The organism is Telluria aromaticivorans, from assembly GCF_013003915.1.
GTDB lineage: Bacteria > Pseudomonadota > Gammaproteobacteria > Burkholderiales > Burkholderiaceae_D > Telluria > Telluria aromaticivorans.
This window is the reverse complement of sequence record NZ_JABAIV010000003.1, coordinates 283,547-338,127: the sequence shown is the minus strand read 5'-3', so window position 1 is coordinate 338,127 and position 54,581 is coordinate 283,547. Positions and strand designations below refer to the sequence as shown.

Annotated in this window: 57 protein-coding genes (2 of these 57 running past the window's edge); 31 read left to right on the top strand and 26 right to left on the bottom strand. The window is 66.7% G+C overall.

Translation table 11 applies throughout. The annotated features are described in order from the left end of the window. The 3 genes from nhaA to phbB all read left to right on the top strand — a co-directional run. Positions 1 to 399, top strand: the 3' portion of a protein-coding gene (gene nhaA / locus HGB41_RS10810) for a Na+/H+ antiporter NhaA (RefSeq protein ID WP_171084086.1). Its footprint begins 819 nt before the window's first position; only the last 399 of its 1,218 coding nucleotides appear in the window; the start codon falls outside the window, past its left edge; its stop codon occupies positions 397 to 399. 298 nt (positions 400 to 697) lie between these two features. Beyond that, a complete protein-coding gene (locus HGB41_RS10805; RefSeq protein ID WP_171084085.1) occupies positions 698 to 1,804 on the top strand; it encodes a 6-phosphofructokinase in 1,107 nt (368 codons plus the stop codon). A 711-nt stretch (positions 1,805 to 2,515) separates the two neighbouring features. Beyond that, positions 2,516 to 3,238, top strand: a complete 723-nt coding sequence (phbB, locus tag HGB41_RS10800; protein ID WP_171084083.1) for an acetoacetyl-CoA reductase — start codon at positions 2,516 to 2,518, stop codon at positions 3,236 to 3,238. 166 nt (positions 3,239 to 3,404) lie between these two features. On the opposite strand, the gene HGB41_RS10795 is transcribed toward phbB, so the two are convergent. The 4 genes from HGB41_RS10795 to HGB41_RS10780 all read right to left on the bottom strand — a co-directional run bounded on the left by HGB41_RS10795 (position 3,405) and on the right by HGB41_RS10780 (position 8,498). After that, positions 3,405 to 5,183, bottom strand: a complete 1,779-nt coding sequence (locus HGB41_RS10795; protein ID WP_171084081.1) for a PHA/PHB synthase family protein — start codon at positions 5,181 to 5,183, stop codon at positions 3,405 to 3,407. A gap of 19 nt (positions 5,184 to 5,202) precedes the next feature. After that, positions 5,203 to 6,027: a universal stress protein gene (locus HGB41_RS10790; protein ID WP_171084079.1), complete on the bottom strand. Its 825-nt coding sequence runs from the start codon at positions 6,025 to 6,027 to the stop codon at positions 5,203 to 5,205. 231 nt (positions 6,028 to 6,258) lie between these two features. Beyond that, on the bottom strand, positions 6,259 to 7,029 hold the full coding sequence (locus HGB41_RS10785; RefSeq protein ID WP_171084077.1) for a slipin family protein: 771 nt from the start codon (positions 7,027 to 7,029) through the stop codon (positions 6,259 to 6,261). A gap of 11 nt (positions 7,030 to 7,040) precedes the next feature. Beyond that, the gene (locus tag HGB41_RS10780; RefSeq protein ID WP_171084074.1) at positions 7,041 to 8,498 is read right to left on the bottom strand and encodes an NfeD family protein; all 1,458 of its coding nucleotides are present in this window, start codon (positions 8,496 to 8,498) and stop codon (positions 7,041 to 7,043) included. A 198-nt stretch (positions 8,499 to 8,696) separates the two neighbouring features. Between HGB41_RS10780 and HGB41_RS10775 the strand changes: the two genes are divergently transcribed. From HGB41_RS10775 to HGB41_RS10765, 3 genes are all read left to right on the top strand, one after another. After that, complete coding sequence (locus HGB41_RS10775; protein ID WP_171084855.1) at positions 8,697 to 10,556, top strand: feruloyl-CoA synthase; 1,860 nt, start codon at positions 8,697 to 8,699, stop codon at positions 10,554 to 10,556. A gap of 150 nt (positions 10,557 to 10,706) precedes the next feature. Further along, positions 10,707 to 11,144: a universal stress protein gene (locus tag HGB41_RS10770; RefSeq protein WP_171084072.1), complete on the top strand. Its 438-nt coding sequence runs from the start codon at positions 10,707 to 10,709 to the stop codon at positions 11,142 to 11,144. A gap of 23 nt (positions 11,145 to 11,167) precedes the next feature. Further along, positions 11,168 to 11,635, top strand: coding sequence for a universal stress protein (locus HGB41_RS10765; RefSeq protein WP_171084070.1), 468 nt, complete (start codon positions 11,168 to 11,170; stop codon positions 11,633 to 11,635). Positions 11,636 to 11,679: 44 nt separating this feature from the next. Here the strand turns inward: HGB41_RS10765 and HGB41_RS10760 are convergent, their stop codons facing one another. The 3 genes from HGB41_RS10760 to HGB41_RS10750 all read right to left on the bottom strand — a co-directional run bounded on the left by HGB41_RS10760 (position 11,680) and on the right by HGB41_RS10750 (position 15,704). Next, a complete protein-coding gene (locus HGB41_RS10760; RefSeq protein ID WP_171084068.1) occupies positions 11,680 to 12,948 on the bottom strand; it encodes a ferritin-like domain-containing protein in 1,269 nt (422 codons plus the stop codon). Between the two features lie 49 nt (positions 12,949 to 12,997). Continuing rightward, on the bottom strand, positions 12,998 to 14,677 hold the full coding sequence (locus HGB41_RS10755; RefSeq protein WP_171084065.1) for a putative bifunctional diguanylate cyclase/phosphodiesterase: 1,680 nt from the start codon (positions 14,675 to 14,677) through the stop codon (positions 12,998 to 13,000). 133 nt (positions 14,678 to 14,810) lie between these two features. Then, positions 14,811 to 15,704, bottom strand: a complete 894-nt coding sequence (locus HGB41_RS10750; protein WP_171084064.1) for a LysR family transcriptional regulator — start codon at positions 15,702 to 15,704, stop codon at positions 14,811 to 14,813. A 181-nt stretch (positions 15,705 to 15,885) separates the two neighbouring features. Between HGB41_RS10750 and HGB41_RS10745 the strand changes: the two genes are divergently transcribed. Then, on the top strand, positions 15,886 to 16,935 hold the full coding sequence (locus tag HGB41_RS10745; RefSeq protein ID WP_171084062.1) for an NAD(P)-dependent alcohol dehydrogenase: 1,050 nt from the start codon (positions 15,886 to 15,888) through the stop codon (positions 16,933 to 16,935). Between the two features lie 17 nt (positions 16,936 to 16,952). Then, positions 16,953 to 18,158, top strand: coding sequence for an MFS transporter (locus HGB41_RS10740; protein ID WP_171084060.1), 1,206 nt, complete (start codon positions 16,953 to 16,955; stop codon positions 18,156 to 18,158). A gap of 11 nt (positions 18,159 to 18,169) precedes the next feature. Here the strand turns inward: HGB41_RS10740 and HGB41_RS10735 are convergent, their stop codons facing one another. Then, the gene (locus tag HGB41_RS10735) at positions 18,170 to 19,237 is read right to left on the bottom strand and encodes an SDR family oxidoreductase (RefSeq protein WP_171084058.1); all 1,068 of its coding nucleotides are present in this window, start codon (positions 19,235 to 19,237) and stop codon (positions 18,170 to 18,172) included. Positions 19,238 to 19,412: 175 nt separating this feature from the next. Here HGB41_RS10735 and HGB41_RS10730 point away from each other — a divergent pair, with 175 nt between their 5' ends. Both HGB41_RS10730 and HGB41_RS10725 read left to right on the top strand, forming a co-directional pair. Then, entirely contained in the window at positions 19,413 to 19,829 is a 417-nt protein-coding gene (locus HGB41_RS10730; RefSeq protein ID WP_171084056.1) for a ribbon-helix-helix domain-containing protein, read from the top strand. Positions 19,830 to 19,854: 25 nt separating this feature from the next. Further along, a complete protein-coding gene (locus HGB41_RS10725) occupies positions 19,855 to 21,021 on the top strand; it encodes an extracellular catalytic domain type 1 short-chain-length polyhydroxyalkanoate depolymerase (RefSeq protein WP_229422968.1) in 1,167 nt (388 codons plus the stop codon). Between the two features lie 123 nt (positions 21,022 to 21,144). On the opposite strand, the gene HGB41_RS10720 is transcribed toward HGB41_RS10725, so the two are convergent. Continuing rightward, positions 21,145 to 22,080 carry a N5-glutamine methyltransferase family protein gene (locus HGB41_RS10720; RefSeq protein WP_171084055.1) on the bottom strand — a complete coding sequence of 312 codons (936 nt, stop codon included), beginning with the start codon at positions 22,078 to 22,080 and terminating at the stop codon, positions 21,145 to 21,147. A gap of 399 nt (positions 22,081 to 22,479) precedes the next feature. On the opposite strand from HGB41_RS10720, the gene HGB41_RS10715 reads away from it, so the two are divergent. The 5 genes from HGB41_RS10715 to HGB41_RS10695 all read left to right on the top strand — a co-directional run bounded on the left by HGB41_RS10715 (position 22,480) and on the right by HGB41_RS10695 (position 27,575). Further along, a complete protein-coding gene (locus HGB41_RS10715) occupies positions 22,480 to 22,665 on the top strand; it encodes a hypothetical protein (RefSeq protein ID WP_171084053.1) in 186 nt (61 codons plus the stop codon). Positions 22,666 to 22,693: 28 nt separating this feature from the next. Further along, positions 22,694 to 23,566 carry a KPN_02809 family neutral zinc metallopeptidase gene (gene ypfJ / locus HGB41_RS10710; protein ID WP_171084051.1) on the top strand — a complete coding sequence of 291 codons (873 nt, stop codon included), beginning with the start codon at positions 22,694 to 22,696 and terminating at the stop codon, positions 23,564 to 23,566. Positions 23,567 to 23,746: 180 nt separating this feature from the next. After that, a complete protein-coding gene (locus HGB41_RS10705; RefSeq protein WP_171084049.1) occupies positions 23,747 to 24,931 on the top strand; it encodes a zinc-dependent alcohol dehydrogenase in 1,185 nt (394 codons plus the stop codon). A gap of 9 nt (positions 24,932 to 24,940) precedes the next feature. After that, positions 24,941 to 25,582, top strand: coding sequence for a hypothetical protein (locus HGB41_RS10700; protein ID WP_171084047.1), 642 nt, complete (start codon positions 24,941 to 24,943; stop codon positions 25,580 to 25,582). A 211-nt stretch (positions 25,583 to 25,793) separates the two neighbouring features. Beyond that, positions 25,794 to 27,575: a M4 family metallopeptidase gene (locus HGB41_RS10695; RefSeq protein WP_171084045.1), complete on the top strand. Its 1,782-nt coding sequence runs from the start codon at positions 25,794 to 25,796 to the stop codon at positions 27,573 to 27,575. Positions 27,576 to 27,592: 17 nt separating this feature from the next. Here HGB41_RS10695 and HGB41_RS10690 read toward each other — a convergent pair whose 3' ends face one another. Beyond that, on the bottom strand, positions 27,593 to 28,285 hold the full coding sequence (locus HGB41_RS10690; RefSeq protein WP_171084042.1) for a M23 family metallopeptidase: 693 nt from the start codon (positions 28,283 to 28,285) through the stop codon (positions 27,593 to 27,595). A 39-nt stretch (positions 28,286 to 28,324) separates the two neighbouring features. Beyond that, positions 28,325 to 29,356: a L,D-transpeptidase family protein gene (locus HGB41_RS10685; RefSeq protein WP_171084040.1), complete on the bottom strand. Its 1,032-nt coding sequence runs from the start codon at positions 29,354 to 29,356 to the stop codon at positions 28,325 to 28,327. 337 nt (positions 29,357 to 29,693) lie between these two features. On the opposite strand from HGB41_RS10685, the gene HGB41_RS10680 reads away from it, so the two are divergent. Continuing rightward, a complete protein-coding gene (locus HGB41_RS10680; protein WP_171084038.1) occupies positions 29,694 to 29,984 on the top strand; it encodes a 2Fe-2S iron-sulfur cluster-binding protein in 291 nt (96 codons plus the stop codon). A gap of 2 nt (positions 29,985 to 29,986) precedes the next feature. On the opposite strand, the gene HGB41_RS10675 is transcribed toward HGB41_RS10680, so the two are convergent. Next, the gene (locus HGB41_RS10675) at positions 29,987 to 30,916 is read right to left on the bottom strand and encodes an alpha/beta hydrolase (protein WP_229422967.1); all 930 of its coding nucleotides are present in this window, start codon (positions 30,914 to 30,916) and stop codon (positions 29,987 to 29,989) included. A 145-nt stretch (positions 30,917 to 31,061) separates the two neighbouring features. Between HGB41_RS10675 and HGB41_RS10670 the strand changes: the two genes are divergently transcribed. Both HGB41_RS10670 and HGB41_RS10665 read left to right on the top strand, forming a co-directional pair. Further along, the gene (locus HGB41_RS10670) at positions 31,062 to 31,244 is read left to right on the top strand and encodes a hypothetical protein (RefSeq protein ID WP_171084036.1); all 183 of its coding nucleotides are present in this window, start codon (positions 31,062 to 31,064) and stop codon (positions 31,242 to 31,244) included. A 93-nt stretch (positions 31,245 to 31,337) separates the two neighbouring features. Next, positions 31,338 to 31,529 carry a hypothetical protein gene (locus HGB41_RS10665; RefSeq protein WP_229422966.1) on the top strand — a complete coding sequence of 64 codons (192 nt, stop codon included), beginning with the start codon at positions 31,338 to 31,340 and terminating at the stop codon, positions 31,527 to 31,529. A gap of 27 nt (positions 31,530 to 31,556) precedes the next feature. Here the strand turns inward: HGB41_RS10665 and HGB41_RS10660 are convergent, their stop codons facing one another. After that, positions 31,557 to 31,970 carry a hypothetical protein gene (locus HGB41_RS10660; RefSeq protein ID WP_171084034.1) on the bottom strand — a complete coding sequence of 138 codons (414 nt, stop codon included), beginning with the start codon at positions 31,968 to 31,970 and terminating at the stop codon, positions 31,557 to 31,559. Between the two features lie 165 nt (positions 31,971 to 32,135). Continuing rightward, positions 32,136 to 32,330, bottom strand: a complete 195-nt coding sequence (locus HGB41_RS10655; RefSeq protein WP_171084032.1) for a hypothetical protein — start codon at positions 32,328 to 32,330, stop codon at positions 32,136 to 32,138. 148 nt (positions 32,331 to 32,478) lie between these two features. On the opposite strand from HGB41_RS10655, the gene HGB41_RS10650 reads away from it, so the two are divergent. Both HGB41_RS10650 and HGB41_RS10645 read left to right on the top strand, forming a co-directional pair. Then, positions 32,479 to 32,622 carry a hypothetical protein gene (locus tag HGB41_RS10650; protein ID WP_171084030.1) on the top strand — a complete coding sequence of 48 codons (144 nt, stop codon included), beginning with the start codon at positions 32,479 to 32,481 and terminating at the stop codon, positions 32,620 to 32,622. A 65-nt stretch (positions 32,623 to 32,687) separates the two neighbouring features. Further along, a complete protein-coding gene (locus HGB41_RS10645) occupies positions 32,688 to 33,065 on the top strand; it encodes a hypothetical protein (RefSeq protein ID WP_171084028.1) in 378 nt (125 codons plus the stop codon). Positions 33,066 to 33,110: 45 nt separating this feature from the next. Here HGB41_RS10645 and HGB41_RS10640 read toward each other — a convergent pair whose 3' ends face one another. From HGB41_RS10640 to HGB41_RS10630, 3 genes are all read right to left on the bottom strand, one after another. After that, positions 33,111 to 33,329: a hypothetical protein gene (locus HGB41_RS10640; protein ID WP_171084026.1), complete on the bottom strand. Its 219-nt coding sequence runs from the start codon at positions 33,327 to 33,329 to the stop codon at positions 33,111 to 33,113. Positions 33,330 to 33,838: 509 nt separating this feature from the next. Further along, a complete protein-coding gene (locus tag HGB41_RS10635; RefSeq protein WP_171084024.1) occupies positions 33,839 to 36,703 on the bottom strand; it encodes a bifunctional diguanylate cyclase/phosphodiesterase in 2,865 nt (954 codons plus the stop codon). 154 nt (positions 36,704 to 36,857) lie between these two features. Beyond that, positions 36,858 to 37,628 (bottom strand): spermine/spermidine synthase domain-containing protein, encoded by a 771-nt coding sequence (locus tag HGB41_RS10630; protein ID WP_171084022.1) that lies wholly within the window; start codon positions 37,626 to 37,628, stop codon positions 36,858 to 36,860. A gap of 128 nt (positions 37,629 to 37,756) precedes the next feature. Between HGB41_RS10630 and HGB41_RS10625 the strand changes: the two genes are divergently transcribed. From HGB41_RS10625 to HGB41_RS10610, 4 genes are all read left to right on the top strand, one after another. Next, complete coding sequence (locus HGB41_RS10625) at positions 37,757 to 38,032, top strand: hypothetical protein (RefSeq protein ID WP_171084020.1); 276 nt, start codon at positions 37,757 to 37,759, stop codon at positions 38,030 to 38,032. A gap of 24 nt (positions 38,033 to 38,056) precedes the next feature. Then, positions 38,057 to 39,229, top strand: a complete 1,173-nt coding sequence (locus HGB41_RS10620; protein WP_171084018.1) for a GGDEF domain-containing protein — start codon at positions 38,057 to 38,059, stop codon at positions 39,227 to 39,229. A gap of 100 nt (positions 39,230 to 39,329) precedes the next feature. Beyond that, the gene (locus tag HGB41_RS10615) at positions 39,330 to 40,295 is read left to right on the top strand and encodes a Ppx/GppA phosphatase family protein (RefSeq protein ID WP_229422965.1); all 966 of its coding nucleotides are present in this window, start codon (positions 39,330 to 39,332) and stop codon (positions 40,293 to 40,295) included. Between the two features lie 73 nt (positions 40,296 to 40,368). After that, entirely contained in the window at positions 40,369 to 40,851 is a 483-nt protein-coding gene (locus HGB41_RS10610; RefSeq protein ID WP_171084016.1) for a hypothetical protein, read from the top strand. Positions 40,852 to 40,871: 20 nt separating this feature from the next. Here HGB41_RS10610 and HGB41_RS10605 read toward each other — a convergent pair whose 3' ends face one another. The 6 genes from HGB41_RS10605 to HGB41_RS10580 all read right to left on the bottom strand — a co-directional run bounded on the left by HGB41_RS10605 (position 40,872) and on the right by HGB41_RS10580 (position 45,391). Next, positions 40,872 to 41,159 carry a hypothetical protein gene (locus HGB41_RS10605; protein WP_171084014.1) on the bottom strand — a complete coding sequence of 96 codons (288 nt, stop codon included), beginning with the start codon at positions 41,157 to 41,159 and terminating at the stop codon, positions 40,872 to 40,874. 178 nt (positions 41,160 to 41,337) lie between these two features. Continuing rightward, on the bottom strand, positions 41,338 to 41,982 hold the full coding sequence (locus HGB41_RS10600; RefSeq protein ID WP_171084013.1) for an ABC transporter ATP-binding protein: 645 nt from the start codon (positions 41,980 to 41,982) through the stop codon (positions 41,338 to 41,340). 35 nt (positions 41,983 to 42,017) lie between these two features. Beyond that, the gene (gene phnE, locus HGB41_RS10595) at positions 42,018 to 42,818 is read right to left on the bottom strand and encodes a phosphonate ABC transporter, permease protein PhnE (protein ID WP_171084011.1); all 801 of its coding nucleotides are present in this window, start codon (positions 42,816 to 42,818) and stop codon (positions 42,018 to 42,020) included. Beyond that, entirely contained in the window at positions 42,815 to 43,663 is an 849-nt protein-coding gene (locus HGB41_RS10590; protein ID WP_171084009.1) for a PhnE/PtxC family ABC transporter permease, read from the bottom strand. Before HGB41_RS10590 ends, phnE begins: the two co-directional genes overlap by 4 nt. Continuing rightward, entirely contained in the window at positions 43,663 to 44,481 is an 819-nt protein-coding gene (locus HGB41_RS10585; RefSeq protein ID WP_171084006.1) for a phosphonate ABC transporter ATP-binding protein, read from the bottom strand. The genes HGB41_RS10590 and HGB41_RS10585 overlap by 1 nt, the downstream gene beginning before the upstream one ends. Positions 44,482 to 44,503: 22 nt before the next feature. Then, a complete protein-coding gene (locus tag HGB41_RS10580) occupies positions 44,504 to 45,391 on the bottom strand; it encodes a putative selenate ABC transporter substrate-binding protein (RefSeq protein WP_171084004.1) in 888 nt (295 codons plus the stop codon). A gap of 197 nt (positions 45,392 to 45,588) precedes the next feature. On the opposite strand from HGB41_RS10580, the gene egtD reads away from it, so the two are divergent. From egtD to HGB41_RS10545, 7 genes are all read left to right on the top strand, one after another. After that, entirely contained in the window at positions 45,589 to 46,572 is a 984-nt protein-coding gene (egtD, locus tag HGB41_RS10575) for an L-histidine N(alpha)-methyltransferase (RefSeq protein WP_229422964.1), read from the top strand. Next, on the top strand, positions 46,572 to 47,810 hold the full coding sequence (egtB, locus tag HGB41_RS10570) for an ergothioneine biosynthesis protein EgtB (RefSeq protein ID WP_171084000.1): 1,239 nt from the start codon (positions 46,572 to 46,574) through the stop codon (positions 47,808 to 47,810). Before egtD ends, egtB begins: the two co-directional genes overlap by 1 nt. Positions 47,811 to 47,820: 10 nt before the next feature. Further along, on the top strand, positions 47,821 to 48,753 hold the full coding sequence (locus HGB41_RS10565) for a YihY/virulence factor BrkB family protein (RefSeq protein WP_171083998.1): 933 nt from the start codon (positions 47,821 to 47,823) through the stop codon (positions 48,751 to 48,753). A 114-nt stretch (positions 48,754 to 48,867) separates the two neighbouring features. Beyond that, on the top strand, positions 48,868 to 49,098 hold the full coding sequence (locus tag HGB41_RS10560) for a hypothetical protein (RefSeq protein ID WP_171083996.1): 231 nt from the start codon (positions 48,868 to 48,870) through the stop codon (positions 49,096 to 49,098). 26 nt (positions 49,099 to 49,124) lie between these two features. Beyond that, a complete protein-coding gene (locus HGB41_RS10555; protein ID WP_171083993.1) occupies positions 49,125 to 49,634 on the top strand; it encodes a DUF2589 domain-containing protein in 510 nt (169 codons plus the stop codon). A 58-nt stretch (positions 49,635 to 49,692) separates the two neighbouring features. Continuing rightward, positions 49,693 to 50,373: a DUF2589 domain-containing protein gene (locus HGB41_RS10550; RefSeq protein WP_171083991.1), complete on the top strand. Its 681-nt coding sequence runs from the start codon at positions 49,693 to 49,695 to the stop codon at positions 50,371 to 50,373. 39 nt (positions 50,374 to 50,412) lie between these two features. Then, positions 50,413 to 51,036, top strand: a complete 624-nt coding sequence (locus tag HGB41_RS10545; RefSeq protein WP_171083989.1) for a DUF1906 domain-containing protein — start codon at positions 50,413 to 50,415, stop codon at positions 51,034 to 51,036. 22 nt (positions 51,037 to 51,058) lie between these two features. Here the strand turns inward: HGB41_RS10545 and selD are convergent, their stop codons facing one another. The 3 genes from selD to HGB41_RS10530 all read right to left on the bottom strand — a co-directional run. Continuing rightward, the gene (gene selD / locus HGB41_RS10540) at positions 51,059 to 52,123 is read right to left on the bottom strand and encodes a selenide, water dikinase SelD (protein WP_171083987.1); all 1,065 of its coding nucleotides are present in this window, start codon (positions 52,121 to 52,123) and stop codon (positions 51,059 to 51,061) included. After that, a complete protein-coding gene (senB, locus tag HGB41_RS10535) occupies positions 52,107 to 53,123 on the bottom strand; it encodes a selenoneine biosynthesis selenosugar synthase SenB (RefSeq protein WP_371868503.1) in 1,017 nt (338 codons plus the stop codon). Before senB ends, selD begins: the two co-directional genes overlap by 17 nt. A gap of 242 nt (positions 53,124 to 53,365) precedes the next feature. Then, positions 53,366 to 54,581, bottom strand: the 3' portion of a protein-coding gene (locus HGB41_RS10530; protein ID WP_171083983.1) for a DEAD/DEAH box helicase. Its footprint extends 341 nt past the window's final position; 1,216 of the gene's 1,557 nt are visible here — the last part of the coding sequence; the start codon falls outside the window, past its right edge; its stop codon occupies positions 53,366 to 53,368.

The window sequence follows — 54,581 nt, the reverse complement described above, 5'->3', positions numbered from 1 at the left end:
ATCGTGGCCGCCTCCGGCTGGGCCGGCGAGCTGCTGTCGGCCAACAGCCTGGGCATTTTCCTGGGCCTGGTGGCGGGCAAGCCGGCCGGGATCGTCCTGTTCACCTTCGCGGCCGTGCGGCTAGGCCTGTGCCGCCTGCCGCTCGACCTGGCCTGGCGTCATGTAGCCGGCGCCGGCCTGCTCGGCGGGATCGGCTTCACGATGTCGATCTTCATCACCAACCTGGCCTTTGCCGGGCAGCCGGAGCTCATCAATGCGTCGAAGATGGCGATCCTGCTGGCGTCGCTGGCGGCCGGCGTGCTCGGCTTTGCCTGGCTCACGGTGAAGGGTGCGCCGACCGCCATTGATACCGACCCCGACAGCATGGACTTCGAAGCGGACCCGCCAAGTGTGCGCTAGCGCCCGGGACCGCCGATGAAAGCGGTCACTCATCCTGCGCCGATCGTGATGCTCGGCTTCGCGCTGGCGATCCTGGCAGGCACCTTGCGGCTGATGCTGCCCGCGGCCGTGCCGGCGTAGGGTGGCCGGGTCCACCCGGGCGCGCGTGCAATTCCTGCATGCACCGTGGCCGATGTCCCGATGCCTGCCGCCCGGGACTGTCGTTCCTGGAACCTGGCGCCGTGCGCGCGGCACGCGGCGCTACCGGCGCATGCTATATTTTCCAAATACGGCATCGAGGGCAGCACAGCGAGGTCCCATGGATCCACCCCCTAACCGCATCGCGATCACCACCGGCGGCGGGGATGCGCCCGGCCTGAACGCCGTGATACGCGCCGTGGTACTCGCAGCCGGCCGGCTGGGCTGGGAATGCCACGGCATCCGCGACGGTTTCAATGGCCTGCTGGCGCCGGCCGGCTGCCTGGGCGAGCCGGTCGTGCCGCTATCGGCCGACGCGGTGCAGGGCATCGGCCATCTCGGCGGCACCATCCTCGGCAGCACCAACCGTGGCAACCCCTTGCGCTTCCCGGTGCGCCAGGCCGACGGCAGCATGGCCGAACAGGACCGCTGCGGCGAACTGGCCACGCTGTTGCGAAAGCGCGGCTTCGATGCGCTGGTCGCCATCGGCGGCGACGGCTCGATGGAGATTGCCGAGCGCCTGCACCGGCACGGGCTGGTAGTGGTGGGCGTGCCCAAGACCATCGACAACGACCTCGACCACACCATCCAGACCTTCGGCTTCGACAGCGCCGTCGGCTTCGCGACCGAATGTATCGACCGCCTCCACACCACCGCTCACAGCCAGCACCGCGTCATGGTGGTCGAGGTGATGGGCCGCTACGCCGGCTGGATCGCCCTGCACGCGGGGATCGCGGCCGGCGCCCATGCAATCGTGCTGCCTGAAATCGATTTCGACATCGATGCGGTCGCCGCTGCCATTGCCCGGCGCGACGCGGCCGGCCACCGCCATGCCATCGTGGTGGCGGCCGAGGGCGCGCAGCCGCGCGGCGGCGCGCGCGCGGTGCAGGCCACAGCCGGGATCGGCCAGGCCGAACGCCTGGGCGGCATCGGCGCCTGGGTCGAGGCGCGGCTGGCCGAACGCTGCGGCAAGGAATGCCGCAGCGTGGTGCTGGGCCACCTGTTGCGCGGCGGCAGCCCGTCGGCCTTCGACCGCGTCGTCGCCGCGCGTTTCGGCGCGGCCGCCGTACGCGCGCTGGCGCGCGGCGAGTCCGGCGTCATGGTGACCCTGGGCGGGCAGGACATCGGCACCGTGCCGCTGGCCCAGTTGGCCGGCCGCAGCCGGCGGGTCCCGCTGGACGGCGACACAATCCGCACCGCGCTCGAGCTTGGAATCTGCCTGGGCTAAAGTTCCGTTCGCGGCATTAAGCTGGATCAGACGCCCGACCTGCGCGACGCCTATGCTGGCCTGATCCGCTGATACAGGCGGGAGCCGAATGTGAACAATGCTACCGGTGGGCGCAATGCCAGTCAATTAGTGAGAAACGCAGGGTGGGCGTAGTTCAGTCCAGTGGACTGAACTACGCCCACGCGGTGATAGTTGCGATGTGAACAACCGCACGGGCTGCAGTATGGTGGTTTGAACGCGTGGGCAAGGTAAATCAGGCCAATGCCCTAATGCCAGTCAATTGGTGAGAACCGTAGGGTGGGCGGCTTGTAACCCGGGCCACTGGCCCCGGTTACCCCACGCGGTGATAGTTGCAATACGAGCCGGCGCACGGGCTGCAGCACCGTAGTTTGAACGCGTGGGCAAGGTAATTCAGGGCAATGCCCTGAATTACGAATTGCCCACCCTACGAGATACCGGCGGCGCTTAGTTGATCGGCATTAGGCCAATGCCCTGATTTACGAATTGCCCACCCTACGAGTCACCGGCGGCTCTTAACTGACCGGCATTAACCGGTGGGCACGACTTTCCCTTGCATGAACGCGGCAAGCCTGCGGCCATGCCGGCGCCGCCCAGCTGCCATGAGACCGGTTCATAAGTGCTCACCCGGGCTGGCGCTGGCGGCCCTGCTGGCCGCCGCCTGTTCGCCACCGACACTACCGAGGAGATGACATGGACAAGATCGCATTGGTCACTGGGGGCACGCGCGGGCTGGGCAGGGCAATCGCCATCGCCCTGCGCGACGCCGGCTGCCGGGTCGTCGCCACTTATCACAGCGACGATGCGGTGGCGCGCCGCATGCAGGACGACACCGGCATCCTGGCCCTGCGCTGGGACGTGGCCGACCTCGACGCCTGCCGCGATGGCGTGGCCCGGGTCGAGGAGCTGCTCGGTCCGGCCGACATCCTCGTCAACAACGCCGGCATCACGGCGGATGCCATGTTCCACAAGATGAGCCCGGAACAATGGTGGCAGGTGATACACACCAATCTCGGCTCGGTGTTCAACGTGACGCGCCAGGTCATCGGCGGCATGCGCGCGCGCCATTACGGACGCATCGTCAACATCAGCTCGGTCAATGGCCGCAAGGGGCAGGCAGGGCAAGCCAATTATGCTGCCGCGAAAGCCGGCATGCTCGGCTTCACCAAGGCGCTGGCGCTGGAAAACGCCGGACACGGCATCACCGTCAACGCAGTGGCGCCGGGTTATTGCGATACGGCGATGATGGCGGCGGTGCCGCCCGAGGTCTTGCAGGGGATCCTCGCCACCATACCGGTCGGCCGCCTTGGCACCCCGGAGGATATCGGCCGGATGGTGGCCTTCCTGGCTTCAGAAGGCAGCGCATTCGTTACCGGCGCGACTTTCGACGTGAACGGCGGCCAGTACCTGGGCTGAGGACATCCGGCTTCACGGCAGGGCCAGGCGCGAGGACGCCCCGGCCTCAGGGCTTGCGAAAAAACCTCCAGGGCAAGTGGGGCGGCAATCCGCCGCTGAGTCGAAGACAGTGCGCTAGTACGGCGAAACGAGGCAACGCAGCCATGGAGGAATTTTTCACAAGCTTTCAGGGCGCGAGCACGTATTGCCCTGGCGCCGGGCCCAGGTCGGGCCCACCCTGCGGCGGCCGGGCGGGTGGGCCGGCGCGCGCCGCCAGCCATGCCTCCCAGGCCGGCCACCAGCTGCCCTGGAACTGCGGCGCATCCTGTAGCCAGCGCTCCGGATCCATATACGGGTCATCCGCCGCTGCGGTGGCCAGTTGGTAGCTGCGACCGGCATCGCCGGGTGGCGCGACCACGCCGGCATTGTGCCCGCCCGAGGTCAGCAGGAAGCTGACTTCGGAATCCGTCAGCAGGCCGATCTTGTAGACCGAGCGCCACGGTGCGACATGGTCGGTGCGCGTGCCGACCGCGAAGATCGGCACCTCGATGTCGGTCAGCGCGACCGGCTTGCCGTCGACCTGGTAACGGGCGCTGGCGAGGTCGTTGTTGAGGAACAGGCGCCGCAGGTATTCGGAATGCATCCGGTAGGGCATGCGGGTGGCATCGGCGTTCCAGGACATCAGGTCGGTATGCCGGTCCGGCACGTCGAGCAGGTAGTGGCGCAGCCGCCGCGACCAGATCAGGTCGTTCGAGCGCAGCAGCTGGAAGGCGCCGGCCATCTGGCGGGTGTCGAGGTAGCCCTGGCTCCACATCGACGCTTCCAGGAAGCTGACTTCGCTGTCGTCGATGAACAGCGACAGCTCGCCCGGTTCGGTGAAGTCGACCTGGGCCGCCAGCAGGCTCAGGCTGGCTAGGCGCCGGTCGTGGTCGCGCGCCATGGCGGCGGCGGCGATCGCCAGCAGGCTGCCCCCCAGGCAATAACCGCAGGCATTGACCTGGGACGCGCCGGTGTCGCGCACGATCGCGTCGAGCGCGTCCATGATGCCGAGCCGGCGGTAGTCGTCCAGGCCAAGGTCGCGGTCGCCTGCATCGGGGTTCTTCCACGAAACGACGTAGACGGTGTGCCCATGGGCGACCAGGTAGCGCACCAGCGAATTCTGGGGCGACAGGTCGAGGATGTAGTACTTCATGATCCATGCAGGTACGATCAGCAGCGGCGCCGCGTGCACCTCGGGCGTGACCGGGTCGTAGCGCAGCAGCTCGGCCAGGCGGTTGCGCAGTACCACCTTGCCAGGCGTGCACGCCACGTCGCGGCCGGGCTGGAAGCTGGGCAGTTCGGTTTCGCCGTTCGCGCTGCGCCAGGTGTCGCCGGCGGCGCGCAGGGCGCCTGCCACCAGGTTCATGCCGCCGCGCTCGCAGGTGGTGCGCAACACCACCGGGTTGGTTGCGACGAAGTTCGACGGTGCGACGCAGTCGAGCAGCTGGCGCGCGACGAAGGTGGCGACATCGGCGTGATGGCGCGACATACCGCGCACGCTATGGGTAGCGCGGTGCCACCATTGCTGCTGCAGCAGGAAGCCCTGGCTCAGCACGTTGTAGGGCCAGCGGTGCCAGTCGGGCTCGGCGAAGCGCTTGTCCTGCGCCAGCGGCGTCACCGGTTCGGCCAGGCTGGGCGCAGCGGCGCCGGCGCAATACCGGAGCCAGCGCAGCGACGCCGAGGCCGCGTGGATCGCCAGTTCGGCCTGCTTGTCGGGCGACAACAGAAGGTGGCTGCTCCAGTCGAACCAGGCCATGGCCAGCGCGGCCGGCGACACATTGCCGCTGAAGCGGCCCAGCCAGGCGTGCAGGGGAAGGTCGATCGCGGCATGGCCGACGTCGGATTCAGGGTAATCATGGTGCGTGCCCTGCCAGGCGCTGGCATCGCGCTCGTGCACGCCATGGGGCGGGAATCCGGGCTGGTTCATCGCTGCTCCAGGCATGGCATCAGTGCGCCAGCAGCACCGGCATCGGCGCACGCTCGAGCAGCACCCGGGTGACGCCGCCCAGCAGGATCTCGCGGTAGCGGCTGTGGCCGAACGCTCCGGCGACCAGCAGCCCGGCGCCACCGGCGCGAGCGATGTCCAGCAGGGCGTCGCCCGCCGCGGCTTGCGTGCGCTCGTTGACGACGTCGACGCGGACGCCGTGCCGGGCCAGGAACAGCGCCATGTCGGCGCCGGGCTCGTCGCCGTGGAGGCCTGATTCGCGGTCGGAATTAACCAGCGCCAGGATCACCGTGCTGGCGCGCACCAGTATGGGGAGGGCGGCCTGGATCGCGCGGATCGCCGGCACGCTGCCGTCCCAGCCGACGACGACACTGTCGGCAATGGTTGCGCCGTCGTAGGCGGGCGGCACCACCAGCACGGGCCTGGGGCCGTGCAGGACGAGGTATTGCGGCAGCCCGCGCGACGTGGCGGACTCGCCCGCGTCCTGGCTGAGCACGACCAGGTCGGCGTAGCGTGACTGCAGCAGCAGCGCCAGGCGCTGCTCGTCCTCGATCATGCGCTCTTCGTGGGATTGAACGCCCAGCCTGCGCGCCTGCGTGGCAAACCCCTGCAGGCTGGTGTGCGCGGCCTTGCGCATGGCATCGAAGTCTTCGCGCGGCGCTAGCCGCATCGAACCGGCCAGCAGGACGAAGGCCGGCCATGACAGGCCGGTGGCGGCGCTGCCCACCAGGTGCGCCTCGTGCGCGTTGGCCAGCCAGGCGGCGGCCTGCAGCCGGGTGTCCATTGACGGGCTGTCATCGACATGCACGACGATCGTCTTGTACATGGCTGGTCCTTTCGTTCGTAGTTCGCTCGGGTGGGCAGGGGGGCCGTCCTGCCAACTTTACGCCGGGGCCGGGCCCATGTCAGGCGCGCGAATGACGCAGATCAAATGTCAAACAAATATCTTGGTAGTAATGGAGCCAATGCCCGCGGACTTACCGGCGCCGGGGGCCTTGCGGCGCCCGCGTGCAAGCGCGGCCACCAGGATTCTGCATTCACGTCGCCGGATCCCGCATCAGCCGGACTTGCTGCGCGCCTGCGCCGCCACCACGTCAAGCAATTCGATCGGCAGCGGGAACACGATCGTCGAGGACTTGTCGCCCGCAATCGCACCGAGCGTCTGCATGTAGCGCAGCTGCATCGCCCCCGGCTGCTGGGCCAGCACGAAGGCGGCCTGCTGCAGCTTTTCCGACGCCTGCAGCTCGCCCTCCGCATGGATCACCTTGGCGCGCCGTTCGCGCTCGGCCTCGGCCTGGCGGGCGATGGCGCGGATCATCGACTCGTCGAGGTCGACATGCTTGATCTCGACATTGGCCACCTTGATGCCCCAGGCGTCGGTCTGGGCATCGAGCACCTGCTGGATGTCCAGGTTCAGCCGCTCGCGTTCGGCCAGCATTTCGTCGAGTTCGTGCTTGCCGAGCACGGCGCGCAGGGTGGTCTGCGCCAGCTGGCTGGTCGCTTCCATGAAGTTGGCGACCTGGATGATGGCGCGCTCGGGGTCGACCACCCGGAAATACAGCACCGCGTTGACCTTCACCGACACGTTGTCGCGCGAGATCACGTCCTGGGTGGGCACGTCGAGCACGATGGTGCGCAGGTCGACCCGCACCATCTGCTGCAGCACAGGGATGATGATCACCAGCCCCGGCCCCTTCACGCCCCAGAAGCGCCCCAGCTGGAACACGACGCCGCGTTCGTATTCGCGCAGCACCCGGATCGCCGAGGCGAGCAGCGCCAGCAGCAGGAAGAACAGGCCGCCAAGGCCGATACCGATACCGGAAAACATCGTCACACTCCTCAAGGTTGAACCACGGGGACGACTTCCAGGGTCAGTCCGGCCCGGCCGACGACCCGCACGGTCTGGGACGGATGCAGCGGCTCGACGCTGACGGCCCGCCACAGCTCGCCTTCGATGCGGACCCATCCTTCCCGGACATTCCTGGCAGCGACGTTCTCGACGGCGCACAATGACCCGATGAGGCTGGCCGCGCCGCTGGTTACCGGGCGCCGGCGCGTTCGCAATGCCAGGCGCGCCGTGCCGAACAGGATCAGCGCGCTGGCCACGGCGAGCGTGCCGACCAGGCCTGGCGGCACGCCATAGCCGGGCAACTCTGTATCAATGAGCATGAGGGCGCCGGCAACGAAGGCGGCGATCCCGCCCAGCCCGAGGATGCCGAAGCTGGGCAAATAGGCTTCGCCGATCATGAAGGCCAGCCCGAGCACGATGAGGGCCAGGCCCACGTAATTCACCGGCAGCAGCTGCAGGGCATACAGCCCCAGCAGCAGGCAGATGGCGCCGATCACGCCCGGGGCCACCGCGCCCGGGCTCATGAATTCGAACACCAGCCCGTAGATGCCGATGGTCATCAGGAGCAGGGCGACCCCGGGATTGGTGATCGCCGCCAGCACGTCGGTGCGCCAGTCCGGCAGGAACTCGACCAGCACGGCGCCCTTCAATGCCAGGCGCCGCTGCTGGCCCAACACCACGACCGTGCGTCCGTCCAGTTGGGCCAGCAGGGCGGGGACGTCGGCGGCGACATATTCGATGACATTTTGTTGCAGGGCTTCGTCGGCGCTCAGGCTGACGGATTCGCGCACCGTGCGCTCGGCCCAGTCGGCATTGCGGCCGCGTAGTTGCGCCAGTCCACGCAGGTAGGCGGCGGCGTCGTTCACGAGCTTGGCCTTCATGGCGGACGGCGTATCGGCCTTGCCGGCGCCGGCCTCGCCTGGCCCGTCTTGTTTCGGCGGGGCGCCCGGGACCGGCCCGCCGGGGCCCGGCTGCTGGGGCCCGATCCCGATCTCAACCGGCGTGGCCGCGCCCACGTTCGTGCCCGGCGCCATGGCGGCGATATGGCTCGCATACAGCAGGTAGGTGCCGGCACTGGCGGCGCGTGCACCGCCCGGCGCCACATAGGCGGCGACCGGCACCGGCGACGCCAGGATTGCCTTGATCACCGTGCGCATCGAGGTGTCGAGTCCGCCAGGCGTGTCCATTTTAAGGATGAGCAATTGCTGCCCTTGCCCGGCCGAGCGTTCGATGCTGCGCCCGATGTGGTCGGCGTTGGCCGGGCCGAGCGCGCCGTCGATCGTCAGCAGGCCGACCCTGGCGGCGCCGAAGGCGGGGCGCGGCAGGAGTACGGCCAGCAGCAACAGCAACAGCGGCAGCGCGGCGCAGGTGCGCACGAGTCCCTGCCATCGAGGGCAGTCCTGCGAACCTGGAACCGGTGCGTGTCGATGTTCCTGCACGGCGGGCATGGCGGACCCTTCCCTGGGCGGCTGGGCGATGAGTATCAAGCCCGTTTGACACCTCAGGCATGGTCCATAGTTCCCGGTAGTTTACTGCCCCCCGCACGCGGGCCGCCGACCGCAGGCGACTGAGTGCGAACCGGGGGTGGAACCGTCGTAAGTGTGGCAAGCTGGCGGCGTGATGAAAGAATGAACGGAGACATGAGCATGGTCGCAAACGTGCGCTACCGCCCGGTGGCATTCGGCGACGACGCAGTACAGGTCCGGCAGGCCGATGGCGCAAGCTATGTGACGGCCGTCGCGCCGCTCGGCAGCTATGCGGTGCGCACGACGGACCGACTGCGCCACTGGGCGCAGGAAGCGCCAGGCCGCAGCTTCATCGCCCGCCGCGGCGCCGACGGCGCCTGGCGCCACATCAGCTATGCCGAGGCGCTGCAGCAGGCCCGGGCGATCGGCCAGGCGCTCCTGCAGCGCGGCCTGTCGTCCGGACGCCCGGTGGTGATCCTGTCCGGCAACGACCTCGAGCACGCCATGCTGGCGCTGGCCTGCCAGTACGTCGGCGTGCCGTATGCGCCGATTTCCCCTGCCTATTCGACGCTGTCGCAGGACTTCGGCAAGCTACGCCACATCATTGAATTGCTGAACCCCGGCCTGGTGTTTGCCAGCGATGGCGCAGCCTTTGGCCGCGCGGTGGCGGCGACCTGCGGCGCCGATGTCGAATTCGTGGTCGTCGGCGGGAGGCCGGCCGGGCGCGAGGCCACGCTCTTTGCGGCGCTGGAACGCACGGTGCCTACCGGCGCAGTGGACGAGGCCATGCTGGCCGTTGGTCCCGACACCATCGCCAAGTTTTTGTTCACCTCCGGCTCGACGGGGCTGCCGAAAGCGGTGGTGAACACCCACCGTATGTTGTGCAGCAACATGCAGCTGCTGCTGCAGGCCTGGCCCTTCCTGGCGGAAGCGCCGCCGGTGCTGCTCGACTGGCTACCATGGAACCACACGTTCGGCGGCAACAAGAACGTCAACCTGGTGCTGTTCAACGGCGGCACCCTGTACATCGACGACGGCAAGCCGACCCCGCAACTGTTCGAACAAACGCTTGCCAACCTGCGCGAGATTGCACCGACCATTTACTTCAACGTGCCCAAGGGCTGGGATGACCTGGCGCAGGCGCTGGCGCACGATCCCGCGCTGCGCGACACCTTCTACAGCCGCCTGAAACTGCAGTTCTATGCCGGCGCCGCGCTGGCCCAGCCGGTGCTGGACCAGCTGCACGCCGGCGCCGAATCTGCTTGTGGCGAACGGGTCCGCATCAGCTCGGGGCTGGGCATGACCGAGACCTCGCCCTGCGCCCTGTTCGCGATGAGCGAGGACGCGCAGGCGGGCGAACTGGGTATTCCCGGGCCCGGCATGGAGGTCAAGCTGGTTCCTTGCGGCGACAAGCTCGAACTGCGCTATCGCGGTCCCAGTGTTACGCCCGGCTACTGGAAGGCGCCGCTTGAGACCGCCGCAATGTTCGACGAGGAAGGTTTTTTCCGCTCGGGCGACGCCGTCAGGTGGCTCGACCCCGGGGAGCCGCGCCTTGGCTTCGTATTCGATGGCCGCGTGGCAGAAGATTTCAAGCTCGTCACCGGCACCTGGGTCAGCGTCGGGCCCTTGCGCAACCGCGTCGTGCAAGAAGGCGCACCGTATGTGCAGGATGCCGTCATTACCGGTCATGATCGCTCCGACATTGGCCTGCTGATCGTCCCCAACCTGGCGCAATGCCGCACGCTTGCCGGATTGGGCCCTGCAGCGACTGCGGCCGAGGTGCTGGCGGACAAGGCGGTGCGCAGGTTTTTCGATGGACTGGTCCAAGGCCTTGGCCAGGCCAGCGGCAGCGCAAGCCGTGTAGCACGCGCATTCCTGCTGGTCGAGCCGCCCTCGGCCGAGCGCGGCGAAGTCACCGACAAGGGTTCGGTCAACCAGTGCGCGGTCCTGGGCCACCGTGCAGCCCTGGTCGAGTTGCTCCATGCAGGAAAGGATCCGGGAATCTTTTACCCGGGCCAGGATGCGGAACGCCCCAGGTAAATGGTCGTCCGCAGGCCTACAGGGTTGAGTGTGCACTTGGCCGTGAACGATCTATGATTTAAATCAAACAGCCAGCGGATCAGCCGGAACAGAGTGCGTCGCTTAGGGATCGAATGGATATCCGCTGCCGCGCCCTTGCTGGAGGTTGCCATGTACAAGCGTATCCTGCTGCCGACCGACGGTTCCGAGGCGTCCCGGCGCGCCATCCTGTCCGGTGTCGATTTCGCCAGGAGCGTGGGCGCCGAGGTGGTGGGCATGACGGCTACCCGGCCGTTCCACACCCTGACGACCGATGTCGAGATGCTCGAGCAGACCCCGGAATCCTACGAGGTAGCCAGCAAGGCCCGTGGCCAGCGCCTGCTGGACGAGGTGGCCGCCGCGGCGCGCGATGCGGGCGTGCCCTGCAGCTGCGTACAGAGCGTCTCCGACGATCCCTATGACGCGATTATCGGCGCTGCGCGCGACCGCGGCTGCGACCTGATCGTGATGGCCTCGCATGGCTACCGCGGGATCAAGGGCATGCTGCTTGGAAGCGAGACCCAGAAGGTGCTGGTGCACAGCGCCATACCGGTGCTGGTGCACCGCTAGCCGGCGCCATACGAGGAACAGCCATGTACAAGCGCATCCTGGTGCCGACCGACGGCTCCCCCATCTCCGACAGCGCGGTCGCCTCGGCCATCGAGCTTGCCCGCGCGCTCGGCAGCGAGATCGTCGCGCTGTCGATCGCCGTCCCGGAGCCCATGCTGCAGTCGCTCGACGGCGCCATGGTGCTCGATCCCGGCCAGCAGGTCGATGTCCTGCTCGAGCGGGCCAACGAACTGGCCAGCGCGGTCGCCGTACGCGCGCAGGCGGCCGGCGTGCACTGTGTGCCCATTCCCCGGTTTTCGCTGGATCCGGGCGAGGCGATCGTGGATGCGGCCCGCGAGCATGGCTGCGACCTGGTCATCATGGGCTCGCACGGGCGGCGTGGCCTGAGCCGGCTGTTCGCAGGCAGCGTGACCCAGGCGGTGCTGGCCCATTGCGCCGTGCCCGTCATGGTCTTGCATCCGGCGCCGGCGGGGGCGCGCCAGCCCATCTAGGCGTTCCGCACTGGCGGGGCCAGCCGGCAGGGTGCCGGCAGCGCTTAGCCGGCGGCAGCCGGCATCACCAGCGAGGCTGCCAGGTCGCGCAGGGCGCCGGCCAGCTTCGCGTCCAGACCGGGAACCGAGACCGCCAGCGCGTCGAGCGCCAATGCGATTTCGTTGGCGCGTTCTGCCAGCAGCGCCCTGCCTGCTTCGCGCTGGGGCAGGGCCAGGCCGCTGCGCGGCAGGTGGAAATTCATGCCCGCGCAAAGCAGGGGCTCGCTGCCTGCCGGTAGCGTGGTCAGGAGCACGCTGAGCGCGTGCACCACATGCATCAGGCTCACTGCGCCGTCGATTTCCATGCGGCGCGCAGCAGTGGACTGGGGTGTGCCGGTGCCGCTCGCCAGCAGCCGCAGCATGAGGCCGTAGGTGGCATTGGCCAGGTCCAGGACGCGCGCGCTGCCGGGGGCACTGACCTGGCAACCGGGGGCGTCGCCGATCGGCGCGAACATGACGGGGTCCGGCACGATGGGGCGGTGCGGCACGAACGAAGGGGCGTCACGCAGGAAGGCATCGTATTCCGCGGCCATTGCGACGAAGCGTGCGTAGTGCGACTCCTCGCTGTCGCGCCGACCGCCTTCACCCTGTTCGATGATGACTTCGATCGCCTGCATGGCGCTGCGCAGGTCCGTGACCGTCACCAGTCCGGGCAGGTCCATGATGTCGGGGCCGAGCTGGGCTTCAGGGCTGCCCACGAACAGGGTGGACTCGCCCAGGCGTTCGGCCAGGGTCTCGAAGCCCTGCTGGATGCCGCGGTACAGGTGGCCCACGGTGTCGTAGTCTTCTGCCGTCGGCGTAAGCCGGGTGGCATGTGGGCGGCGCTGGTAGTCTGCGGGAGATTCAAAGCCGCTGGCCTGCGCCATCTCCATGCCTTCGGGACGCTCCAGGTAGACGAAATGGGCCAGGGTGTCGCGCCCCAGCGGCGCCAGGCGCACCACCAGGCTGGCCGGGTGGTAGCCCGCCGGCACCGGGAAATTCTGGCGCCGGAAATGCGGCGGCGAGCCGATGCTCATCAGGAGATTGTTCACGCTGGCCAGGTGGGCCATTTCTTCCATGGCGACGCTGCGGATCTCCTTGCGCCAGCGGTCGATCGCTTCGAACTGCGCGGGCGTCACCGATTCAACGGTCGACTGCTTCAGGCTCCAGCCGGCGTACAGGTAGCTGCACATCAGGCCATGCTCGATTTCGGCCGCTTCGGTCAGCAGGTAGATGAGCTGTTCGCGGTCGTTGACGCGGACTTCGTGCTGGTCGGCGGTGGTGGATGGCTTCATCGGGCCACTATACCGGAACCCCACGCTGCAAGCGTGCGCGCGGCCGTAGTCAGGACAGCCGGCGTTCGTTCACGTACACGCACATCTCGGCGGCCGACAAGGGGTGCGAAAAATAATAGCCCTGCACGGCATCGCAGCGCTGTTCGCGCAAGAAGTCGAGCTGCTCCACGGTTTCCACCCCTTCGGCCACCACGGCAATGCCCAGCGTATGCGCCAGGGTGATGATGGCGCTGACGACCGTGCGCATCTCCGGGCTGTACGCCAGCGGGCGGACGAAGGAGATGTCCAGTTTCAGGACATTGATGGGCAGGGTGGTCAGGTGGCTCAGGGACGAATAGCCGGTGCCGAAATCGTCCAGTGCGATCGACAGGCCGCGCTGGCTGAAGGCCTCGAGCACCCCGCGGCCGACGTCGTGGCTTTCGAACAGCGCGTGTTCGGTCAGCTCGACCGAGATGTCGTCCGGCGCCAGGCCGGCAAGGTCCATGGCGGCGTCGATCAGGGCCACCATGTGGAAGTCGGACAGTTCGCGCGCGCACAGGTTGAGCGCCACCGGATGCCGCACCCCGGTCTCGTTGCAGCCGATCGCGTCTTCGCAGGCACGGCGCACGATCCAGCGGCTCATGTCGGTGATCAGGCCGCATTTGCGAATCAGGTCGATCACCTCCGGGATCGGGCGTCCCGCCAGCGCTGGATGGTCGCAGCGCAGCAGCGCTTCCACCGACCTGACCCTGCCGCTGTCGGTGGCGATGATCGGCTGGTACAGCAGGTAGAAGCGTTCTTCGGATACCGCCTGGCGCACTGCCGCCATGTCGCGGCTGTAGTTGCGTGATTCGAGGTCCAGCTCGTGGGTGAAGTAGCCGTAGTGATTGCGCCCGCTGCGCTTGACGCGGTAGAGCGCCACATCGGCCTTGCGCAGCAATTCGCCCGCAATCCAGCCGTCTATCGGTGCGACGGCAATGCCGATGCTGGCCGTGACATGGACTTCGTGGCCCATGACCGCGATCGGCTGGCGCAGCACGGCGACCAGCTTGTCGGCCAGCACTGCGGCATCGACCGGCGAGCCGGCCCCGGTCTGCAGCACGGCGAACTCGTCGCCGCCGAAGCGGGCGACCGTGTCGGAGTCGCGCGTCACGCTGGAGATGCGCCCGGCCACCACCCGCAGCACTTCGTCGCCGGCACTGTGGCCCAGGGTATCGTTGACCTGCTTGAACAGGTCGAGGTCGATCAGGTGCAGGGCCAGCGATCCATTGGTGCGGATGCTCAGCGCCACGGCTTCGTCGAAGCGCTCGTCGAAGGCACGCCGGTTGCTCAGGCCCGACACGGCGTCGGTGCCGGCCTCGCGCGCGGCCGCCTGTTCGCGCCGGTGACGCTCGCTCACGTCCTGGGCAATGCGCATGAAGCCGAGATGCGCGCCGGCGCGGTCGAACATCGGGCTGACGTGGCTTTCGACCCACAGGTCTGGCGCGCTGCCGGGCTGGCGATGCGCACGGGTCGCGGTGATCTCGCCCTGGGCCAGCGCAGCGAGCATCTCCTGCAGGGGTATGCCGGCAGCCTGGTCTTTCGGCGTGAAGATCGCCGCGCAATCCATGCCGGGCATGGCGTCCGACAGGCCGAACAGGGATTGCGCCCCGGCGTTGCAATGCAGGAGAAGGCCGTCGCGGTCGGTGACGATGATGGCCACGCTGGAAGCGCTGGTGAGGATGGCGCGCAGGAGATCGGGGGCCGTCATGACTATCTGTGCTCCTTTGGGACGGCTGGGAAGCTCGAAATGAAGCTTCGATTCATTGTACGCCAGCCAACTGTTGGCGTCGCTTCGTATTTACGCTGTCCCCATGCGCGCCGGCGTGGGCCCGCCACTCGGCTCAGCCCTTGTGACGGATCGCGTCGATCACCAGCGCCAGCGCGCGCGACGCGTGCCGCCGGCTCGGGTAATAGGCGTGCAGGCCAGGGAATTTCGGGCACCAGTCCTGCATCACGCTGACCAGGCGGCCTTCGCGCACGTGGCTTGCGGCCAGGTCTTCGGTGAGATAGGCGATGCCGCAGCCGCTCAGGGCGGCGTTCAGCATGTGGTAGCCGGTGGTGAACATCGCCTGGCCGCGCACCCGCAGTTCCTGCGCCTGGCCCTCGCGTTCGAGCTCCCAGGCGTAGATGCCGCCGCTGCTGGCCAGGCGCAGGGTGATGCAGTTCTGCTTCATCAGGTCTTGCGGCGAAACGGGAACCGCATGCCAGGCGAAATAGGCGGGGGAGGCGACGATCATGGTCTGCACGTCGGGCGTCAGGCGCACCGCGACCATGTCCTTTTCCACCTGGTCGCCATAGCGTACGCCGATGTCGTAGCGGTCGGCCGCGATGTCGACCATGCGGTAGTCGGCGGTGATCTCGACGTGCAGGTCGGGGTATTGCGGGAGCAGGGGCGCCAGCCGCGGCCACAGCACGTTGTCGATGACGTTGTCGATGGCGGTGATGCGGATGGTGCCGGCCGGCTTGTCGCCCAGGTCGCTCACGGCCGCGATCTCGGCTTCGATCTCGTCGATGCGCGGCGCCACGTTCAGCAGCAGACGCTCGCCGGCCTCGGTGGGCGAGACGCTGCGCGTGGTGCGCGTGAGCAGGCGCACGCCGAGGCGCGCTTCGAGCGAGCGCACGATGTGGCTGAGCGCCGACTGGGTCATGCCCAGTTTCGCCGCCGCCCGCGTGAAGCTACGTTCGCGCGCCACGGCGATGAAGACGAGGATGTCGTTGATGTTTTCGCGGGCCATGGGGATCCTGTAGGGACTGCGGTTCATGATTGGAGGTATTTAATTCTAGCAGTGATTGATGAATTGAATTCATAAGCCCATGCAAACAGGCAACCGTTCGTGCCGCCGCTTTGCAGCTACCATGCTCGACTCCCGGGCGCGCTGCTGCGCCTGTGCACCACAGAACAGAAAGGTAAACCCCATGACCGTCCACGCCTACGGCGCCTACGCCGGCGACCAGCCACTCGAACCGATCGCCATCACCCGCCGCGCACCCGGCGCACACGACGTCCAGATCGACATCGCCTTCTGCGGCGTCTGCCACTCCGACCTGCAACAGGTGCGCGGCGAATGGGCCGGTACCGTCTTCCCCTGCGTGCCCGGCCACGAGATCGTCGGCCGCGTCGCCAGCGTCGGCGCCCAAGTATCAAGCTTCCGGCCGGGCGACCTGGTGGGCGTCGGCTGCCTGGTCGACAGCTGCCGGCAGTGCGCGGACTGCGAAGAGGGGCTGGAGAACTACTGCGACAACATGACCGGCACCTACAACTTCCCGACCGCCGACGCGCCGGGCCATACGCTGGGGGGCTATTCGGAGCAGATCGTCGTGCACGAGCGCTACGTGCTGCGCGTGCGCCATCCGGAAGCCCAGCTGGCCGCCGTGGCGCCGCTGCTGTGCGCCGGCATCACCACGTATTCGCCGCTGCGCCACTGGCAGGCCGGCCCGGGCAAGAAGGTCGGCATCGTCGGCATCGGTGGCCTCGGCCACATGGGCATCAAGCTGGCGCACGCGATGGGCGCCCACGTGGTGGCCTTCACCACCTCGGAATCGAAGCGCAAGGATGCCGGGCTGCTGGGCGCCGACGAAGTGGTGGTGTCGCGCGACCCGGCGGCGATGTCAGCGCATGCGCAAAGCCTGGACCTGATCATCAATACCGTGGCGGCCCCGCACGACCTCGACGTCTTCATGGCGCTGCTCAAGCGCGACGGCACCATGACCCTGGTGGGCGTGCCGGCCGAGCCGCATCCGTCGCCGGCCGTCTTCACATTGGTCGGCAAGCGCCGGTCGCTGGCCGGCTCGATGATCGGCGGGATCCCGGAAACCCAGGAGATGCTCGACTTCTGCGCGGAGCACGGCATCGTCGCGGACATCGAAATGATCCGAGCCGACCAGATCAACGCGGCCTACGAACGCATGTTCGAGGGCGACGTGAAATACCGCTTCGTGATCGACAGCAGCACGCTGGCCGCCTGAGCGGAAAGCGACACCGCATGAATCCGAACCTCACTGCCAGCCCCCATTCCGCGGCGCTCGAGGGCGCGCGCCCGGCCGCATGGGGCGCGGTCTTTGCCCTGGCGCTCGGCGCCTTCGTGCTGGTCGCATCCGAGTTCATGCCGGTCAGCCTGCTGACGCCGATCGCCGCCGATCTGGGCATCACCGAGGGACAGGCGGGGCAGGCGATCGCCATCTCCGGCGCCTTTGCCCTGGTCACCAGCCTGTTCATCGCGCGGCTCGCCGGCCGCTTCGACCGCCGGCTGCTGCTCCTGTCGCTGACGGTGCTGATGATGGCGTCCGGGACCCTCGCCGCATTCGCGCCCAGTTATTTCTGGTTCATGGTCGGCCGCGCCCTGATCGGCGTGGCCATCGGCGGCTTCTGGTCGATGTCGGCGGCAACCGCGATGCGCCTGGTGCCGCTCCACCAGGTGCCGAAGGCGCTCGCGATCGTCAACGGCGGCAATGCGCTGGCCACGGTAGTGGCGGCGCCCCTGGGCAGCTTCCTCGGTGCGGCGGTTGGCTGGCGCGGCGCCTTCTTTTGCGTCGTTCCCGTGGCGGCGCTGGCCTTTGCATGGAAGCTGGCCAGCCTGCCGTCGATGCCGGTCCAGCGCGGGCAGGTTCCCTCGAGCGCGTGGACGCTATTGAGGCGCCCGGACGTCGCCTTCGGCATGGCGGGCGCCAGCTTCTTCTTCATGGGGCAGTTCGCGCTGTTCACCTACCTGCGGCCCTTCCTCGAGCAGGTAACCCGGGTCGACACTGCTACGCTGTCGCTGCTCCTGCTGGTCATCGGCCTCGCCGGCTTCACGGGGACGATCCTGATCGGGAGCCTGCTCAAGCAGCACCTGTACCGGACCCTCGTGCTGATCCCGGCGCTGATGGCGCTGATCGCGGTGGCCTTGATCGGCCTGGGCGGCATGCTGCCGGTGGTCGCCATCCTGCTGGGCATCTGGGGACTGGTCGGCACCGCGGCCCCGGTCGGGTGGTGGACCTGGCTGGCCAGAACGCTGCCGAAGGATGCCGAGGCGGGCGGCGGCCTGATGGTCGCGGTGGTGCAGCTGGCGATCATGCTCGGCGCGCTGGTGGGCGGGCTGCTGTTCGACGCCAGCGGCTACCGTGCCACTTTCAGCCTGGGGGCGGGGCTGCTTGTCGTCGCTGCAGTGTTCGCCGTGCTCGCGGCGCGTAGCGGCCGCGCGCACTCGTAACGGTAAGCAGCTCAGGGAATCAAGCGCTCCGCCCGCAGCCTTTCGAACAAATCGAAGAACGATGCATCGGTCGCCTGGTAAGCCGTAAAGCCCAGCCGGCGGCTGTTGGCCATATCGGTCATCACTTCCAGCGGCCGTCCCAGGTCGAGGTCGGTATGCCAGCTTGACGCCAGCCGGTCGAGATTGGGCTCGACCAGCCCATGGCGCCCGGCGATCTCGCGCCATAGCCCGGCGTCGTTCGCCATCGCCGTTTCGAGCGGCTGCACAGTGCCGTTGAAACCCGCGGCCTGTACGCCGAACCACCCAGCCAGTTTCGGCCACAGCCAGCTCCAGCGGAACACGTCGCCGTTGACGATATTGAAGGCTTCGTTGCGCGCAGCGTCGGTGTCGGCGGCCCAGACCAGCTGCTTGGCCAGCATGCGCGCGTCGGTCACGTCCGACAGGCCCTTCCACTGCGCTTCCGAACCGGGGAACTGGAAGGGGCGCCCGGTTTCCTTGCAGATCGTGGCGTAGACGGCGAGGGTGGTGCCGAGGTTCATGGCATTGCCCACGGCCAGGCCGATGATCGTATGCGGGCGGTGCACCGACCAGGTAAAGCGGTCGCGTTCGGCCGCGGCATAAACCTCGTCTTCCTGCGCATAGTAGAAATTCTCCAGCGGCAGGCGCGGCTGGCTTTCGCGCAGCGGGGTGTCGGGCAGGGTGCCCGAGCTGGCATAGGCCTCGAAAGGACCGAGGTAGTGCTTCAGGCCGGTGACCAGCGCGACATGGCGCAGGCTTTTTTGGGGCGAGAGCGCGTCGAGCAGGTTGCGCACCAGCGCCGCATTCACGCGGATGTTGTCGGCCTCGGTATCCTGGCGCATCCAGGTGGTGATGAAGACGTGGGTCGGGTTGATGCCGGCCAGGGCTTGCGCCAGGCCGTCCCGGTCGAGCAGGTCGGCGGCGACGTGGCGGACTCCGGGCAGGTCTTGCGGCGCGCGGCGCGACAGGCCGATCACTTCCCATCCGTCCGCCAGCAGTTCGCGGGCCACGTGGTTACCGCCGATGCCGGTAATGCCTGCGATGAGTGCCGTGCGTTTCATGGGGTTCTCCTGATGACGATGGACGTCCATTCTACGTGGCGGCTCCAGACCCCGCGCACCGTTGCCCACCAACACGGCGGCGGCTCAGTGACGAAGAGACAACGCAGCAATTAACTTCGCTGGTGGGCTTGAAATACTCCCGATATACTCCATTTGGAGTATAAGGAGCCAAAACATGAAACTCGTCACATCCCCGCAGCGCCTGCCCGACAGCGATAAAGTCACCGTCAACGTGGGCCTGGTCGACCTGGCCCAGATGGACCTCTTGGTCAACGAAGGCTTTTATTCGAACCGCACCGACTTCGTGCGGACGGCCATCCGTAACCAGCTCCAGGTACACGCCGAGTCGATCCGGCAAACCGTCGTGCGCAAGCGTTATGTGCTTGGGCAGCACCGCTATTCGCGCCGGGAACTCGAAGAAGTGATCGCCTCGGGCCAGCGCCTCGAGATCCACGTGCTGGGCCTGGCCGTGATCGAAGACGACGTTACGCCGGAACTTGCCGACCAGGCCATTGCCTCGGTCCAGGTGCTCGGCGCATTCATTGCAGCACCTGCCACCCGGCAGGTACTGGCAGACCGCATTCACACGTAAACAGTTACGTCACAAAGGAATTTCCATGAAACAACTCGACCAGTTCGTCCAGCAAATGATGGAATCAGCAAAGCTGGTCCGTTCCAACAACCCTGGCGGCGCCGCCGATGTCATCCAGCGCGCCCTGAAGCAGGCGGGCCTGGTGGCGCCGCAGATGGACGCCATGCGCGACACCGCGCAGGCCGGGTCCGGCGCGGATGGCGAACCTGCCTTCGTCGACCTGAATCCGCCGCCGGCTTTCCAGCGTGCCTCGATGCCGCGCAAAACGGCCCGCAAGAGCCCGCTGCCGAAGACCGCCGATTTCTGGAAGCAGCGCCCACCGGCAGCCCCTGAAGAGCTCGCTCCAGGCACCGTCATCGACGGCAGCTTCGCCTGCAGCGCCGGCCAGCGCCGCTACAAGCTCTACATCCCGGCCAAGGCCGCGCAAGGCCCGCGTCCGCTGGTCGTGATGCTGCATGGCTGCACCCAGGACGCCGCCGATTTCGCGGCCGGCACGGCCATGAACATGGTCGCCGAAGAACAGGGCTGCCTGGTGCTGTATCCCGAGCAGGACCGCAGCGCCAACCATAACGGCTGCTGGAACTGGTTCGACGCGGCCCAGCAGCAGCGTGACCAGGGCGAGCCGGCCATCATCGCCGGCATGACGCGGAAAGTCGTGGTCGAGCAGGGCGCCGATGCGAAGCGCGTGTTCGTGGCCGGCCTGTCGGCGGGCGGTGCGATGGCGGCCATCCTGGGCGCCGAATATCCCGACCTGTATGCGGCGGTCGGCGTGCACTCGGGCCTGGCGGCCGGCAGCGGCAAGGACATGATTTCCGGCCTGCACGCCATGAAGAAGCCGGGCAAGGCGGCGACCCTGGGTAAGGCCGTGCCGATTATCGTCTTCCACGGCGACGCCGATCATTTGGTGAATCCGGGCAATGGCGATGCGGTGCTGCGCCAGTTTGCCGACGCCCACCCAAGGTCGGGCGATGGCGCCCTGACAAAGGAATCGAGCCGTGGCGAGGCGGGACGCACCTATACGAAAACCAGCTGGCGCGATGCAGGTGGGCGCCGCCATGCGGAACAGTGGGTGGTGCATGGCGCGGCGCACGCCTGGATGGGCGGCAAGGCCTCGGGTTCGCACACGGATGCGAATGGCCCCTGCGCCTCGACCGAGATGCTGAACTTCTTCCTGGAGCAGGCCGGCAAGTAAGGAACCAGCGCACGGGCTGCAGCACCATAATTTGAACGCGTGGGCAAGGTAATTCAGGGCAATGCCCTGGATTACGAATTGCCCACCCTACGGTTCTCACTGGTTTCGCAGCCGTGGCTCCGCTTAACGCCGGATCGCGTGCAGCCAGACTGCCGCGATCCGTTCCACGTCTTCGTAGCCTGGCTCGCCGAGCTGCCCGCCGAAGATGTCCGGATCGAGCTCGTCGTATTTCCAGTGGTCGCACAGGGCGTCCAGGCTTGGCCTGATCGCTTCCAGGAATTCGTCGACCGGGCCGGCGATCGCCACGCCGGTGTACAGCATCAGGCAGCCGCCCGGGCGCAGCCGCGCCAGGCTTTCCTTGACGATGCGCACCGACAGCCCGGCGCCGCGCATGCCGCCGCCATGGCGGTAGGGTAGTTCGGACGGGTCCAGCATATAGGGCGGGTTCGATACCACCAGGTCGAAATCCCCTCCTACGTCATTGAGCAGGTCGCTGCGGCAGGCCGTGAGGTTGTGCACTTCGGCCAGCTGCGTGTTCACCATCGTCAAGGCCAGTGCTTTGGTATTGATGTCGGCCGCCACGACTTCGGCATGCGGGAAGGCCCTGGCGATCGCCAGCGCACCGGCGCCGCTGCCGCAGCCGAGGTCGATCGCCCGCACCGGGCCCGAGCCGAGCCAGGCAAAGGCGCGCTCCATGGTGCCGACAAAGCGATAGGTATCGGGCCCGAAGAAGACGGCGTCATCGTCGTCGGTTGGGTAGGCCGAATGGAACACCAGCAATTCGCCGAGCGTCGAGGCGCGCAGCGTCGAACGCAGCAGGCCACCCTCCTGCTCGAGGATGCCGGCATCTCGCATCAACCCCACCAGTTCTGGAGCTACGTCGTTTTCCGCAAACGGGCGGCTCCAGCCGAAGATCCCGCGCAACTCGGCGCTGTGTTCGTTGCCGGTGCGGCGGTTGATGCGGCGGTGGGTGGCGGGCGTGACCGTGACGAAACGGTAGTCCTTGTCGCGCAGGTAGCGACCGAGGGCGACCAGTGCATTGGCATGGGGAGTTGTCATGTTGCTAGGGTCGCACGCAACGGGCATGGGCACCGTGCGCAGCCTAACTTAGGCTTTGGCCTAACGCCAGTCAATTAGTAAGAACCGTAGGGTTGGCGGCTTGTCACCCGGGCCACTGGCCCCGGTTACCCCACGCGGTGATAGTTGCAATATGAGCTGGCGCACGGGCTGTAGCACCGTAGTTTGAACGCGTGGGCAAGGTAATTCAGGGCAATGCCCTGAATTACGCATTGCCCACCCTACGAATAACCGGCGGCTCTTAAGTGATCGGCATTAGGCCCCGGCCCCCATTGGACGCCGAGATATTTCCCCCGCTATGTGAGCACTCGAACATACTGAACCGGGCCCCTTGTCCATACTCGAACAGGCAACTATTCAACTCGCAACCGGGGAAACAGCATGGGCAACAGGGGCGGCATCGATACACCAACCGGCAGGATCGAGCGCGAAGTCGCGCGCGAGCGCCACGAACGCGAACTGCAGGACGAAGCGAAATCAGGGATGGCAACGCCGGATGATTTCCGTACCAAGGATGCGCGCGAGCGCGGCGATACGGGCACGCTCAAGCGCCATCCGGGACGCTGATCAAGAACGAACACGAGGAGGCAAGACGATGAAATGGGAAGGCGACCGACAAAGTGACAATGTAGAGGACCGCCGCGGCGGCGGCGGTGGTGGAGGGCGCTTCGGCGGCCTCGGCGGGAAATCGGTCGGGATCGGCACCCTCGTGATCGCCCTGATCGGCAGCGCCTTCTTCGGCATCGATCCGAGTGTCTTCCTTGGCGGAGGTGAGCCGGTGCCGGTCCAGCAGGGACCGCAGGGACCGGCCGCAGCTCCCGCGAACGACCGGGAGACCCAGTTCGTCAAGACCACGCTGGCCTATACGGAAGACGTCTGGCAGCAAATCTTCAAGGAGCAGGGCGCGCAATACCAGCCGGCCCGGTTGGTCCTGTTCGAGCAGGCCACCGATACCGCCTGCGGTACCGGGCGCAGCGCCACCGGCCCGTTCTATTGCCCGGCCGACCGCCAGGTGTATATCGACCTGAGTTTCTTCCGCCTGATGCAGCAGCGTTTCAAGGTGGAAGGCGAGTTCGCCCAGGCCTATGTCATCGCGCACGAAGTGGGCCACCACGTCCAGAACCTGCTGGGGGTTTCCGGACAGGTGCATAACGCCCAGCAGCGCGCCTCCGAGAAGGAAGGCAATGCGCTGTCGGTGCGCCTGGAACTGCAGGCCGACTGCTTCGCCGGCGTCTGGGCCAACCGCACCAACCAGCGCGAGCAGATCCTGGAGAAGGGCGACGTCGAAACCGCACTGGCCGCGGCCACCGCGATCGGCGACGATGCACTGCAGCGCCAGTCGCAGGGCCAGGTGGTGCCGGACTCGTTCACCCACGGCAGCTCGGCCCAGCGGGTGCGCTGGTTCACCCGTGGCCTGGACAGCGGCAAGGTCGAGCAGTGCAATACCTTCGACGCCCGGCAGCTGTAAGTCGTCCGCTGTAGGACTAGTTCCCGACGGGCGCCCTTGGCGCCCGTTTTGACGTGAAAATGCCGCGTTCGTTTCCGTGCGCGTATCGCCATCCTTGGCGTTTTGACATAACTTGGTTTCACAAGCCCGCCGAGCTGGCCGGCGCAATGAAGCTACCGAGAACCTTATCGAGGAGGAGTTATGCTGGCAATGAACTACCGCGGGCCCTACCGCGTCCGCGCCGAACACAAGCCAGATCCTGTCATCGAGCACCCCGGCGACGCCATCGTCCGCGTCACCCGTTCGTGCATCTGCGGCTCGGACCTGCACTTGTACCATGGCCTGGTGCCCGACACCCGTGTCGGCCACACCTTCGGCCACGAGTTCATCGGCGTGGTGGAAGAAATCGGCCCCGGAGTCCAGAAGCTGAAGATCGGCGACAAGGTGCTGGTGCCCTTCAACGTGTTCTGCGGGTCCTGCTTCTTCTGCGACCGCGAACTCTACGGCAATTGCCACAACATGAATGCGCAGTCCACCGCGGTCGGCTCCATCTACGGCTATTCGCACACGGCAGGCGGCTATGACGGCGGCCAGGCCGAACTGGTGCGCGTGCCGATGGCCGACGTCGGCCCGATGATCATCCCGGACGACATCCACGACGACGATGCGGTGCTGCTCACCGACGCGGTCCCGACCGGCTACCAGGCCGCCGAAATGGGCGACATCAAGGAAGGCGATACGGTCGTCGTGTTCGGCGCCGGCCCGGTCGGCATCTTCGCCGCCAAGTCGGCCTGGCTGATGGGCGCGGGACGCGTGATCGTGGTCGATCACGTCGAATACCGCCTCGAATTCGTCAAGCGCTACGCCCAGTGCGAGATCGTGAACTTCAAGGAAGTGCGCGACATGGCCGAGCACATCAAGAAGATGACCGACTGGATGGGTGCCGACGTCTGCATCGACGCGGTCGGCTGCGAAGCTTCGGGCAATGCCATGCAGACGCTTACCGGCCGCTACATGATGGCGCAGGCGGGCTCGGCCACGGCGCTGCACTGGTGCATCAACTCGGTACGCAAGGGCGGCAATGTGTCGATCGTCGGCGTGTATGGACCGACCTTCAATGCGGTCCCGATCGGCAATGCGCTGAACAAAGGCCTCACCCTGCGCATGAACCAGGCCAGCGTGCGGCGCCACCTGCCGCGCCTGATCGAGCACATTCGTGCAGGTCGCCTGAATCCGAAGGAAATCATCACCCACCGGGTGCCGCTGGAAGAAGTGTCGGATGCGTATCACATCTTCTCGGAGAAGCTCGATGAGTGCATCAAGACCGTCCTGATCCCGCCGAACGCCAACCAGGTGCGCAAGGTTGCGGCCAGCCTAACGAATTAAGGAGCGACCATGGAATCACGCGATATCGTCGAACACAAGCACACGGGTGAGCAAAAGCGCGATCACGACCACGATCACGGCCACATCCAGCAGCACCCCAGCCAGGGCCACATCGCGCCGCGCCGCCCGTCGCGCGACGAGCTGCAGCACATCAATGGCTGGGGCGCCGACCTTGACCGCAAGGACCGTCCCGGCGTGCCGATGGAACGCACCCCGCCGCGCTTCATCAACCAGCCCAAGGGCGACCCGCAGCAACAGCAGGAAAAGGTCGAGGTTCTCGTCTCGAGCGAACGGCCGGGCATCACCCAGCTGTTCGGCACCGTGCAGCCGCCGTCGGGCCTGTCCGGCATGCTCCGGCGCGCAGCCTTCAAGGCCAGCGAAAACGACCTGCGCCACTGGCTGCTCCTGCTGCTGGCCGACCGCGTGAACGTGGTCGAAGGCCTCGCCGAAGACCTGGCGCGCGGGCACATCCCGAACGTGCTGGGCGAGATGGGCATCAAGGCCGAGATGAAGCACAATCCGGCCGGGCTGGCCAAGAAGGTGGCGATTGCCGCTGCGGTGGTGGGGACGGCGGTGTATCTGATGAACCGCCGTGACCGCGATGACGATGATCGCTACGTTCGTTACGAACGCGACAGCACTTATCGTTAACCGTAGGGTGGGCGGGTCTCCCGCCCGCGCGTTCAACCAGCTGGTGAACAGTCGCACAGGCAGCACCACCGTGATTTGAACGCGCGGCCGGCAAAGCCGGCCACCCTACGAGCGCGACTATTGCGCCTGAGCAAATCTTTCTTCCCGAGCTCGTCCACACTGTCCGATGCACGGCCCATCTTGGCACCGTGCTTCCACGGACGGAGACGAGATGACCCCGCACACCACTTTCCCGGCCGCGCTGCTCGGCGCTGCCTTGCTGCTTGCGCACCTGCCGCTGGCCGCGGCGCCCACCATGAGTCCCCCGACGACGCTCAGTGCCAAGGCCGAGGCCTCGGTGCTCGGCCAGCTGGCGGGGCGGCGCCAGGCCAAGGGGCTCGATCCGGACCACCATTACAAACTGACCGCCCAGCATCCGGGCGCGAACGGCACCCAGGTGCTGCGCGCCGCGCATACCTACAAAGGATTGCGCGTGTTCGGTTCCGAATCGGTGGTGGTGCTCGACAAGAGTGCGAAGATCCTGTCCGAATCCGCGTCCGAACGCCGCCTGCACCTGGGCAAGGGCAGCTCCAACCGCCTTGGTGCGCTGACTGCCAGCTTCAGCGTGCAGCCGCAGATTTCGACCAAGGCCGCGATCGAGGCGGCGCTCGCGACGCAGGTAGCGGGCACGGTGCACCTGGTGCCGCCGCGCGCAGAATTGCTGATCTACCCGGTGATGCGGATGCAGCGCGTGGTCGGCGCCGGCGCCAAGGAGGAAGCTGAACTGAATGCCCTCGATGTCGAGGATGCGGTCGAGCGCTACGAACTGGCCTACCTGGTAAGCACCCGCATGCGATTGAACGAGCAGCCGGTCTATTTCGACACCGTGATCAGCGCGCGCGACGCCGCCGTGCTCGACCAGTGGAACATGCTGCAGACCGTACTTGGCACCGGCAAGAGCCAGTACAACGGCGAGGTGCCGATCAGCACCACGCTGGCCAAGGGCAGCTATCAGATGCTCGACCCGGAGCGCGGCACGGGCGGCACCTTCGGCGCCATGGCGATCACCAACGCGAACAACGGCAGCAGCGCCGGCAAGGTGTATACGAATGCCACGAACATTTGGGGCGACGGCAAGCAGTTCGTCGAGGGCAGCAGCACCACGGGCGTCAATGGCCAGACCGCGGCGGTGAATGCGATGTGGGGCCTGATGAATACCTATGACGCGCACAAGAACGTGCTGGGGTGGCTGTCGCTCGACGGCCGCGACACCTCGACCTATATCGCGGCGCATGTGAACCGCGGCTACGACAACGCCTATTACAGCGATACCTGCCGCTGCATGTTCATCGGCGACGGCACCTATTTCACCAGCCTGGGGTCGATCGACGTGATCGGCCACGAGATGGGGCACGGGATTACCGCAGCGACATCAAGCCTGGTGTATTCAGGGGAATCTGGCGGGCTCAATGAATCGTCGTCGGACATCACCGGCGAGATCGTCGAAGCCTATGCGCGTGCGGGCGGCAAGGGCGACAGCTTCCCGGAAGACGGCAACGACTGGCAGCTGGGTACGGAAATCAGCCGCAACGCGACGCCGCTGCGCTGGATGTACCGTCCGAGCAAGGACGGCAGCAGCCCTGATGCATGGAGCAGCTCGCTGCGCCGGCTGGACGTGCACTACAGCAGCGGGCCGAACAACCGCATGTTCTATTTCCTGGCGAAGGGCTCGCGCGCCGACAGTGCGGGCGACTATTACAGCAAATACCTGGTGAAGCAGCCTCAGGCCATGACCGGGATCGGTACCGACAAAGCTTTCCGGATCTGGTTCCATGCGAACACGACCAAGTTCACCTCCAGCACCAACTATGCCGATGCGCGCGCCAAGATGATCGAGGCCGCTAGCGAGCTGTACGGCAAGGACAGCAAGGAAGCGGTCGCCGTGCAGCGCGCCTATGCGGCGATCAATGTCGGGGCGGACGTGGAAGAGCCGGCGCCGCCCCCCGGCACCTGAGAAAGCTTGCCGGTCGCTCAATTCGCCATCAAGGGATACGGATTGAGCGGCGTACCTTTCCACCACTGCTTCTCGGGCGTCAATTCGACCACCGAGAAGTGCAGGTGCGGCGCGTTCGGGTCGGAATTGCCGGTCACGCCGACATAGCCGAGCACGTCGCCGCGCTTGAGTTCCATGCCTTCCTTGATGCCGTCGGCGTAGCGGTCCAGGTGCGCGTAGTAATAGGCGTACTTGCCGCTCGGGTCGAACTGGTACAGGGTGGTCCCGCCCGGTTTGCTCTGGAACAGCTTCTCCACCTTGCCGTCGGCCGCCGCCAGTACCGGCGTGCCCTTCGGCGCGATGATGTCGAGCGCTTCATGATGGCGCTGGTTGCCGCGCGGCTGGTCGAAGGTATCGGTCAGGGTGGGGGCCTTGATTCCCTGCACCGGCACCAACAGCTTGGCCTGCGCCACGACCGCGTCGGCCGGGGCCGTGGCGGTGGCCGACGACTGCGCGCTCGATGGACGCAGCGGCAGGTCGGCTTCGGCCAGGTCGGTCTGCACCACCGTGCCGGGTGCCGCGGCATCCACCGGCGGCGCGGGAGCGGCCACCGGCGCCGGCGGGGCAGTCACCACGACCGGCGCGGGATCGTCCGGGATCTCGCGCAACCACAGGAACAGGCCACTGGCGCCCACGAGCGCGCCCAGCAGGAAAGTCATCAGCCACTTCATTCTTGTTCTCCGATCACTTTGTTAAGGAAGACTACGGAACTATTCCTGCAGCACGACTTCCAGGCCCGCTGCCACCGCACCGGCGACTTCAGCGGCGCTCCAGTTGGTCAGGCGGATGCAGCCGTGCGATTCGGTCTTGCCGACGTGGCCAGGCACCGGGGTGCCGTGGATGCCGTAGTGCGGCTTGGACAGGTCGATCCAGACCACGCCGACCGGATTGTTCGGGCCCGGCGCAATCTTGGCCTTCTTGTCGCCCGGTTCGGCATCCCAGAACAGCTTTGGATTGTAGTGGTAGGTCGGGTTGGCGTGCACGCCTTCGATCTTCCAGTTCCCGATCGGAAGGGGGTCGTTGCCGCTGCCGGTCGAGACCGGGTATTGGGCGAGCAGGGAGCCCGCTGCGTCGAACAGCTGCAGCACGCGGGAGCTGCCATCGACCACGACCTTCGATGCTTTCGCCAGTGGCGGCTTGCCGATCACGTTCGGCACCAGGATCTGGGTGCCGGCGCTCTTGAGGTCCTTGCCCCCGTTCAGGCGTTCCAGCATGGCCGGCTTGGCATGGAATTTCTCGCCCAGGCCCTCGAGCACGTTTTCATAGCCGAGCGCCTTCAGCGACGCCTTGTCCATCATTTCTGCCGGGATCGGCTCGAAAGGTCCGGACACGTCGGATTCGGCCAGCGCATAGGTGGCCAGGGTCGGGCTGCTGTCGGTATTCAGCGCGTTCCAGGTGGCCTGGTCGAGCTTGCCGGTCACCGGCAGCTTGTTCCTGGCCTGGAAGCCGCTCAGCGCCTGGCGCATGTTGGAGCCGTAGGCGCCGTCGATCTCGCCCGGCGAGAAGCGTGCGCGGTCGAGCAGCACCTGGGCGCGCAGATTGCGTTCGAATTCGGCCTGCTTGGGGCTGGCGGGAGTCGCGCGGGCGGCCGCTGCCTGCGGTGCGGCCGTTGCGGCGACGGCGGGCGCGGCCTGCGGTGGCGCAGCTGGAGCCGGAGCTGGTGCTGCCTGCTGGGCCTGGGCGGCAGGAAGCGCGGCCAGCAATGCGGCGACGAGGAAGGGGAGGGTATGCGATTTTTTCATTTGATTTCCTGCAATGCTTGCTTTTGGAAACCTCAGAGTAGTGCGGCGGTGGGGGCGGGTCTGTGCGTCACCGTACTCAACAGGGCGAGGCCGGTGGCGCTACAATTGCGGGCATGACCTGATGCCAGTCGATTAGTGAGAACCGTAGGGTGGGCGGCTTGTCACCCGGGCCACTGGCCCCGGTGCCCCACGCGGTGATAGTTGCAATATGAGCTGGCGCACGGGCTGTAGCACCGTAGTTTGAACGCGTGGGCAAGGTAATTCAGGGCAATGCCGTGAATTACGAATTGCCCACGCTACGAGTAACCGGCGGCTCTTAAGTGATTGGCATTAGGGCATGACAAGACTTACCATCACGCTGCAGCCCGGCGGCATCGCCTTCACGGCGGAGGCAGGCGCCAGTCTCCTGGAGGCGGCCGAAGCTGCCGGTGTCGAACTGCCGAATTCCTGCCGCAACGGCACCTGCCGCACCTGCATCTGCCGGGTGCTCAAGGGGCAGGCGCTGCACACGATCGAGTGGCCGGGCCTGTCCCTCGACGAGAAACGCGAAGGCTATATTCTCCCATGCGTCGCGGTGGCTCAGGGACACCTGGAGCTCGATGCGCCGCTGGCGCGGCGCATCGTTTAACACTAGCGCGCCGGCTGGCCGAGTGCGCGTTCGATTACTTCCAGCACCTGTGGCCAGGCCGGCGAACTCGCCGCGACCTCGTCGTAATGACTGGCGCGCGGCAGGATCACGACTTCCGCCGCATCCCCGGCCTTGCGCGCTTTCGCTGCGTAGTCGTGCGCCACGCGCGGCGGCGAAATGGTGTCGAGTTCCCCTGTGACGAGGAAGGTAAGGCTACCGTTGGGCATCAGTTCCGCCGCGTTGGTATCGACAAACACGTCCGGGCGCCCCGGCCCGGGCAGGCCCGCCAGCTCGACGGTGTCGCGGCCGCAGCTGGCCTTGATCAGGGCCGCTTCGCCGCGCAGGTCGGCCAGTCCGCCAAGGCTGACGACCGCGCGCACCGGCAGCGTGTTGGCGCGGTAGAGCGGGCTGCTTGCGGGAATCCTGGCGCGCCCGGCTATCCACTGCACCAGCTGGCCGCCGGCCGAGTGGCCGACCGCGACCAGGCGAGTCATGTCGAGCCGGTTAGGCCCGGCCTGCTTTGCCAGCAGCTCGAGCGCGGCATGCATGTCCTGGTAGGTGCCGGGATAGCCGCCGCCCGGCTCGTCGCTGCGGCGATATTCCACATTCCACACCGCGATGCCGCGCGCCGCCAGCGCGCCGGCCATGTTGCGCAGCTGGGTGATGCCGCCAAACTTGCTGGTCCAGCAGCCGCCGTGCACCAGTACCGCCACCGGGAAGGGTCCCGCTCCCGCGGGTACGAACAACTCGGCATATTGCGAAGGCGCCTCGCCATACGGGTAGCGCGTGGTGGGGGCGGGGCCGGTCAGGGCCAGGTAGTCGGCAAGTATCATCGGGGTGGCGGCGTTGGCGCCGGCCATGCCGCCGGCGAGGAGGGCGGCCAGCAGGAATCGGTGCAGTTTCATGGTCGGCGAGGAGTGGAAAAGAGTCATCACTATAGCCGAGGAAACAGTGTACTGGAGGAAATCCGCCGCGCACGATTGAAGTCCCGGCATTGTCATTCATGCTAGGCTGTGTCCAACGCAGAACCGGCCGAACCCGGCCTTCCGAACCATGTATACCAAGGAGGAAATGACGATGACCCAATCCAAATCCGGCGGTACCCAGGACAACAAGCAGTCGGACCACATGTCCGAAGAAGACCTGGCCAAGCAGCGCGCAGGCAAGGCCGACAAGAGCAGCCATGATCACATGTCGCGCGAAAAAGCGGGCAAGAACGAGGGTGCGGGCGGCGGCGCCAAGCAGCAAGAGCGCCACTAAGCTTTAGCAAGGCTCTGTTGGCGGACGGCGCACGCCGTCCGCCATTCACGCGGGTTCCAGCAGCAGCTTGCCCGCCTTTCCGAGAGGCTGACCATGAGCATGCTTGACGACACCAAGCTGCACGGCTCAACCCCCGTGCATGCCCACAGTACCCCCGATCCCGACTCGCCCAACGGCAACCCGACGCCCGATCCACGGCCGCCGGTGCCTGACGACGTTCCCGACCCGGTCAACGCGCCGGTGCAGGAGCCGCGCTTCCCCGAGCCGCCGATCAAGGCCAGCTAGGATCTACGCGCGGCCTCTTTCGCCGCTTCAGGCCGGCCGGCTCCGGGCATGCAGCCTGTAGCCGGCCGGGCTGGCCTTGTACAGGTAGCCGAACAGCGCCGAAAACACCAGGAAAATCCCCACGTTAATCCAGCCCGAGTCTGGTGCGCCGGCATGCGTCAGCTGCCGGACCAGGGTGACCACGAAGGACAACGCCAGCGAAGCCAGGTTCCCCAGCAAGACGTAGTGGATTTCGACGATGTCGGGCGCGTTGCTGGCGGCCCAGTTCATGACGGCCCACCCGAGCAGCATGGCGCCTGACAGCATGGCGAAATACATGCCCGAGGCCTCGACGGCTTGCGAGCCATACATGGACATCAGTGTGTTCGGAGCAAAGACCAGGATGATGCCGTAGAGTGCCGAGACGACCGCGGCACTCTTCAGGATACTGCGGTGGTTCATGTTTTCCTCCCTCCCTGTCAATGGAATGCCGGTGCGCCGAAGCGCAGGCATATCGCAGCCTTCCATGGCCGCCCATTCAGCTTAGGACGAAACGCGCGCAGTGCAAGCGGACGCCTGCCGGAGCGCGGCCGCGCCGCATGCGGGCACGCGGCGCGGGGGAAAGGCTCAGGCGCCTGGCTGGCGCGCTTCCTTCGAAGGCGTTTCCGATTGGCCGCCGGAAGCGGGCAGCGGTGGGATCTCGCGGATCATTTCCTCGGTTTCCTTCTCGCCCGGGGACTTTTCGCCGCTGCCGATGTCGGCTTCGTCATACAGGGGGCGGCCAGTTGCCGCGGGATCGACTTTAGGGGTCGGTTCATTCATGCTGTGCTCCGGTGGGGTTGTCGATGTCGTATGATCGTAACAGTCCCACCCCGTCGCGGGCGCGCGCCTTGCCTGATCAACCCATGTCATGTTCCTGACACGATGCGCTACCTATAATGGAGCCTGTCCTGTGACGCCGGAGGAGACGATGGGCCATACCTTGTACGATACGATTCACCTGGGCCGCCACCCGCTGTATTACTCGCGCCGCGCCCGCGTCGCACTGACTGTTGCGCTGGCGATCGGGCTGGCCGCAAGCGCCGCCCTGGGCTGGCTGGCACTGCGCGCATAGCACTGAGGCTTGCCCTCGGTCGGCGCGGCAGGTACCATGGCGCGCCAAGATCGATGAAAGCAGGAATGAAGAACGAACAACTGACGACGGACGAATACGACGCACTCGAATTGGTGCGCCGTGGCGTGAACCGCGATTCCCCAGGTGCATGCGTGGGACGCAATGCCAAGCGCCTGTCGGGACTGAAAATGCTGGAGTACACCCGCGACGGGCGCATTGCCCTGACGGAAAAGGGACAGACCGTCCTGTTCCTGCGCCGCTGCGTGCAGGCGCTGACCGCGCTGGCGGCAGATCCTGCGGCCACCATCGACAACGACGTGGCCCGCTTCCTGAGCGCCAAGTCGCATATCGCACCGGTAGAAGGCGGCGGCCATGCGCTGACCGAGCGCGGCCGCGAATCGCTGGCCGATATCAACCAGCAGCAAGAACAACAGCGCCGCTAGGCGCTGTCATCGCAGCCGGACCGCGCGCGGAGCCTGGACAGGCTCTTAGTTGGCGCGGCGCCGGTTCGGATACACGAGCACCCGCACCGCCACTTCGGCCGGCACGTTCATCGTCGCCAGGAATTCGGCCGCGCGCTGCAGCCCAAGGGTAGGAACGGACGCCACGGCCTGGTTGATCAGGTCGCGCGTGCGGTCGTCGGTGCGCTGCCGGCGTACCGCTGGGTCTGCCGCGACGGCCAGGTCACCCGTTTCATTCATCATCATATATATCCGTAGTCTAAGATTGCCAAAGAGACACAGGTATTCTAAGACGAACGATCGTGAATTAGCTATAAATAAATAGTTATTTGCGTAATTACACTAGATATTTATCAAGTTTTGGCCGATCTGGATCAAGCCAATGCCGGTTTCGGCTTCATGCCGGTCGATCAAGAGAGGAATTTGTAGCGTGGGCGGCTTGTAACCTAGGCCACCGGCCTAATGCCTTCAGTTAGTGAGAACCGTAGGGTGGGCAGGTTTCCTGCCCACGCGGTGATAGTTGCGATGTGAACAGCCGCACGGGCTGCAGCACCGTGGTTTGAACGCGTGGGCAAGGTAATTCAGGGCAATGCCCTGAATTACGAATTGCCCACCCTACGAGAAACCGGCGGCTCTTAAGTGATCGGCATTACGCCACTGGCCCAGGTTAGCCCACGCGGTAATCGTTACAGTTTGATCCGGCGCATGGGCTGCAGCACCGTAATCTGAACGCGCGGCCGGGAGACCCGCCCATCCTACGAATAAGCAGCGACCCTTGGGTGATCGGCATCGGCTTCCGGCTCGGTTTGCTGTGGAGCCGGCAGGCAACGGCCTTCGCGCAGCATCGCTTCGAACTCGCCGGCCGGCAGCGGTTTGCTGAAGAAATAGCCCTGGATTTCGTCGCAACCATGGCTGCGCAGGTAGTCGAGCTGTTCGAGGGTCTCGACGCCTTCCGCGATCACCGCCAGCTTCAGGTTGTGGGCCAGCCCGATGATCGAGGTGACGATCGCCGCATCGTTGGCGTCAATGGTGATATCGGCGACAAAAGAGCGGTCGATCTTCAGCACGTCGATCGGGAAGCGCGACAGGTAGGACAGGCTCGAGAAACCGGTGCCGAAATCGTCGATCGACAGGTTCACGCCCAGCGACTTCATCCGGTGCAGCAATTCCACGGCCGGCGTCACGTCGCTCATGAACAGGCTCTCGGTCAGTTCGATCTCGAGGCAGTCCGGGTCGAGCATCGTGTCGAGCAGCACCGACTCGAGGCCGGCGATCAGGTCGGGCGCGCCGAACTGGCGGGCCGACAAATTCACCGCGACCCGCAGCTTGCCCAGGCCGGCATCCTGCCAGGCCTTGTTCTGGGCGCAGGCGGTGCGCATCACCCAGGCGCCGATCTGGACAATCAGGCCGGTCTCTTCGGCGATGCCGATGAAGCGGATCGGCGGCACCATGCCCATTTCCGGGTGCTGCCAGCGGATCAGGGCCTCCATGCCGACGATCTTGCCGGTTTTCAGGTCCACCTGCGGCTGGTAGTGCAGTACGAATTCGTTGCGTTCCAGGGCGTTACGCAGCGCGCTTTCGATGCGCACCCGTTCCATCGACTCCTCGTTCATGACCGGGGTATAGAACTGGAAGTTGTTGCGGCCCAGTTTCTTGGCGCAGTACATCGCGATGTCGGCGTGTTCGATCAGGCTGTCGGCCGGCGTGCCTTCGCTCGGGTAGACCGCCACGCCGATCGAGCAGGTGACGAAGAATTCCTTGGGGCCGAGCATGACCGGCTGGGCCACCGAATCCATCACGCGCTGCACGATGTCGGCGCTCAGCGGCGCGTCGTGCTGCTCGGACAGGATCACGACGAATTCGTCGCCCGACAGGCGCGCCACGGTATCGGTGTCGCGCAGCGAGCCGCTCAAGCGCGCGGCCACCGTCATCAGGAGCACGTCGCCGGCCTTGTGGCCCATCGAATCGTTGACGAACTTGAAGCGGTCGAGGTCGATCAGCATGACCCAGATCGCGCGTCCGCTGCGGTTGGCATGGGCAATCGCCTGGCCCAGGCGGTCCTGCAGCAGCGAGCGGTTCGGCAGGCCGGTCAGCACGTCGTGCTGGGCCACGTGGTGCACGCGCTGCTCGGTGAGCTTGCGCGCGGTGATGTCGCTGCCGGTGCCGCGGTAGCCCAGCAGGGCGCCGCCGTCGTCGAACACCGGCTGGCCGTGGACGCAGAACCAGCGGGTGTCGCCGTGCTGGTCGACCACCTGGTATTCGAGGTTGGCGAAGGGCTCGTGGGCCCGCACCTGGGCGAGGTGGGCGCGCCCCAGTTCGGACTCAAGCAGGGCCGGCACGTACTCCCAGCGCGTCTTGCCGAGCAGGCTCTCTACCGACACGCCGGCTTTTTCGGTGAAGCCGCCGGTGACCATCGTGAAGCGCAGCTCGCGGTCCTGTTCCCAGTACCAGTCGGAGGACATCGACACCAGCTGGCGGAAGCGCTGCTCGCTCTGCTGCAGGGCGCGCTCGGCGCGTTCGCGTGCGGCCATGTCTTCGACCAGGCGGCGGTTGGTGCGGCGCAGGTCGGCAGTGCGCTGGCGTACCAGTTGCTGTACCTTGCGCGCACGCCGGCCCGAGGCCTGCACGAAGGCCGTGCTCATCAAGGTCATCAGGATGCCGCCCACCAGCAAAGCGGACGAAGCCATGTGGTCGGGCAGGAAGGGACGTGGCGCGGCCGCTACTTCGATCCGCCATGGCTTGCCGGCGATGCGCAGCACGTCGACGCTGTGGCCGGTGTGCACGGAGGCGACAAACCCGGTCAGCCAGCTCTCCGGCTGCTTGCGGGTGTCGCCGGTGGAAAACAGCAGGGCCTCGGCCCCGGTGCGTTCGCCCGCATACACCGAGACGAAGATGTCGCGCGAATCGAGCAGGCCGGCGCTGGCCAGCGAGGCCCGTACCAGTTCGGGGCCGCGGATGACCACCGAGGTGTCGCCGGCCAGCACGCCCTCGCGGTCGAGCACCGGTATGATCAGCTGGAAGGCCGGTTGGTGGAGTGGATCCTGCGCCAGCTGGAACAGGTCGGTGGCGGCGGCGCGCCCTTCGCCGCGGGCGATCTCGAGCGCGCTCATCACCTGCAGGTTCTCGGTGATGTTCAGGCCGAAGGCGCGCTCGTTGCCGGCCATCGGTTCGATAAAGTCGACGATGTGGTAGCGGACGCGGATCGGTGCGGGCTTGAGCCCTGCGGGCGTCAGTTCGGTAAACACAGTGCCCGGCCGGATGCGCTGCAATTCGGCTTCGACGGCGGCGCGCGCCTCGCCCGGCACCGAACGGTGGAAATTGAACGCCTGGATATAGCGATGGCGCTCGAGCAGCGCCGCCGTGAAGTCGCGGAAGCCTTCGCGGCTGACCGGCTCGCCGCGTGCAAACAGCTGGTTGGTGACGGTCAGCACTTCCACCGCCTGGTTGACGCCCTGGCGCACAGCCGCGACACGCTCGTCCGAGCGCTGGGCAAAGGCCAGCGCCATGTTGTCGTATTCGAGGTGGCTCACGCCCAGGAACAGGGCCCCAGACACGGCAAGGCCGCCCCCAAGTGTAAGGGCCGCCGCAAGGGTAAGCGACAAAGGCAGGCGACGCGGCATGGAATAATCCGGGTGATAACGAGGGGAGGCTTGCCAACAGGCATCAATACATGAAGTGTGTCACAAGCGCGTGGTTTTCCGCAAACGAAATGTCGCTTGCATGGCACGCATGTGCGCGCACCAGCGGGTCAAGCGGCGGGTCAGGCAGCTGGAATCAGGCGCGCCGGCCCAGCCAGGCCACCACCAGCCGCGCCAGCAGGCGGTTGAGCGCGCCCGCGCCGAGGCCGCGGTTGCCGAGGGTATCGCGCAGGACGCGCAGGGCGTGCCCGGGCTCGGCGCCTGCAGGCGGCGGGCGCTGCGCGAACAGGATCTGGTTGTTGCCGGCGATGCCAGACAGCCAACACACCTCGCCGCCAAATGCCGCCTGCAGCCGTTGCAGCGCAGTCACATAGCCGGGATCATACGTAAAGATATTCGCCACCATCACGCCGCCCGGACGCAGGGCGCGCCGGCAGTCGGCATAGAAGCCGGCGCTCGACAGGGCAGGAGGCAGGCCGGCTTCGTCGAAACCGTCGACCAGCAGCACGTCGGCGACGCCGCCCTGCTGCGTCAGCCAGGCGGCGGCATCGCAGTGTAGCACGCGCAGGCGGGCATCGTCGGGCGGCACGTGGAATTGTTCGCGCAGGGCGATCACGTCGGCGCGCACCTCCAGCACCGTGATGCGCGCCCACGGAAAATGGCGGTGGCAGAACTTGGCGAACGAGCCGCCGCCCAGCCCGACCATGACGATGTGGCGCGGGCGCGGCACCAGCAGCGCGAAGCACATCATGGCGCGCGCATAGGCCAGCACCAGCGCGCTGGGCCGGGACAGCAGCATCTCGCTCTGGATGTCGCCGGGCGTGAACTCGAGCGTGCGGCGGTCGCCCCTGGTCGAGACGATCGGGGCAGCCAGGGAAACGGAGGGTTTGTCGCGTGGTTCGGCCATCTTGCCAGTGTAAGGGATGAGGGCAGGGACGGAGGTGAATGGCGAATGGGCAGGGAGACCGTCCGGGTAGCTTGTTGTACGGCATCGCTTTCTGATAAGCTGACCATTCGAACAACTGGAAGATCCCCATGTTCCTGGACCATCCCTCGATTACCGCCACCAACGCCCTGACTGAGCCCGACCGGATCGAGCGCCTGCAGCGCGTGTACGGCTACGCGATGGCCATGGCCGACCGCGCCGGGAATGCCGGTTTTGTCGACAAGCTGACCCAGCTCCACGACCACAAGGGCACCCTGATCGTGTTCTGGCATTCGGCGCCCAGCCCGGAGGAGCAGGACTATTTTGCCATTGCCTGGGCCAGCAAGATCGGCGACGGCACCCAGCGTGTCGAGCACGAGTTCTGAGCCGGCTGTGATCCGACCGCCACGATGACGAACCTCGACGCGACCACGATGGTCCTGGTGCTGGCCCTGGGTAACCTGGCCCTGTGCGCCGTACTGACCTTCTACGACCATGGCCCGGTGCGCCCGCCGGCGCTGGCTGCATGGGCACTGTCGAAACAGGTGCAGGCCGGCGCCTGGACCCTGCTGGCGCTGGGCGGTTTCGGGGTGGTGCCGGAGCCGCTCGCGCTGCCGGGCGGCTATGCGCTGCTGTTTGCCGGCGTCGCCGTGGAAGCCGGCGCCGCCTGGGAAACCAACGGCCGAGAAGGCTGGCGCCGCCCGATGCTGCTGGCGGCCCTGCTTTCGATCCTCACTTTCTTCGTCTGCTACCTGATCGACGAACAGGGCCTGCGCAGCGTGGCCTCGTCGCTGCTGCTCGGCGCTTTTTACCTGATCGGCGCGATCGCCCTGGCCTCGGGTTGGGGCAAGGCCAGCCTGCTGCAGCGCTTCCTGGCGCTGCTGACCGCGGTGCTGGCCCTGGTAGTGGCGCTGCGCGGGCTGTCGGTGCTGGTGCTGCCGGGTGGTTGGCGCTGGCTGTCCAGCGAACTGCTGCGCCAGCTGTCCAGCGCCGCGCTCTACGTCCTGATGCTGTCCAACGGCTTCGGCATGCTGCTGCTGGGCCGCGAGCGCGCCGGGCGCGAACTGGCGCGCCTCGAACTGGTCGACCCGCTTACCAACGTGCCGAACCGGCGCGGCTTCTTCAATGCCCTGGCCCCGTGGATGGCGCTGGCGCGCCGGCCCGGCCTGCCGACCGCGCTGGTGGTGCTCGACCTCGACGGTTTCAAGCGCGTCAACGACAGCTATGGCCACCCGGCGGGCGACGCCGTGCTGCGCAACGTGGTGGAGCTGTGCCGGCGCCAGTTGCGCGATTCCGACCTGGTCGGCCGCCTGGTGGGGGTTGAATTCGCGATCTTGCTGCCGCGCACCAACCTCGACGAAGCGCTCCTGGTGGCCGAGCGCATCCGCGCGGCGATTGCCAGCACCCCGGTCAAGAGCGAACGCGCGCTGATCGCCATGACGGCCAGTTTCGGCGTCACCATCCTGCGCCCCGAAGACAGTACCGTCACCCTGTTCCAGCGCGCCGACGACGCCCTGCAGGCGGCCAAGGGCGCCGGACGCAACCGCGTCAGCCAGGCGGTTGCCAGCCCGGTCGAGGCCTGAAGCCCCAGCTGGCGCTCGCGCCTCGCGGCGCGCCGTCGGCGGGTCACATCGCTGTCATATCGCGGACGTATCCTGCGGCATCCCCGCAGCAGGAGCGCCCATGACATCCCAAGCCCAGCATTTCCCACGCTACGCCGCCGTCGAACTCGGCTCCGACAGCTTCCGCCTGCACGTCGGCCGGGTCGAGCGGGGCGAGCTGCTGCTGGAGGCAAGCCTGTGCGAGCCGGTACGCCTGGCCGCCTCTTTCGAGGAAGACGGCAGCCTGTGCGAGGCGGCCATGCGCCGCGCGCTGGCCAGCCTGCGCGAATTCGCCCAGCTGCTCGACGCCTGGCGCCCGCAGGCCGTGCGCGTGGTGGCCACCTCGGCCCTGCGCATGGCGCGCAATGCGCAGGTCTTCCTGCCCGCCGCCGAAACGGCCCTGCGCCGCCCGATCGAACTGATTGCCGGCGACGAGGCCGGGCGCCTGGTCTACATGGGCGTGACCAGCACGCTGGGCGGCGACGATGGGCGCCGCCGCCTGGTGCTCGACATCGGCAGCGGCTCGACCGAACTGGTGCTGGGCCGCGGCCCGTCGATCGAACGCATCGAATCCTTCGCGGTCGGCGCAGTGCGCCAGAGCCTGAGCTTTTTCGCCGACGGCCGCATCGATGCTGCCTGCTTCGACGCCGCGGTGCGTTCCGGGCGCAGCCGCTTCGCCGAGTCCACCGTGGCCGGGCGCCACCCGCCGCTCGCCTACGGCGCCTGCGGCACGGTGCGCGCGCTGGCCGAGATCGCACTGGAAGACGGGATCGCGGATGGGCGCCTGACGATGGAAGGCCTGTGCGAGCTGCGGCGGCGCTTCATCGAGGCCGGCCACGTGGCACGGGTGCGGCTGGCCTGGCCGGCGGCCGCGCGCGCGCCGCACCTGGCAGGCGGACTGGCCCTGCTGCTCGCACTGATGGAGGAATACGGCATCACCGAGGTCTTGCCGGTGCATGCGGGCCTGCGCGTGGGCGCGCTGTGGGACCTGCATTGGCGCAGCGTGGCCTTGCCGCCGGCGCTGCCCGCGTTCGCGCGCATGGGCTGAGCCTGCGCGGCGTTTTGGCAGTCCCCGGCCAAATCGACTATATTGTTTAGCTTGTTGAATGATGGAGTCAGTAATGCCCAGGAAGTCGGCCGCCGTGACAGTGGCAGCAAAGCGAACCGTGCGCGCGAAAGCGGCGCCGGCAAAGACAGTGAAAGCCCCGGCGCGGGCCGCCAGGGCCGCAGTAGCGAAGACCGCAAAACCGGCTGCAAAGACTGCCGCCAAAACCGGCGTCAAGACCGCCGTGCGAGTCGCGGCGAAGGCGCTGGCCAGGCCCTCGCCAACGAGGGCTGCGCGCAAGGCGCCGGCATCGTCTGCCCAGCCCGCTACCGTGGCACGCCCGGTCCTGGTGCGCGACAGCTTCACCATGCCGGAACATGAATACGCGGTATTGGCGGACGTGAAGAGCGCCTGCCTGCGCGCCGGCATCGACGTCAAGAAGAGTGAACTGTTGCGCGTGGGCGTGGCCCTGCTGGGACAGGTCGACATCGCCACGCTCAGGGCGGTGCTGGCGGCGCTGCCCCAGCTCAAGACAGGGCGCCCGCCGGCAGGAACCTAAGGCATTGGAAGATCGCGGGATCAGTGGATGGAAGCGCTGGTCAGCTCCTTCAGTTCGCGGATCGGGATATTCGATTTCTCGTGCATGCGCAGCAGGATCGTGGCGCCGACATTGAGCTTGCGGTGGCGGATCTTGCTGATGATCGGCGGCTGCACCTCGAGCACGCGGCACAGCTCCGCGTCGTTCTTGAGCTGCATCCGTTCGATCAGCGTATCGAGCAGCTTGTTGGGCACGAAGCTCGACGGCTCCATGGCACGGGCTCGTTGCATTGCGGCGAGCATTTCCTGTTTTTTCTGTCGTACGCTCATGTTGCTTCTCCGAATTTTTGAAAACATGGATTCGGGACAGATCGACTGTTCTGGAAAAAGCCCCCCTGTTATGTTGACTTGGTCGGTGGCGGGTCGTTGTGATATTACTACGATTGTGTCACGCACGATTCACGAGTAGAACGTAAAAATGCTGAATCTGCGTCTTTCTTCGAGGAATTTACGCTAATTTCAATCCGGAACGAGTCAGTAACAGCACCTTGTCGGCCATGGCGGCCGCGGCGTGGGAGTGGGTGACCATGATGGCGCCGGCGCCGCTGGCGCGGGTTTCCTGGCGCAGCAGGCCGAGGATGGTGGCGGCGGTCTCGGGATCGAGGTTGCCGGTCGGTTCATCGGCCAGCAGCAGGGCGGGGCGGTGCACCAGGGCTCGTGCGATCGCGACGCGCTGCAATTCCCCGCCCGAGAGCTGGCGCGGGAAATCGTCGCCGCGTCCGGCCAGGCCGACCGCCGCCAGCAGGGCGTCGGCGCGATCCACCGGTTGGCGGTTCAGCAGCAGCGGCAGCGCCACGTTCTGGCGCAAGCTCAGGTGCGGCAGCACGTGGAAGGCCTGGAAGATGAAGCCCATGCGGCTGCGGCGCAGGCGCGTGGCGGCCGCGTCGTCCAGCGCCGACATCGGGGTGCCGTCGACGATCACCTGGCCGCTGTCCGGCGCATCCAGCCCTGCGACCAGGTTCAGCAGGGTCGACTTGCCGACGCCCGACTCGCCCATGATGGCCACGAACTCGCCGCCCTGGAAGGTATGCGACAGGTTCGACAGCACTGCGCGGCCGCCATAGGATTTGTTCAGGTTGTCGAGGACGAGCATGGGCTTTCCGGCGTGACGAAAGGTTCAGCGAAGGGTTAGCGGGTCAGGGCGCGCCGCAGCGCGTAGCTGGCCGCGTCGACCAGCGCCACCAGCAGCAGCATGGCGATCACCACCGTGGCGGCGCTCTGCATCTGGAACAGCGACAGGTGGTATTTGAGCATCTGGCCCAGGCCGCCGGCCCCGACCACGCCCAGCACGGCCGCCGCGCGGATATTGTTTTCCCAGCGATACAGCGCATACGACAGCATCTGCGGCAGCGCCTGCGGCAGGGTCGCGTACAGGAAGGCTGCCAGCGGCGCCGCGCCATTGGTGCGCAGGGTTTGTTCCGGCAGCGGCTCGACGTTCTCGAGGGCGTCGGCGAACAGGCGCCCCAGCACGCCGGTGGTGTGCGCGGCCAGCGCCAGCGTGCCGGCAAACGGCCCCAGGCCGGCCGCGACCAGCAGCAGCGAGGCCCACACCAGTTCCGGGATCGAGCGCAGCACATTGAGCAGGGCGCGCACGGCGCCGCGCAGGGCGCCACCCATGCGGCCAGACGCCGGAAGCGCCAGCGCCAGGCCGCCGGCCACGGCCAGCAGGGTGCCCATCAGGGACATGGCGAGCGTCTCCCACAGCGCCCCAAAGGTTTTATCAAGAAAAGCGGGCGCGGTGTCGGGCGGCGAGAAGCCGTCCAGGAATTCGGCGGCCGAGTCCAGGGCTTCGGGCGCGAAGAAGGCCGACCATTGCAGCGGCAGCGAGGCGAAGCTGGCCACGACCAGCGCCACCAGTGCGGCCAGCAGCAGGATCTTGCCCGGCGAGCGTGGCGGCGGCGGTGGCAAGGATGGTGAGTGCGGCGTCATCCAAGCCTCCGGCGCAGCAGCTTCGAGACCAGGTCGGCCAGCGCCACCAGCAGCACGAACATGATCAGCATGGTGGACACTTCGCCGCCGGCCATCATCTTGGTCGATTCATCCATGCGCTGGCCCAGGCCGCCGGCGCCGACGAAACCCATCACCGCCGAGCCGCGGATCGCGCACTCCCAGCGGTAGACGGTATAGGACACCAGTTCGGCCGAGGATTCGGGCAGCGCGCCATACAGCAGCGCCGGCAGGCGCCCCGCGCCATTCGTGAGCAGGGCGTCAGTGGCGTGCGCGTCACCGGACTCGAGGATTTCGGCATACACCTTGGCCAGCATGCCGCAATAGGTGAGGGCGATGGCCAGCACGCCGGCGGTCGGCCCCAGGCCGACGATGCGCACGAACAGCAGCGCCCACACCAGTTCCGGCACGCTGCGCAGCAGCACCAGCACCCAGCGCAGCAGCTGGCGGACGATCATTGCGGCAGGGCGCATGCGGCCGGTACCAAGGGTCGAAACCGACAGGCGCTGCGTAATGACCAGGGTGGCGGGAATCGCGCCCAACAGGGCCAGGCTCAGGCCGGCGGTTGCAATGGCCACGGTCTGCCAGGTTTCGCGCAACACCATCGCCAGGAACTCGCTCCCGTGCGCCGGGCGCAGGAAATCGGACAAGAACATGCCGGCGGCCGCCAGGCTTTGCGGGTCGAACAGGATCCAGGGCTTGAATTCGCTCGCCACCAGCATCGGCCACAGCAAGGCCAGGCAGACGATGGCGGCCATGACGCGGCCGCGCCAGGCCGGGTCCGGGTGTGCGGACGCGCTTGCCGTCTCGCTGCGTGGCAGCGTCATCAGAAGCAGGCGCCGACCGCGATCCGGTCCGGCGTATCGTGCGGATGCGGCGCCGGAGGCTGCACGTGTTCGTTCTCGTAGAGTGCCGCGATCATGGCATCGGTCACGGCTTCGCGCGGCCGGTCGAACACGATGCGGCCGTCGCGCAGCCCGACCAGGCGCGGGAAGTGGGCGCGGGCCATCTCGACCTGGTGCAGGCTGCACACCAGGGTGGCCTTGCGCTCGCTGGCTTCCTGCTGCAGCGTGGCCAGGGTGTGCTGCGACAGGGCCGGGTCGAGCGCGGAGATCGGTTCGTCAACCAGGAAGGCTTCTGCGTTCGATAGCATCAGGCGCGCCAGGCCGCAGCGCTGGCGTTCGCCGCCGGAGAGGCGGTCGACGCGGGAATACAGCTTGTCGCCCAGGCCGAAGCGCGCCAGGGCAGCGTGGGCGGCGTCGGGGTCGACCGGCTTCACCAGCGAGGCGAAGGCCCGCCAGAAGCTCATGTGGGGCAGGCGCGCGGCCAGCACCGTGGTCACCACGCGCTGGCGCGGCGGCAGCGGCGGCGCTTGGGGCGCCAGGAACAGGCGCGCACGCAGGCGGTGGCGGGCAGCTTGCGACAGCGCCCACGGGTCTTGCCCGAAGACGGAAAAGCGTCCTTCGGCTGGCTTGTGGGCGCAGGCGAGGGTGGCGAGCAGGGTGGTCTTGCCGGCCCCCGAGGGGCCGATCAGGGCCAGCTGCTCGCCGGGTTCGATGACCAGGTCGAGCGCATGCAGGGCAGGGGGCGCATCAAGCCCCGCCACCAGGTGGCGTACCGTGAGTTGCTCGAGCCGGTAGGTCATCGTCAGGGCTGCCTGAACGCGATTACTTCAGCAGGCCGGCGTTGCGCGCCGCGGCTTCGATTTCCGCATAGTTCGATACCTTGGTCGGGATGAACCTGGTGGCGCGCTGCAGTTCCAGGATTTCCTTGCCTTCAGGAGTCGATGCATCCAGCGCCAGGAAGGCGTCGGTAATTTTCTTCTTCAGCGCGGCATTCATGTCGCTGCGCACGGTCCAGTTGTAGTCGAAATAGCCGGGGGTGGTGTAGAACACGCGCACGACTTTCGGATCGACCTTCTTGGCGTCGACCAGCTTGTCCCAGACCGAGATGTTCAGCGCGCCCGCATCGACCTTGCCGCCGGCGACCGCGGCGACGGTGGCGTCATGCGCGCCCGAGAAGGCGATGCGCTTGAGGTCGGTGTCCGGGTTGACGCGGGCAGCCAGCAGGAAGGAGCGCGGCATCAGGTGGCCCGAGGTCGACGATTCCGAACCGAAGGACAGGGTCTTGCCCTTCAGGTCTTCCAGCTTGGTGATGGCCGGGTTGGTGGTGATGAAGACCGAGCGGAATTTTTCATCTTCGACGCGCTGCACCAGCGGCGTGACCTGGCCCTTGCTGCGTTCGTGGGCCTGGACGAAGGTGAAGCCGCCGAACCAGACCATGTCGATCTTGCGGTTGACCAGGCCCTCGACCGAGGCCGCGTAGTCGGTCACCGGGGTGAACTCGACCTTCAGGCCGGTTGCCTTGGCCAGGTAGTCGCCCAGCGGCTTGAACTTGCGCTGCAGTTCGGTCGGCGCTTCGTCGGGAATCGCCGACACACGCAGCACGCCCGGGGTGTTCTGGGCGATGGCAGCCCCGGCGGCGAACATCAGGCCGGCCGTAGCGGTGGCGGCGAACAGGGTTTTCAGGACACGCGAAGGCGAGAACGAAGTCATGTCGGGCTTTCTTTAGTGAGCTTATTGAGTATTGGAAACGGATGAACCGGAGGCGTCACGCTGCACGTCACGTTTGCGCGCCACGCGAAAGCGGCAAAAAGCCGTAATCCGCTATGATAGCCAAATCGGCAACTTTGAAGCGGTAACCCCTTTGCCATGACGCATGGTGCGGAGTGGCGGCACGAATGATAACGCTTATGCACACCTCCTGCACGCAAGATCCGCCACGCGCCGCCAATGCCCACGTCGCCGACGAACTGCATGCCGGGCTTGACGCTCCCGATGCGTGGATCTCGCCCAAATTCCTGTACGACGCACTCGGCTCCAGGCTGTTCGAAGCCATCTGCGAACTGCCCGAGTACTACCCGACCCGCACCGAGGCCGCGATCTTCGCGCGCCACGGCGCCGAGATCGCGCGCGTGGCCGGCTCCGGCACCACCCTGGTTGACCTCGGCGCCGGCAACTGCGCCAAGGCAGCCTCGCTGTTCCCGCTGCTGGCCCCCAGCCAGTATGTCGCGATCGACATCTCCGCCGAATTCCTGGGCGACGCCCTGCTGCGCCTGCGCCAGCGCTTCCCGCAGATCGCCATGGAGGGGCTGGGCATGGATTTCTCGACGCGCTTCGAACTGCCGCCGCAGGTCCGCGCGGAACGCCGGCTGTTCTTCTATCCCGGCTCTTCGCTCGGCAATTTCACGCCCGAGGAAGCGCAGGGCTTCCTGCGCCGCCTGCGCGGGCAGTGCGGCGACGATGGCGCGGTGCTGATCGGCATCGACCTGGTGAAAGACAAGGCCACGCTCGATGCCGCCTATGACGACGCGCTCGGCGTCACCGCCGCCTTCAACCTGAATGCATTGCGCCACGTGAACCACCTGATCGGCGCCGACTTCGACGTCAAGGCCTGGCGCCACCACGGCTTCTATAACGAAGCACGTGGCCGGGTCGAAATGCACCTGGAAGCCACCCGCAACCAGCAGGTGCACTGGACTGGCGGCGGCCGTCATTTCGCGGCCGGCGACCGCATCCACACCGAGAACAGCTACAAATACCATCAGGCCGACGCGATCGCGCTGCTGGAGCGTTCCGGGTTCGAGGCCACGCATGTGTGGACCGATCCGCAGCGCTGGTTCGCGGTGATCCATGCACAGGCGCACGCACGAACGCAGGCAAAGGTGGTCCACTGATGGGCATCGGGCAGCGCGAAGACATCCAGCACGCTTACGCAAGGGTGCGCGGGCGCTCGCTCGAGATCGCGGGGCCGCTCTCGGACGAAGACTGCTGCGCGCAGTCGATGCCCGACGCCAGCCCCATCAAATGGCACCTGGCGCACACGACCTGGTTCTTCGAGACCTTCATCCTCGAGCCGCACGAGGCGGGGTTTGCACCTTTCCACCCGGCCTTCCGGGTGCTGTTCAATTCCTATTACAACGGGGTCGGCGCCAAGCACCCGCGCCCGCAGCGCGGCCTGCTCACGCGGCCTTCGCTGGATGAAGTGCGCGCCTACCGCGCCGACGTCGACCGCCGCATCGCGCAACTGGTAGCGGGCAATCCAGCACCGGAAATCGCGGCATTGGTCGAACTCGGCCTGCAGCACGAACAGCAGCACCAGGAGCTGATGCTCACCGACGTCAAGCACCTGCTGGCCCAGAATCCCCTGTTCCCGGCCTATTCGTCGCAACACCTGCCACAAGACCTGGAAGCAGGCGCGCCGCAAGGGGCTTCGTCGTGGATCGAATTCGACGGCGGCCTGGCGGAAATCGGTTACGGCGGCAATGGCTTCTGCTTCGACAACGAACTGCCGCGCCACAGTACCTATATCGCGCCCTTCGAGCTGGCCTCGCGCCTGGTCACGAACGGCGAGTACCGCGAATTCATCGAGGCCGGCGGCTACCGCGACCCGGCGCTGTGGCTGGCCGAAGGCTGGGACCGCGTGTGCACGGGCGAGCTGCTGCATCCGCTGTACTGGATCGACGCTGGCAATGGAGCCTGGGACGAGTTCACCCTGCACGGCGTGCAGCCGCTCGATGCCGAACGCCCGGTCACCCACCTGTCTCTGTACGAGGCCGATGCCTATGCACGCTGGCGGGGCGCCCGCCTGCCGACCGAAGCCGAATGGGAATTCGCCGCACGCCAGGCTACCCTTGCCGGCGGCGCGCTGCATCCGGCTGCCGCCAACGGCGACGGCATCCAGCAGATGTTCGGCGCCTGCTGGCAGTGGACCAGCAGCAGCTATGCGCCTTACCCGGGCTATGCCCCGGCGCCCGGCGCGATCGGCGAATACAACGGAAAATTCATGGTCAACCAATACGTGCTGCGCGGGTCGTCCTGCGCCACCCCCGATGGCCATGCACGCGCCAGTTACCGCAACTTTTTCCCGGCAGGTGCCCGCTGGCAGTTTACCGGGGTCAGGTTGGCCCGATGAGCTTGGTCCGATGAACCGCCGCAGTTGGCGCGAGCGCCTGCTGGACCAGCGTGCGAACGCGCATATCCTCGCCCACCCCCTCGCATTCACCCTGCAGGTACTCCGTGGTTTCCGTGCCAACCAGGGCCTGCTGCTGGCCGGCGCCGTGGCCTATTACGCGTTGCTGTCGATCGTGCCCTTCCTGATGCTGGTGGTGGTGGCGCTGTCGCACTTCATCCACCAGGCCGAGCTGCTCGAGACCCTGCACCGCTACCTGAAACTCTTGATGCCCGGCCAGTCCGATTCGATCGTTGCCGAGGTGGCGAACTTCCTCGAGAACCGCGACCTCATCACCTGGCTGCTGGGCGGGACCATGCTGTTCTTCAGCTCTTTTGCCTTCACCGTGCTGGAGAACGCGATGAGCGTGATCTTCAAGCACCGGGTCGAGATCACGCGCCGCCACTTCCTGGTCTCGGCCGTGCTTCCTTACTGCTATATCCTGGCGCTGGGCCTTGGCGTCATGATCGTCACCTTGGTGGCAGGCACCCTGGAAGTGATGGGCGAGGAAAGCGTCTGGCTGTTCGGCTATGAGTGGTCGCTGAACGGCATCTCCGGCGTGCTGCTCTACCTGCTCGGGCTGGTTGGCGAGATCCTGGTGCTGACCTCGATCTACCTGGTGATGCCGGTGGGCCGGCTGTCGGTCTGGCACGCGCTGATCGGCGGCGTCACCGCGACCTTGCTGTGGGAAGTCGCGCGCCACGTGCTGGTATGGTATTTCTCGACCCTGTCGCAGGTGAACGTCGTATACGGCTCGATGACGACGGCCATCGTGGTCATGTTCAGCCTCGAGATCGCGGCCACCCTGCTGCTGCTCGGGGCCCAGGTGATCGCCGAATACGAGCGTGTCGGCCATGGACAGGTCAACCAGCCGCCCGAACCCCTGATCACCCATCCGGCCGCCTGAACTTCCCGTTTGCAACTGGTTGCGCTTCATCAATTTCTCCCGTTTGTTGCGATGGCACAGTAGGCACTTGCGCTAGGTTAATTGAGCGCGAGATCAACCTCATCGGGAGATGTCATGAGCCAAACTGTCGCCTTCGTCCTGCCCCTGCCGGTGGCCCTCGCGCTGGTCTTGCTTTTGCTGGTGCTGGTGGCCCTGAGCGTAGTCGCGCTCTCGCTCCGCCAACCGCTGCCGGTGCGCCATCCGGAAGGAACAGGCGAGGGCGGCGATGAAGAATTTTTCCGGCTCGGGCGCCTGCAGATCGACGGCATCGGCGAGCTGTCGGCCCCGCAGCGCCGCGTGCGCTGACCCGCTGAGCCAAGGACCATTCCCTCATGTCGATCAAACTGGGCGGGCTCATCGCCGGCATCAAGCGCGCTGTCGTCGATGCGCACCGCAGCGTCGCCGAGCAGCACATGGAAGAGCTGGCGCAGTATTTCGTGCCGGCGGCCGGACAGGCGCCCGGCGTGCAGTTCCCGGACGGCGCATGGGAAGCGCGCAGCGTCGTCATGCAGGTGCCGCGCGAAGTCAGCCGCAACGGCAAGGTCGGCGTCGAGCCGCACAATGTCCAGGTGCCCCTGATTACCCTGCTGCCGCTGCGCAGCCACGTGATCGACCGCGTCGAGCTGCTCACCACGCTCGACTTCTCGCTGGCGCCGCTGCTGCCCCCCGACGTGGCGCGCGGCGAGGCCGATCTGCCGCCCGAGATCATCGTCAACCTGGGCCACAAGGGCCCGCACAGCGCCGAGGTCAAGATCATCGTGCATGCGGCCGACCTGCCGCCCGGCTACGCCCGCCTGGTGGGCGCCTACGAAAAAGTCCTTAACGCGCAGCTGCCGACCTGAGGCGGCGCGCATCACCACGGGATGAACGCATCCCGCAATCACACCTAGGAGAGTGACAATGGCAGACAGCATCGATGGCGGCCTGGTAAGCATGACCCAGCAGTTCTCCGGCTTACCGATGGACACGCTGATCGGCGGACCGCTGCAGGCGGCAGCCAGCGCCCAGCAGGGCCTGGCAATGACCCAGACCCAGTACATCCTGAACACCGGTTTCAACCAGACCAAGGACTCCGCGGGGCAAATCACTTATACCCCGATCACGGCCAGCATTGCGATGGGCCAGAGCCAGCCCGTGATCGGCACGGATGGCAGCGTTTCCACGGCCAACTCGCACCTGAGCGTGGACTTCCCGATCATCACCATGGTGCCAATCCCCTCGCTGTCGGTCACTTCGGTCGACATCAGCTTCGACATGGAAGTGAAGTCGAGCTACAGCCACGAGACCGACGCCGAGACCTCGTCCAAGACCCAGGAGCAGGGTTCGTTCGACGCCAAGGCGGGCTGGGGCTGCTTCTCGGTCGAGGTCAAGGGCTCGGTGTCGCACGACTCCTCGCAGTCGAACTCGGACAAGCAGACCTACCAGAAGAGCAATGACGCCAAATACCACGTCGAGGTGAAGGCCGAGCAGCAGCCCATCCCCGAGGGCATCAAGATGCTGCTGAAAATGTTCGGCGATAACATGACGATGAAGCCGATCACCGTTAATTCGCCGCAGCCGATCCCGGCGCCGCACGCCTGAAGCCACGACATCTGGTTCATCATGGGGAGGGGAGACAACATGGCCGCTTTGACAGGCTTCGACACCGCACAGCAGATGACCCGCCACGCGCAGGCCCTTCGGCGCCAGGGGATCGACTTCGTGATGCGCTACTACAGCCACAACGCCGCCAAGAACCTTGGCGCGATTGAAGCGCGCGCACTTGGCGCGGCCGGGCTGCAGCTTGGCGCCGTGTGGGAAAGCGCCGGCACCCACGCCGGCTTCTTCAGCCGCGCCCAGGGCCAGCTCGATGGCGCCAGTGCCTTGCAGGAGGCGCGCACGGTCGGGCAGCCGGCCGGGTCGGCGATTTATTTTGCGGTGGATTACGACCCGTCGCAGGCCGATATCGATGGTCCGGTGGCCGACTACTTCGCCGGCGTCGCCGCCGCGCTGGGGGGCGGCTACCGCATCGGCGTATATGGCTCGGGGCTGTGCTGCGCCAGCCTGCTCGAGCGCAAGGCCGCATCCTGCAGCTGGCTGTCGCAGTCGACCGGTTTCGCGGGCTCGAAGGCCTTTGCCAGTGCGCGGCGCTATGACCTGATCCAGGCGCTGCCGTCGACCATCAGCGTCGACGGCGGCACCCTGGAGGTCGATCCGGACACCACCAACCCGGCAGGCGACGCGGGGCTGTTCCAGCCTGGCTAGGGCGGGCGCCCGCCGGCCAGTCTTAGATGACGGTGATGCGCGCTTCGCCTTCGGCTGTGTTGCCCATGCTGCCGATGATGGCGGCATCGCCGAAGCCTTCGCGCGCGAACAGCGCCATCACCTCGTCGACGCTGGCCGGGTCGCAGGCCACCAGCAGCCCGCCCGAGGTCTGCGGGTCGGTCAGCAGCGCCTGCTGCGCCGGCGTGACGGCGGCACGGAACGTCACGTCCTTACCGTAGGCATCCCAGTTGCGGCCGGACGCCCCGGTAAAGAAGCCGTCCTGGGCCAGGCGCAGCACGTTCGGCAGCAGCGGCACCCGGCCCATCTCGAGCCATGCCGACAGTTTGGCGCCGCGCGCCAGTTCCAGCAGGTGGCCGAGCAGGCCGAAGCCGGTGACGTCGGTCAGCGCGTGCACCCCCTCCATCTCGGCCAGGGCCTTGCCCGGCTTGTTCAACTTGGTGGTGTTGGCGATCATGGCCGCATAGCCCTCCGGGCCCAGCGCATCCTTCTTGAGCGCGGCCGACAGCACGCCAACGCCTAGCGGCTTGCCGAGGATGAGGACGTCGCCGGCGCGCGCGTCGGCATTGCGCTTTACTTTTGACGGATGCACCAGGCCCAGCACTACCAGGCCGTAGATCGGCTCGACCGAGTCGATGGTGTGGCCGCCTGCGATCGGGATGCCGGCTTCGGCGCAGATCGATTCGCCGCCGCGGATGATCTCGCCGATGGTCTCGAGCGGGAGTTTATTCACCGGCATGCCGACCAGGGCCAGCGCCATGATCGGGGTGCCGCCCATCGCATACACGTCCGAGATCGCATTGGTCGCGGCGATGCGGCCGAAGTCGAACGGGTCGTCCACGATCGGCATGAAGAAATCGGTGGTGGCGATCAGCGCCTGCTCGTCGTTGAGTTTATAGACGGCCGCATCGTCGGCGGTCTCGATGCCGACCATCAGCTCCTTGGGGATCGGGAAGCCTTTCGACTTGCCCAGGATTTCGGCCAGCACGCCGGGCGCGATCTTGCAGCCGCAGCCGCCGCCATGGGAGAAGGAGGTGAGTTTGATGGGTTGGTCAGGCGTCGTGCTCATGGGGGTGTCCAGTCGTTGGTAGGTGCGCGCCGGGCGCTGCAAGAAAGAGATTATCCACCAGTTCGCGCAGTGCCGCTCGTTCCGCGGCGGGGGCGAACAGCACGGCACGGGCCGCGCACTGGCGCCGCAGCAGGGCGTCGAAGGCCGCATCGAGGATGCAGCGGTCGACCAGGCGCGCCAGCGCCGCCGCATCGCCCGGCGCGAAATAGCCCGCGTAGTCCTCGCCCAGCATGCCGCGGTTGCCGTTGATGTCGGATGCGAGTACCGGCACGCCACTGGTGACGGCTTCGATGATGACGTTGGCGCCGCCTTCCATGCGGGAGGTGATCGCCATCGCCCGGCAGCGCTTCAGGCGCTGGCGCGCCCTGGCATGGGGCAGGGCGCCGAGCCAGCGGTAGCGCGGGTTTTCCCGTTGCGCGGCTTCGGCCGCAGCCCCCAGCGCCGGGTCGAGCGCGCCGCCGACGTGGACGAAGCGCGCGCGTGGCGCGGTCGCGAGGCAGGCGGCGCGGATGAAGGTGAGCGGGTCTTTTTCGTCGCGCAGGTGGCCGACCATGCAGATGTCGGCGAAGCGTTCCGTCCCCGTGCGCGGATAAGGGCGCAGGGGCGGTGCCGACTGGTAGATCACGTGTGCTTTGGCGCGCAAGGCGCACGGCAGCTGCTCCAGCCCTGCAGGCTGCAGCAACACCAGGGCCTGCGCGCGTCCCAGCGAAGCGCCGGCTTCTGGAATCGTGTCGATGTCGCGGTACAGGTCGGTGCCCGTCAGTACCAGGACCGCAGGCCGGCCGGAATGCGCATCGGTGAAGGCTGCCAGCGGCGCGGCGGAGCGGCGCGCGTGCAGGGCCACCATCAGGTCCGGCGGCTCGTCGTCCGGGGACCAGTCGCCCGCGATGTGCACGTCATGCGCCACGCGCAGGAAGCGCGCCCAGCGGCTCGCGGTCTGCCAGTTGCCATTGTTTTCCCGCGCACTGGCGGGGCTGACGATGAGGATACGTTTGCGCACTGCTTGGCTTCCCCGACGAAGAAAGAGCGCGATTATACGCCGGCAGGTGGACATTAGGTCCATGACGCGGACGGGGAGCTTCCATTCGAACGCATGCTATCGTGTGCGCATCGATACCATCGAAAGATGGATTCGGCAGCATGGACGGGGATGAGGCGTTTGCTGGAATCAGCAGGCGAAAAAAATGGCTGCCGAGGCAGCCATTTTCCATGGGGGGGAGCAGCTGCTCCCCAGTTCAGCGATTAATACTCGCCGAAAGTGCGGCGCACGCCGTCACCCGAACGCGGATGCGCCGATGGCTTGGCGAAGCCGCTGTCGCGGCGTGGTGCGCCTTCCGTGCGGGTGCCACGGTAGCCGCCTTCGCGCGGTGCGCCGGCTGCTGGAGCACGGCCGGCTTCGCGCGGTGCACCGCCGAAACCTTCACGTGGGCCACGGTCTGCGTAACGGCTGTCGGCTGGACGCGCAGCACGGTCGGCGTAACCGCCTTCACGTGGTGCGCCCGGCTTGGCGAAGCTGCGCTGGCCCGGCTTGGCGGCGCTGCGGCCGTCGCCTGGTTTCCAGCCTGGGCGTGGACCGCTGCGGGCAGGGGCCGAACGCTTTGGTTCAAAGCCTTCCACGACATCGACCGGGATCAGCTGCTTGGTGAAACGCTCGATGCGCTTCACGTTCATGCCTTCGGCGTGGTTGACCAGCGAGATCGCCAGGCCATTGCGGCCGGCACGGCCGGTACGGCCGATACGGTGCACATAGTCTTCAGGGAACTTCGGCAGGTCGTAGTTCACCACATGGGTGATGGTCGGGACGTCGATGCCGCGGGCGGCGACGTCGGTCGCCACCAGCACGCGCACCTGGCCGCGGCGCATGCTGTCCAGGGTGCGGTTACGCGCGCCCTGATGCATGTCGCCGTGCAGCGCAGCGGCTGCGAAGCCGGCGATGTTCAGGCGGTCGGCGATGGTGTCGGCGTCACGCTTGGTAGCGGTGAACACGACAGCCTGGTCGACCGATTCGTCGCGCAGCAGGTGGTCCAGCAGGCGGTTCTTGTGCGACAGGTCGTCGACGAAGTGCACGCGCTGGGTGATGTTTTCGTGGCGGTTGGCCGCGCTCATGATCTGGATCGTCTGCGGATCCTTGGTGATGCGGCGTGCCATGTTGCCGACGACGCCATCCAGCGTTGCCGAGAACAGCATGGTCTGGCGCGACGATGGGGTAGCGGCGACGATCTTCTCGATGTCGTCGATGAAACCCATGTCCAGCATGCGGTCGGCTTCGTCCAGCACCAGGATTTCCAGCTGCGAGAAGTCGATCTTGCCCGATTCCATGTGATCGATCAGGCGGCCAGGAGTCGCCACCAGGATTTCAGGATTCTTGGCCAGCAGTTGCATCTGCTTCGGGTAAGGCATGCCGCCCAAAATCGAGACGCAACGGATGCGGCGCATTTCGACGGTCAACTGCTCGGTC

Coding starts and splice junctions, on each gene's coding strand:
- HGB41_RS10805 (WP_171084085.1), top strand. CDS start 698: ATGGATCCACCCCCTAACCGCATCGCGATCACCACCGGCGGCGGGGAT.
- phbB (WP_171084083.1), top strand. CDS start 2,516: ATGGACAAGATCGCATTGGTCACTGGGGGCACGCGCGGGCTGGGCAGG.
- HGB41_RS10795 (WP_171084081.1), bottom strand. CDS start 5,183: ATGAACCAGCCCGGATTCCCGCCCCATGGCGTGCACGAGCGCGATGCC.
- HGB41_RS10790 (WP_171084079.1), bottom strand. CDS start 6,027: ATGTACAAGACGATCGTCGTGCATGTCGATGACAGCCCGTCAATGGAC.
- HGB41_RS10785 (WP_171084077.1), bottom strand. CDS start 7,029: ATGTTTTCCGGTATCGGTATCGGCCTTGGCGGCCTGTTCTTCCTGCTG.
- HGB41_RS10780 (WP_171084074.1), bottom strand. CDS start 8,498: ATGCCCGCCGTGCAGGAACATCGACACGCACCGGTTCCAGGTTCGCAG.
- HGB41_RS10775 (WP_171084855.1), top strand. CDS start 8,697: ATGGTCGCAAACGTGCGCTACCGCCCGGTGGCATTCGGCGACGACGCA.
- HGB41_RS10770 (WP_171084072.1), top strand. CDS start 10,707: ATGTACAAGCGTATCCTGCTGCCGACCGACGGTTCCGAGGCGTCCCGG.
- HGB41_RS10765 (WP_171084070.1), top strand. CDS start 11,168: ATGTACAAGCGCATCCTGGTGCCGACCGACGGCTCCCCCATCTCCGAC.
- HGB41_RS10760 (WP_171084068.1), bottom strand. CDS start 12,948: ATGAAGCCATCCACCACCGCCGACCAGCACGAAGTCCGCGTCAACGAC.
- HGB41_RS10755 (WP_171084065.1), bottom strand. CDS start 14,677: ATGACGGCCCCCGATCTCCTGCGCGCCATCCTCACCAGCGCTTCCAGC.
- HGB41_RS10750 (WP_171084064.1), bottom strand. CDS start 15,704: ATGGCCCGCGAAAACATCAACGACATCCTCGTCTTCATCGCCGTGGCG.
- HGB41_RS10745 (WP_171084062.1), top strand. CDS start 15,886: ATGACCGTCCACGCCTACGGCGCCTACGCCGGCGACCAGCCACTCGAA.
- HGB41_RS10740 (WP_171084060.1), top strand. CDS start 16,953: ATGAATCCGAACCTCACTGCCAGCCCCCATTCCGCGGCGCTCGAGGGC.
- HGB41_RS10735 (WP_171084058.1), bottom strand. CDS start 19,237: ATGAAACGCACGGCACTCATCGCAGGCATTACCGGCATCGGCGGTAAC.
- HGB41_RS10730 (WP_171084056.1), top strand. CDS start 19,413: ATGAAACTCGTCACATCCCCGCAGCGCCTGCCCGACAGCGATAAAGTC.
- HGB41_RS10725 (WP_229422968.1), top strand. CDS start 19,855: ATGAAACAACTCGACCAGTTCGTCCAGCAAATGATGGAATCAGCAAAG.
- HGB41_RS10720 (WP_171084055.1), bottom strand. CDS start 22,080: ATGACAACTCCCCATGCCAATGCACTGGTCGCCCTCGGTCGCTACCTG.
- HGB41_RS10715 (WP_171084053.1), top strand. CDS start 22,480: ATGGGCAACAGGGGCGGCATCGATACACCAACCGGCAGGATCGAGCGC.
- ypfJ (WP_171084051.1), top strand. CDS start 22,694: ATGAAATGGGAAGGCGACCGACAAAGTGACAATGTAGAGGACCGCCGC.
- HGB41_RS10705 (WP_171084049.1), top strand. CDS start 23,747: ATGCTGGCAATGAACTACCGCGGGCCCTACCGCGTCCGCGCCGAACAC.
- HGB41_RS10700 (WP_171084047.1), top strand. CDS start 24,941: ATGGAATCACGCGATATCGTCGAACACAAGCACACGGGTGAGCAAAAG.
- HGB41_RS10695 (WP_171084045.1), top strand. CDS start 25,794: ATGACCCCGCACACCACTTTCCCGGCCGCGCTGCTCGGCGCTGCCTTG.
- HGB41_RS10690 (WP_171084042.1), bottom strand. CDS start 28,285: ATGAAGTGGCTGATGACTTTCCTGCTGGGCGCGCTCGTGGGCGCCAGT.
- HGB41_RS10685 (WP_171084040.1), bottom strand. CDS start 29,356: ATGAAAAAATCGCATACCCTCCCCTTCCTCGTCGCCGCATTGCTGGCC.
- HGB41_RS10680 (WP_171084038.1), top strand. CDS start 29,694: ATGACAAGACTTACCATCACGCTGCAGCCCGGCGGCATCGCCTTCACG.
- HGB41_RS10675 (WP_229422967.1), bottom strand. CDS start 30,916: ATGACTCTTTTCCACTCCTCGCCGACCATGAAACTGCACCGATTCCTG.
- HGB41_RS10670 (WP_171084036.1), top strand. CDS start 31,062: ATGACCCAATCCAAATCCGGCGGTACCCAGGACAACAAGCAGTCGGAC.
- HGB41_RS10665 (WP_229422966.1), top strand. CDS start 31,338: ATGAGCATGCTTGACGACACCAAGCTGCACGGCTCAACCCCCGTGCAT.
- HGB41_RS10660 (WP_171084034.1), bottom strand. CDS start 31,970: ATGAACCACCGCAGTATCCTGAAGAGTGCCGCGGTCGTCTCGGCACTC.
- HGB41_RS10655 (WP_171084032.1), bottom strand. CDS start 32,330: ATGAATGAACCGACCCCTAAAGTCGATCCCGCGGCAACTGGCCGCCCC.
- HGB41_RS10650 (WP_171084030.1), top strand. CDS start 32,479: ATGGGCCATACCTTGTACGATACGATTCACCTGGGCCGCCACCCGCTG.
- HGB41_RS10645 (WP_171084028.1), top strand. CDS start 32,688: ATGAAGAACGAACAACTGACGACGGACGAATACGACGCACTCGAATTG.
- HGB41_RS10640 (WP_171084026.1), bottom strand. CDS start 33,329: ATGATGATGAATGAAACGGGTGACCTGGCCGTCGCGGCAGACCCAGCG.
- HGB41_RS10635 (WP_171084024.1), bottom strand. CDS start 36,703: ATGCCGCGTCGCCTGCCTTTGTCGCTTACCCTTGCGGCGGCCCTTACA.
- HGB41_RS10630 (WP_171084022.1), bottom strand. CDS start 37,628: ATGGCCGAACCACGCGACAAACCCTCCGTTTCCCTGGCTGCCCCGATC.
- HGB41_RS10625 (WP_171084020.1), top strand. CDS start 37,757: ATGTTCCTGGACCATCCCTCGATTACCGCCACCAACGCCCTGACTGAG.
- HGB41_RS10620 (WP_171084018.1), top strand. CDS start 38,057: ATGACGAACCTCGACGCGACCACGATGGTCCTGGTGCTGGCCCTGGGT.
- HGB41_RS10615 (WP_229422965.1), top strand. CDS start 39,330: ATGACATCCCAAGCCCAGCATTTCCCACGCTACGCCGCCGTCGAACTC.
- HGB41_RS10610 (WP_171084016.1), top strand. CDS start 40,369: ATGCCCAGGAAGTCGGCCGCCGTGACAGTGGCAGCAAAGCGAACCGTG.
- HGB41_RS10605 (WP_171084014.1), bottom strand. CDS start 41,159: ATGAGCGTACGACAGAAAAAACAGGAAATGCTCGCCGCAATGCAACGA.
- HGB41_RS10600 (WP_171084013.1), bottom strand. CDS start 41,982: ATGCTCGTCCTCGACAACCTGAACAAATCCTATGGCGGCCGCGCAGTG.
- phnE (WP_171084011.1), bottom strand. CDS start 42,818: ATGACGCCGCACTCACCATCCTTGCCACCGCCGCCGCCACGCTCGCCG.
- HGB41_RS10590 (WP_171084009.1), bottom strand. CDS start 43,663: ATGACGCTGCCACGCAGCGAGACGGCAAGCGCGTCCGCACACCCGGAC.
- HGB41_RS10585 (WP_171084006.1), bottom strand. CDS start 44,481: ATGACCTACCGGCTCGAGCAACTCACGGTACGCCACCTGGTGGCGGGG.
- HGB41_RS10580 (WP_171084004.1), bottom strand. CDS start 45,391: ATGACTTCGTTCTCGCCTTCGCGTGTCCTGAAAACCCTGTTCGCCGCC.
- egtD (WP_229422964.1), top strand. CDS start 45,589: ATGCACACCTCCTGCACGCAAGATCCGCCACGCGCCGCCAATGCCCAC.
- egtB (WP_171084000.1), top strand. CDS start 46,572: ATGGGCATCGGGCAGCGCGAAGACATCCAGCACGCTTACGCAAGGGTG.
- HGB41_RS10565 (WP_171083998.1), top strand. CDS start 47,821: ATGAACCGCCGCAGTTGGCGCGAGCGCCTGCTGGACCAGCGTGCGAAC.
- HGB41_RS10560 (WP_171083996.1), top strand. CDS start 48,868: ATGAGCCAAACTGTCGCCTTCGTCCTGCCCCTGCCGGTGGCCCTCGCG.
- HGB41_RS10555 (WP_171083993.1), top strand. CDS start 49,125: ATGTCGATCAAACTGGGCGGGCTCATCGCCGGCATCAAGCGCGCTGTC.
- HGB41_RS10550 (WP_171083991.1), top strand. CDS start 49,693: ATGGCAGACAGCATCGATGGCGGCCTGGTAAGCATGACCCAGCAGTTC.
- HGB41_RS10545 (WP_171083989.1), top strand. CDS start 50,413: ATGGCCGCTTTGACAGGCTTCGACACCGCACAGCAGATGACCCGCCAC.
- selD (WP_171083987.1), bottom strand. CDS start 52,123: ATGAGCACGACGCCTGACCAACCCATCAAACTCACCTCCTTCTCCCAT.